The organism is Xylanibacter rodentium, assembly GCF_013166575.1.
GTDB lineage: Bacteria > Bacteroidota > Bacteroidia > Bacteroidales > Bacteroidaceae > Prevotella > Prevotella rodentium.
Genome location: NZ_JABKKE010000006.1, coordinates 115,344 through 173,014 on the forward strand (window position 1 = coordinate 115,344; position 57,671 = coordinate 173,014).

Genomic DNA, 57,671 nt, shown 5'->3' on the forward strand with positions numbered 1-57,671 from the left:
AGCAATCCCCTTGAACCGGCAGAACGCGACTTCATATACAAGTTTGCCGTATGGATATACCGTGCGATTGTTGTCTTCAAGAACAGAATGGGCTGCGGCACCGACATCATCTACCATTCGAGAATCGTACAGGTAGGCAATGGAACACGAAGACTCTGCAACACATACCTTGACATACTTCTGTCACTTATCCGGTTCAACCGTGACAACCGGAGTTTCCTGTTCTTCACTGTCAAAAATCTGCATAGCGGCTTGAACAAGACAAACTGGACACGAACAATAGCCTCGTCAAAAGCAATAGTACAGGACGGGCAGCCAATATACCTGAATCCGGTAAACAAGACACGGAAGATAAATTTTGATGAAGAGCTGCTTATCATCTTCTTCTCCATACTCAATCACATCAGCGACACATACGGTTTCCCTAAAGACATTTATTGCCGTTACCAGCTGATTACGGGGAAAAAGTTTGAAACCTATTTGAACGGGGTCGGCAAGACACGCCTGCTTCAAATCAAGTACAAGTATTTCTCTGACAAGGCACTCCTGTTATGGAATCTGTGCTATGCCTTCTTCGATGAGAGCAGGAAAGTGTATGTCTGCACCGACAAGCGTGAATATCTGATTGTAAAGAGTTTCCATATCGTGTTCGAATCCATCATCGACGACCTCGTCGGTGACAGTCCGCTGCCGGACGGCATGTACAAGAGACAGGACGACGGCAGGATTGTGGACCACCTGTTTACGGCCGCCAGCCTCACGCAAAGCGAAAACCGCAGGCAGGACGAAGAAGCCGTACAGACTTATTATATAGGAGACTCCAAGTACTACAAGATGGGCCACGAACTCGGTCGTGAATCGGTATATAAGCAGTACACCTACGCCCGCAACGTCATCCAGTGGAATCTTGATATATTCAACGGCTTCAATGAGACCGTGAAAAATTCACGTGTACGTTTGCGTGACGAAAAGACAGAAGGGTACAAGATTATCCCCAACTTTTTTATATCGGCCAAAATGGACGAGAATTTCGACTACGCCAACGACGGGATAGAGAAAACCGACAGGAAAAGGAACAAGCACAGGAACATACAATTCAAGAACCGCCTTTTCGACCGCGACACGATGTTGCTGTTCCATTATGATGTCAACTTCCTCTTCGTACTGTCGCTGTACGCCAGGGACAATGCTAATCAAAAAGCCGCATGGAAGAACAAAATAAGGGATAAGTTCCGCAGGGAGATACAGGAATGGCTGCAACGCGACTATAACTTCTACGCGATGAAAGCCAGACCAGGAGTGGACGACGACGATTACATCAAGACCCATTTCCGGCAACTGATAGGCAAGGTATACACTCCCTTCGACAATAACAAAAGCATTTACTCTCTGGCACTTGAAGACAACGAAGCATGCAAGGCGGAAAACGATGCTCTACTTGAAGAACTCAACAGATACTTTTTCGTAGAGCCGTGCGAGTTGGGGCGTAATCCCATGGAAGTATTGCCACAAGTGGAAGGTACGGGTAAGAGTGTCCACAACGCAAACGCCGACGAGAAGAACGTGCTCACATGTCTGGTCCGCAAAACAGACGACATATTCAAGTCATATCACGAACACGCAGGCAAGACATACACAATGGAAAGAATACCAACCGTCAATCTCATAGGCATAAAGTTTCTCCTGCCAATGGTTGGCGGCATGATCGACGGCTACTACGAGGTTGAACGCATTGCATTTGCCGCCAACAAAGGCATGCCGGTACTTCGTATCCGTTTGGGGAAATACCATTCACTCGGACCACAATGGATACATATCTACCGAACAAAGATGCAGCCGGGCGAACTCATATCGATGGAACAGACACTAAAGATGTATCACAACCCAAAACAATAATTAACATGGAAGACGAAAGACACAGAATCAGAGCCCAAAAGAAGCTCATCAAGGTGATTTTTCCAAACGGGAAAGTGTTCTGCTACAATAATACAACCTCCACAATGATTGATGTTCTGAAAGAGATTGGTGCAGACAGGTTTCCGGACATCAAAATGGATTTATGCCACCTTCCATTGCTGTCCAAAGAGATTTACCCCAAATACAAAGAATGGATGAAACCTGTGTGCGACGGATGGTACATCAACGCACAATCCAACTCAGACAACAAATACATGCAACTGCGCTCGATAAATGACCAGTTGTCACTGGGACTGACCATCGAGATGGGCACCGACTTTGAGATACAAGACAGACTTGTCCGTGAAAAGAAAAGCCGTACAAAAGACAAGTTGCTGGTGAAATTCCCTGATGGAGAATACATAGCCAATGAAAGTGCATTGGACACATATCTTGAAACGGTATGGAAACTTGGCATTGATGACATCATGCGCAAGAGACTTACATGGACAGGCAAGGACTTGATAACCACCACAAAAATTACCAACAATCAGGTTCAGATAGATGAACACCGTTGGATTATCGTCCCCAACACGACAAAAGACAAGGCTAAACTTCTTCGTGTCATCAAAGCAATGCTGCACATAAATATGGAAATCACCGTAATCTAAAACAGGCTATATAAAAATGGGAAAACACAAAAGATACTCCAAACTATAATGTAAAAACATGGACAAACTTACCAAAGAACAACGCCACCGTTGCATGGCTGCTATACGTGGGAAGAACACCAAGCCGGAACTGTTAGTAAGGAAGTTTCTTTTCAGCCGTGGTTACCGCTATAGGCTAAACCACCCGCGTCTTCCCGGCCATCCAGATATTGTCTTGCGCAAGTACCGCACGGCAATATTTGTCAACGGCTGTTTCTGGCATGGACATAAAGACTGCAAATACTTTGTAATGCCCAAAAGCAATACCAAATTCTGGAAAACAAAGATACAGCGCAACCAGGAACGCGACATAGCCGAACAGCGCAAATTGGCAGCCATGGGATGGCACTGTATAACCATATGGGAATGCCAGTTGAAAGCCCCGGTCCGCGAACAGACATTGGAATCTTTAGCATACACCCTCAACCGAATATTCCTTCAAGACCACAGCACAAAGCGCTATACTTTCCCCGAAAAAGAGCAGACAATGGCAGCAGAACCATAAACTCCGTCCACGCCTCACGGCATTCTCCGTCATGACAAAATCACGGTAAGCATTATTGGCCTGGAAGGCAAAAAATAAAGCGTCGCCTTTCGTCATACCGCATAAAATGATTACCTTTGCAAATACATATTTATATAATACGGCAAGAGAAAACCGGATTCGCCATAAAATCAATATAACAAAAACAAAATCATAAAAACGATGAAAAGACTACTTTCTACTATTGCAATCTTCGGAGCATCGGTGACCATGACTTTCGGACAGGTACCGGATGTGATGGAGGATGTCAACAAGGTGGTTGACAATACCCCCGACAGTATAGCCAAAGCTCTGATGGCACGCCCAAAGCCGGGCACCACACGCCGCGGACAGCAGCCCGTGCTGTTTCTGATAGGCAACTCGACCATGCGCAACGGCACGCTGGGCAACGGCAACAACGGCCAATGGGGATGGGGATATTTTGAACACGAGTATTTCGATCTGAACAAGATAAGCGTAGAGAATCAAGCTCTTGGCGGCATGAGCACACGCACGTATTACAACCAGTTGTGGCCGGCCGTGCGCGAAGCGCTGAAACCGGGCGACTGGGTGATAATATCCATCGGACACAACGACGGCGGACCTATCGACAGCGGCCGCGCACGCTCGGTGCTCAAAGGCACTGGCCACGACTCGGTGGAGGTTACAATCAAAGAGACAGGCGTAAAGGAGACCGTGTATACATATGGCGGATACATGCGCAAGTATATCGCTGACTGCCGGGCAAAGGGTGCCAACCCCATACTGATGTCACTCACCCCACGCAACGCCTACGACGAGCAAGGCAAGATTGTACGCAAGCCGCAAGGACAATGGCTTGAGGAAATAAGCCGTGAGCAGGGTGTGCCCTACGTTGACCTTAACGAGATTTCGGGAGCCAAACTCGACATGTACGGCAAATGGAAAGAAAGTTACCACTTCTACAAGGACAACATTCACACAAGCCGTTTCGGCGCCGTGCTCAACGCCCGCTCGGCCGCCGAAGGACTGGCGGCAAACACCGACCCGCAACTGGCACCGCTACAGGCTATGATGAAGCCGCTGACGCTGCCTGCGGTAGCGGTAAAGCGTGAGACGGGCAAGCCGGTGGTATTCTTCACGGGCGACTCGACGGTGAAGAACGAGGACAAGGACGATGACGGCATGTGGGGATGGGCGTCGCAAGCCTACACCGTGTTCAATCCGAAGAAGATAACGTGCATGAACAGTGCACGGGCCGGACGCTCCACACGCACTTTCCTTAACGAGGGTCTTTGGGACAGGGTGTACAACAGCCTTCAGCCGGGCGATTTCGTACTGATACAGTTCGGACACAACGACATCGGCCCCATCGACGACAAGAAGATGCGCGGCGTAATACCCGGCACGTCCGACTCGACAAAAGTGTTCCGTATGAAGGACTCCGGCAAATATGAACTGGTATATACCTTCGGATGGTATCTCAAGAAGTTTATCCAGGATGTGCGCGAAAAGGGAGCCACGCCCATACTCGTAACCATCACCCCGCGCAACGAGTGGAAGGACGGCAAAATAGAGCGCCGCAACGATACTTACGGCAAGTGGTATCGGGAAGTGGCCGAACAGACAGGCACCGAACTGGTCGATCTGCACAACATCACGGCCGACTATCTCGACAAAAAGTGTGGCAGCAAGGACAAGGCAATGAAATATTACAAGCGCGACCACACACACACGTCGCTGCTCGGTGCAAAGACAAATGCCAAAAGCGTGGCAAAGGGGTTGAAGGCCAACCGTTCGCCTTTAGCGGAATATCTTCGCTAAAGGTGAACATGGAGTTAAAGGAGTTAACTGGAGTTATCACTCCGCTACGCTCCGTTAGGAGTTAAAGACAATAGCCTTGTTCTTATTTAGAAGTTAAAGGGGATTAATGCGACAAAAAGATATTTATGACAAATACATTCAAAAATATTAAAGCATGGCAAAGAGCACATGAGTTTGTTGTCAAAATATACAAGACGACACGTTTCTTTCCTGAGTTTGAGAAGTACGGGCTGGCAGCCCAATTCCAGCGCGCAGCCGTCTCCATACCGGCAAACATTGCCGAGGGCTTTCGCAAACTGAGCAAAGCAGACAAGTTGCGCTTCATGAATATAGCACAAGGAAGTCTTGAAGAATGCCGTTACTACATTATATTGTCAAAAGATCTCGAATACATCAATCAAAATACGTATGATACTCTCAATGAACATTTAGAAGACACAAGCCGACTTCTGAATTCCTATTGCAGAGGTATAATAAATAATGCATATAAAAACTTGATTATAGATGAATAATCTCCCTTTTACTCAAAAAGAAGAATAAAGCATATGTCTTTAACTCCTGAGCGACCGCAGGGAGCGATAACTCCCGTTAACTCCTTTTACTCCTAAAAAATATGATCGACAGAACAACCGTAGAACGTATCCTTGACGCCGCACAGATAGTCGACGTGGTATCGGAGTTTGTCACTCTGCGCAAGCGTGGAGTGAACTATGTGGGGCTTTGCCCTTTCCATGATGACAAGACTCCGTCGTTCTACGTATCGCCGGCGAAGGGCGTGTGCAAATGTTTCTCGTGCGGAGCGGGCGGCAGTGCCGTACACTTTATAATGAGGCATGAGCAGATTACCTATCCCGAGGCACTACGCTGGCTGGCAGCCAAATACAACATCGAGATACAGGAGCGTGAACTCACCGACGACGAGAAGCGCGAGGCAAGCGAGCGGGAAAGCATGTTCATCGTCAACGAATGGGCGAAAGACTATTTCCGCGACATCATGAACAACGATGTCGACGGGCAGGCCATCGGCAAACAGTACTTCCGCAGCCGCGGCATACGCGACGACATAATGCAGAAGTTCCAGCTTGGCTATGCCCTACCACGACGCAACGCTCTGTCGGAAGCAGCACTGAAGAAAGGATACAAGGAGGAATTTCTCGTAAAGACGGGCCTATGCTACAGAAAAGACAACGGTGAACTGGCAGACCGCTACGCCGGTCGTGTGATATTTCCGTGGTTCAACGTCAGCGGCAAGATAAACGCTTTCGGCGGTCGTCTGCTCGACTCGCGCACCAAAGGCGTGCAACAGAAATACGTCAACTCACCCGAGTCGGACATCTATCATAAAGACCATGAACTCTACGGACTGTATCAGGCCAAGAAAGCCATCGTCAAAGAGGACTGCGTGTACATGGTCGAAGGCTATACCGACGTCATTGCCATGCACCAATGCGGACTGGAGAACGTGGTAGCCAATTCGGGTACGGCGCTCAGCATATACCAGATACGCCTGTTACATCGGTTCACGCAAAACGTGGTTCTGCTCTACGATGGCGACGAAGCGGGCATACACGCGGCCATGCGAGGCACTGACATGCTGCTGGGAGAGGGAATGAACATCAAGGTGCTCATACTTCCTGACGGTGACGACCCTGACAGTTTCTCGCGCAAGCATAGTGCGGAGGAGCTGAGAAAGTATATCGCAATGCATCAGACGGACTTCATACAGTTCAAGACTGACCTGTTGCTCAATGGCGTCAGCGACCCGGTAAAACGGTCGGAAGCCATAGCAAGTATAGTAAAGAGCGTGTCGGTGATACCCAACCAGATAACACGCGACACGTATATCCGCGAATGTTCGCATCGTCTGCAAATGAACGAGCAGACACTTATAAACACAATGAACGGCTTCATCCGCGGCGACCGCGAGGACAAGGCGAAGGAACTGGAGCGCGAGCAGCGCAGATTGCAGAACAGACAGGATGGAACGACCGCCACGCAAGGTGCTGACAACGGAACTGCCACGAACGGGACCGAACTGCCGCGGATAGGTCTGCACACCGTGGAGGAACAGTCTACTGAGGTAGAACGGATGCTCGTTCAGAACATAATACGCCACGGCGAGGAAATAATCTTTGACGGGTTGGAGACCGAAGACGGTCAGACAATCAGCCTGTCGGTGGCACAGTTTATCGACTACGACCTGTCACAAGACGGTCTGCACTTTGCCAACGAACTGCACAACCGCATTCTGGCCGAGGCCGTAGAGCACAACAATGATGAGGGGTTCCGCGCCGAGACATATTTCATGCACCATCCCGATGTGCATATCAGTCAGCTTGCCGGTGATCTTGCCATCAATCGTTACCAACTCAGCCGCACCCTTGAAATGCAGCACAAACCCGAGACTCTGCGACAGCGTGTGGTGCACCTGATACTCGACTTCCGCATGGACATCGTCAAACGGCATCTGAAGGACATACAGATTCAACTCCGGCAGGCCGGCAACGACATGGAACGCATCATGCAACTATTACAGGAACAGAAAGAAACGCAATTGCTCCGCGATACATTGGCACGAAAACTGGGCAACGACATAATGATATAAACAGGTAAAGACTCAACATAAACAACGATGTACTATATCAAGAAAACAATGGAAATATCGGCCTGCCACAGGCTCGAACTCGACTATGAGAGCAAATGTACAAACCGCCATGGGCACAACTGGCTGATAACGGTATACTGCAAAGCACGCGAACTGAACGCCAACGGCATGGTTTGCGACTTTACCGATGTGAAGCGGCGTATCCACGGCTATCTCGATCACGGTGATTTGAATGAGCTTCTGCCTTTCAATCCTACAGCAGAGAACATAGCCAGATGGTGCACCGAGCAGATACCGGAATGCTACAAGACTACAGTACAGGAAAGCGAGGGCAACACTGCGACATACGTTGCAGACGAAGAATAGAATTTGCAGCATAAACAAAAAGTGTCATACCGCAGAATACAAACAGATCCGTCGCTACAGCAACAAACAACTACCGATAATGAAAAGAATAAACGAGATATTCTATTCACTGCAAGGCGAAGGCCGCAACACCGGCAGAGCCGCCATTTTCATCCGATTTGCCGGATGCAACCTGCGCTGTCCTTTCTGTGATACAGAGTTTTCGGAATACAACGAAATGAATGACACCGACATCATCGCAGCCATAAGCGCCTATCCGTCGCGCTTCGTGGTGCTTACTGGAGGTGAACCGACATTACAGGCCGACAACGCTTTCATTGCCCTGCTGCACGCCAACGGCTACGAAGTGGCCATGGAAACCAACGGCACACACCCGGTCCCTGCCGGCGTTGACTGGATTACGGTATCGCCGAAAGAATCCTTTGCCGGCAAAGCTGGAACCACAGTGGTGCGCCGATGCAACGAACTGAAATGTATATTCGACGGGCATACAACCATCGCAAACGACTACGGAATTGAGGCCGACTATTACTTTCTGCAACCCTGCGACACGGGCTGCCCTGAACGCAACAGCCTCATCACGCAAGCCTGCATAGAATATATCCTCCGGAATCCGAAATGGCGTTTGTCTCTACAAACCCACAAACTGACAGGATTCAAATAAACAACACAACTATCAGCCATGCACGAACTATACATCACAGGCATAATAATACACAAGATAATCGTGATACTCACAATAGTACACGTCCTGATGGGCAACCGCCTGCCGGCCAAGACCATGGCGTGGGTTCTCGTGATATACTTCGTGCCCGTGGCCGGAATACTGCTATACATTTTCTTCGGCATAGACACACGCAAGGAACGCCTGATCAGCGCACGCAGCCTCAACCAGCTGGGCAAACGCTCCATGCTCAACTTCGTCGAACAGCAGGCTCTGCGACTGCCCGAAGAGCACAAACAGACAATAGACCTCTTCATCAATCAAAACCTGTCACTGCCGTTCAAGGACAACGAAACGGACATATACACCGACGGACACGGCTTTTTCACGGCTTTGCTCGCTGCCATAGGCAGAGCCACCCATCACATACACATCGATATGTACATCTTTGCCGACGACCCTTTAGGCTGTCTCGTGGCTGACGCGCTCATCGACAAGGCCCGCCAAGGAGTTGAAGTACGACTGATATATGATGACGTGGGTTGCTGGAACGTTCCTCAGCGCTTCTTCGAACGCATGCGCGAAGAGGGCATTGAGGTCCATCCCTTTCTGCCGGTACGCTTTCCTTCGTTCACGAGCAAAGCCAACTACCGCAATCACCGCAAGATAATAGTGATAGACGGAGTGACGGGATTCACCGGCGGCATGAACATCGCACTGCGCTATGTGAAAGGTATGGGAAAACAGAAATGGCGCGACACAATGGTAAAGATATCCGGCAACGGGGTCTATGCCCTTCAAATGGTATTTCTCGTAGACTGGTATTTCGTAGACCGCACTCTGATTTCCAACCGTAAGTACTATCCGCCCTGTACTATCACCAACGACTGCCTGGCACAGATAGTGACGAGCAGCCCCGCGTCGCCATATCCGGAAATAATGCAGGGCTACCTGCGCGTGATAATGGGTGCACGGAAATATATCTACATCGAGACCCCTTACTTCATTCCTACCGAACCGATACTATTCGCCTTGAAGACCGCCGCACTTGGCGGTATCGACGTGCGCCTGATAGTACCGATGGAGGCCGATGCCAAATTTGTGGAATGGGCAAGCCGCTCATATCTGCGGGAAATAACCAAAGCCGGCGTAAAGGTATATCTCTACACCGCCGGTTTCATACACAGCAAGGTTCTTATCTGCGACGATTCGCTGAGCACGTGCGGTTCGACAAACGTCGACTCGCGCAGTTTTGAAAACAACTTCGAGGCCAACGCTTTCTTCTACGACAAGGCAACGGCATTGCAATTCAAATCAATATTTCTCAGCGATCAGGAATCATCGGTAATGTTCGACAAGGTTGCCGAACGCATGTCACCGGGATTCTTCGCCCGACTATGGGAAAGTCTTACCCGATTGCTGTCTCCATTGTTGTAACAAAACTAAACTCTGAACATCGAGAAATTCACACTGCCGTACGCCCTGTGCTCCACAAAATTACAGTGAGCGCTGAAGTCATTGTCCTTTCCGTGTTCAAAAACGAACACTCCACCCTCGGCAAGCAATCCCTTGCCGAGAACGAGATCGGGTATCTTAGGCAGTTCCTTAAGCGCATAAGGCGGGTCGGCAAAGATGAAATCAAACTGCTGGCGACACGACTTCAAGAAGCGGAACACATCACCGCGCACAGGCACGCACCTGTCGGTGCCGAGTTTCTTGAGACACTGTGAGATGAAAGCATGATGATCACGGTCCATCTCAACGCTCACCACACGGCTGCAACCGCGCGACACGAGTTCGAGCGATATGCTGCCGGTACCAGAGAAAAGGTCGAGAGCTGTAGCCCCGTCAAAATCAATATATCCGCCAAGCACGTTGAAGATGTTCTCCTTGGCAAAATCAGTCGTAGGCCGGGCCTTGAACGACCGGGGCACATCAAAGTGACGGCCCTTATATTCTCCTGTGATTATTCTCATTGTTCACCTCCCCTTGACATAATACGTAACAAGATCGTACGGCATGCCTTTCACCCGTGTGGCAGAAGCACGGTTGAAATCGCCTGACGGATTTATTATATATGCCCGTTGCAGATAACGCCTCAGCTCTTCTATCATCCACTCCTGCTCCGGAATATCGCCCACGATGTGCATCTCGTCATACTCCGGCTTGAGCATAAGCTGTTTCCACACATGCAACAGATAATAGAGAGCATCCTGAGCGTGAGAGGCATCAAAAGCATTGCAATACTTGAAACGATTCTGACAGAAGCCGAACACCTCCACCTTACGGTCGTGGAAGTAACCGAACAGCTTGTTGCGCGATCCTACAAAACTACGCTGATGCAGATAACGCCACACCGGCGACATGGCACACAAGAACTGCGCATCACGATAACGGTCGTCTATAACGAGCTTCAAGTCTCTGTTTACGGCAAAGGCCGCCACGGCATTCTGCTCGGGCAGCACATTATGCAGCACCACACTGTTACCATTTCCGGGATATGAATGAGCATAAAGCATAGCACAACTATCCTCGCCAAACATCCCGACAGGAATCAGCAGCACCGGAGAATCTATCATAACAGTCACCCGTCCATAGTCACGGGCCGGCAACGAAGCTGTCTTCAGCGCCTCGCGCAGATTCGCAGCCATTGATATACCGCTCTTCACGGTATATGGCTCGAATATCACCGGATTTTCATTGCCTGTCACCATGCTCACCGTTGAGAACGACAGCGAATAGCGGCTCACGCGTATCGTAAGCCTGCGGTCTGTCATTCCACGACTGTTGTTTCCTGTTGTTACATCCATTTCTCTGTTTTCTGTTGCCATACGAATATTGGAATGGCAAAGTTAACGCAAATAGGGTGAAGTACAAAATAAAAGCCGCCGTTTTTTCACCTGCCTAAGAAAAAACAGCCAGTCAGGCATCTATGTATGAAACGACATTACCTGACTAAAACACAAAAGTATATCCGACACTTACATCAAGCGTGTTTACCGTACCATACGAGCCATATCCGCATCGGCCTGCTTCGGCCTTGACAATGAAATTGCCCGGCAATGCAGCGTTCAGTCCTATGGTAAATTTGTCGACGTCTCCTCCGGGACAATGAAACACACCGTCGTATCTCACAAACGGTGTCAAACCCCACCGACCGTCACCGACAGACGAAAGCACATTATAACCGGCCTCTACACCAACCGAGCGCACATCGCCATCGGTACAATGAATGAAAGAGCCCGATGCCACCCACCCGGCGTGTTCATAACACGCACCAGCCACTCCATACGACAAAAAGGAAGCATCTATAAAATCAGGAGCACCATGTCTTAGCATGCCCCGCGACGTGTTGCCGCAGAATCCTCCGACACTCAGACGCATCCCACTGAAAGGCTGCCATCCCAAGGCCGTGGCCACTCCCACGGCACGACAATCCTCCAAAGGCAGATCGCCACAGACCAACGCTGCAAGCATATAGTCAATCGTGGTGCCGCCAAGCGTGCCATGAACAGCGACTCCGGCCTCATGCCATGTCATGGGCATCAGTGCAGCCTCGCTAAGCGGGTCGTAAACCGTCAGTGCCGGGCCACCGGCATTGGTCACTCCCAACGGTACATCGACTATACCAATCTTCAGGCCGAACCTGTCATTCCACTGCTTGTTGAGATAGAACCTGCTTGTAGCGAAATTGTCCGAATGATCGTCACACCATTCTCCATCTTCATACATACGCTCATATTCAAGTTCGGCAGAAAGCGTCCATCCGCGCCCCATATCCAATACTGCCGAAGCCACAATATGTGGAAAATCCCACCTGTTGCGGTCAGCACCCTCAAAGTTGTAACCGTAATTCATTTCACTGTACACCTCACCGTGAAGCCTGCTGCCAGTGTCACGAACACCTGTGATTTCATTGAAACCATTGATGTCACCGGCATATATATTTGCAATACAGGCCGCACAGAGAGTGCAGCCTGTAATTATTCTGCGGATATTCATAAAACCTTGTGTGATATTGTATCTTAGCGTATGCAAAGATATTGCATTATCGCATATGTCACAATACCCAAAAAGTATGAAATCCTTATATCAATGTATCGTCATACGATGCCGGAATACCCAAAAACAATGAAATGCGTATACCAATACATATGTATTTCACACAATCGCCCGCAATGTCATTTTCCGTCGTAGGCATGCAGCGGGTAGTCGGTTGTGTAGTGCAGTCCGCGGCACTCCTTGCGTTCTATAGCCCATCGGGTTATCAGATAGGCCACGTTGATCATGTTGCGCAACTCGCAGATGTCACGACTCGCCTTTACACGCTTGAACAGCCGCTCCGTCTCCTCATAGAGCATGTCGAGACGGTCCCACGCACGGTGCAGACGCAGGTCGCTGCGCACTATACCGACATAGTTGCTCATTATCTGCGTCACCTCACGCTGACTCTGCGTGATGAGAATCTTCTCCTCGTTGGTCATCGTCCCCTCGTCGTTCCATTCCGGCACCTGTTCGTTGAAGTCATACTCGTCAACATGTGCCAGCGAATGGCGGGCCGCAGCGTCGGCATATACCACGGCCTCTATGAGCGAATTGCTCGCCAGACGGTTGCCTCCGTGCAATCCGGTGCAGGCACACTCACCGATGGCATAGAGCCGCTGTATCGACGACTCGCCATTGAGGTCGACCTTGATGCCGCCGCACATGTAGTGGGCTGCCGGCCTCACGGGTATATAGTCTGTCGTTATGTCTATCCCTATCATCTTGCACTTGTGATAGATATTGGGGAAATGCCGGCGCGTTTCCTCGGGGTCCTTGTGGGTCACGTCAAGGCATACATGGTCAAGACCGTGTATTTTCATCTCCTTGTCTATGGCACGCGCCACGATATCACGCGGCGCAAGCGACAGGCGCTCGTCGTATTTCTCCATGAACGATTCGCCCGTAGGCAGACGCAGTATGCCGCCGTAACCGCGCATAGCCTCGGTGATGAGAAATGCCGGATGTGTCTCACCGGGATGATACAATGCCGTGGGATGGAACTGAACGAACTCCATATCGGCCACCGTTCCTTTGGCACGATACACCATCGCCTCACCGTCGCCCGTGGCTATCACGGGGTTGGTCGTGGTCTGATACACCGCTCCGCATCCGCCCGTGCACATCAGCGTCACCTTGCTTAGATACGTGTCCACCTTCTCCGTCTCGGGGTTGAGCACGTATGCACCATAACAGTTGATATACGGCGTGCGACGTGTCACCCGCGCACCAAGATGATGCTGAGTGATTATTTCCACTGCAAAATGGTTTTCCTTCACCTCTATGTCGGGACAAGCCCGCACGGCTTCCATCAGTCCTCGCTGTATTTCGGCTCCCGTATCGTCGGCATGGTGCAATATGCGGAACTCCGAGTGGCCGCCCTCACGGTGCAGATCGAATTCGCCTTTGTCATTACGGTCGAAGTTAACCCCCCACTCCACCAGCTCACGTATCTGACCGGGGGCGTTGCGCACCACCTGCTCCACGGCCCGCCGGTCGCTGATGTAGTCGCCGGCTATCATTGTATCTTCTATGTGCTTGTCGAAATTGTCGAGTCGCAGGTTGGTCACCGATGCTACTCCGCCTTGCGCGAATGACGTATTGGCCTCATCGAGCGATGTCTTGCATATCATGCACACACGGCCTTTGTGCGCTCTGGCTATCTTCAGGGCGTAACTCATACCGGCTACTCCGGCGCCGATAATCAGGAAATCATATTTGAATACCATAATACTATATAGAATTACTCGTGCAAAAGTAACAATTAAAATGAAGAATGAAGAATGTAAGATGAAGAATTTCCAGAATAATATGAATGTCATACATCCTGCAATATCACGCCTCGATCTTTCTTCTATCTTCCGAACGTCACCTTATCCCCTATCGTCAGAGTTTTCTTTGTCACCGTGACGGGTTCGCACGTCCAGTTCCAAACGTACATCAGTTCGTTTTTTACAGTCTCTTCTTGAAAATGAGCTTCGCTTTTACCTTGCTCGTATGTATTATTTTTCCAATTGTATTCAGCCATAGCTCTTCTGTCTGCTTCATAGGCAGTTGGCATTTCCGGAGCGTTTAACCCTGTATCTATATAGCAGGAAACATCTTCCGGCTTTACCGTGGTTGTAATTGTATTGCCTGCAATACTGTAAGTCCCTTTTACGTTGATGTATATAGTACGATGCTTGGAAATATTCTTATATCCCCTTCCAAATCTTAAGCCTCTACCATGTATTTTGATTGAAAACTTACTGTCTTTCTTGAATTTATAATACCCACGCATTTCCACGTATGCTGTACCCAAACTATTCAGAAAATCTTTAGAACACTTCCACTTGCCTGTAATGTTCTGTGCTCCAGCTGTAAAGAACAGAGTGAGCAAAGCGATGATAATACAAAAGAACTTCTTCATTTACGATTTTTATTATATACGTGGAAAAGGAATAAAATTTGCCGTTGAATACATCAATGCCAATACAATGCTTAAAAGAATTTTGTTACTCATTGTTTTTTATGTTTTAATAATTGTCAGTTGATTTACGATTCAGTGCCATATCTGTTTACCGTCTGTATACTCGAAGATACGTTCCTCTTTTCCTCCGCTCTTGTCTTTCAGAAGCAGCAGCGCACCTACCGGAACATTGTCGAAGGTGAGGCTGTCACCCTTTGAATATACCCTCCCCAAAAGCCGCCATTCGGTATCGAAACAGTACAGTTCGTACAGATGGCCTTTCTCCACAAAGTTCAGGTCGGTTGACGGGCCGAACACTATTTTTGAAATCGTGGCGGCATTGTTCTCCCCGAGATCAAGGCCGATGGTGTAGCCCGTTTTGAGCCCTTTGCCCGCAGTTGCCGGATTGCCGTCGAACACATTGCCAAGTTTTGCAGAGTCTGTTCCGGAGGTAAAATATCTGCCTGTAAGCAGCTCCTGCTCTCCCGCCTCACCGGTAGTGTAGAATTGCAGTTCAGAGAGCGAGGAACGGTTGTTGGCCGGAGCATGATACCTAAGGAAGCGGTATTTCCTGCCATGCGAATCCGGCGATACGTCAAGCGTGGTCATGCCGTAAGGCATTGTCCGTATCACGGCAATTGTGTCGGCATCGCTGAAATCTTCGGTCATGGAAGCTTCGAATGTTCCTCCACGCATAGGCCCCCAAGTGTCAGTGATGTACGAGCACAACGGATATTTACGGTTTATGTGTATCGTATGTTTTTCGGTGGGCGACGGTATAAACTCTTTCTCAATACCATTTTCGCCTACGATGAACGGACACGACACGGTTTTTCTTTTGCCTTCACCCACAGTTACGGCCACGCACACGGCCCCTTCGCCCACGCCACGGAATACAGCCCGTCCGTTTTCAGGCTTGGCCTTGGCTACCGGCGCCCAGTCCATACCCGAAAGATACGAGCACAGATACACGGCATCGTTGTTGTCTGCATCCAGCTCTATGTCAGCCTTAAGACCGTATTGCGGAGAGACATCCTGTATGAACGGGCTTGCAAGCATCATGGGGTCTTCCGGCTCCACTCTGTTGCAGCGGTCATAGCATATACGGTACACCTTTACCGGTGTCTTTTCTGTCTTAACGGTATACGGACAGTTGTCTTCCGGCTTAATCCTGTAGCGTGGGATAAACCGTGACGCGTCGACGGGGTTGAACAGTCGGGCCACCTTGTCATCCTCATATACGGTATATGTATCCCCGTTGGAAGCCACCATGGCCACCCACGCATGTCCCTTGTTGCTGTAGTCGGCCCACATGGGTGTGCCGTCAATTACAGCCGGTATGCCGAGCGCCCTCAGCACAGCTACAAGCAGTATGCACCGCTGGCTGCACTCGGCCCGGCCGACGATGTGACAGGTGACAGGGTCAAGATTGTACGGGCAATAGTCGTTCGACAGTGCTACGGCCTTGAACACAGAATCCTTGACGATGGCGAATGCCTGCCTCACGTCAGACACACCTTCGGTCAGGGCACCGTAACGTGTACGCAGTGTCTCGCGCCATTCGCCACCGATATACTCGTCGTTGACACGGTATGGCAGTATGTATCTGCAGAACTGCCAGAATGTTATCCCGTCTTTCCACGCCGCCTTTTCCCACGCTGCAAACGCCGCCTCAATGTTGTCGGCAAGATACCGGCTGCTTACAACCGCGCTGTCCGGCAGATGCCTTACCGGCCCCGTCTTCGCAGCGTCGTGCCATTCTGTCTGCAGCCGGTGGATGCCGGTGGTCTTTCCTATCGTTCTCACACGTTGCGTGTACCGCTCCATAGGTTTTCCCTCGGGCGACATATGTCCGTCCATGTTGTCGACAAGAAATACTGCCGCTTTGTATTTCAAACTGTCTTCACTGTTTCCGGAATAGAGTTCAAGCAGGTCGGCATACTTCTCCCTGTACGACTGCTGGGCTATTGACGGTACTGCAACTGCTGCGGCCAATGCCAACAGCACTTTAATTTTTCTGTTCATAGTGTTTCTTGAAATGTTTTGCCCGGTTTCTGATATTTTCAGCCTCGTCGGATTTCACTTTTATTTCGGTAGAAAGAATATCGTCGGCGTAGCGCAGGGCCTCCTGCGGACGGTTGCCGCCGATGTGATGTTTCATCAGCATATACTTGACGGAGAGTTTCTGCGGCAGCATATAGGACAATGTGTCCAGCCGGCATGCTGCATCGTCAACGTTGCCCGTATGTTTCAGACAGCTGTATTCCATGGCAAACAGTTCGGGATGCGATGAATATCTGCGGGCTTTGCGGATGTGCGACAAAGCCTCGGTGTAGTTTTTGCAGGCGATGCTGTTGGCGGCCCTGTGGCTCCAGTATGCTTCGGACGTGCCTATACGGTGTTCCATTGCTTCAAGATTCCGGTCGTCGGTGCAATGCAGGCCGATGGCAGCACTGCCTGTTCGCTTCAGCTGCATCTGGGCACCGGCAAAACCGAAGACTGTATACATGGCAAAGGCGACAGGCACCAATATGGCGATGCCAGCATGGTGGGACAGACGTATTGTTGACGAGACGTGACAGTCTGTCTTTGCCAGAACAAACGACGCATAGCATACGACCAGCAGCCACGACTGTATCGTTGTGTACACGAAATTGAACAGCGACATCACCGCAAAGGCGGCAAAGACCGCCACAGCCTCTTTGTCGTCAGCCTGCACCGCCTTTCCTGCCATCATCGCATAAAAAGCAAGTAGGAAAACCATACCGACAATACCTCCTTCAATGCCGTGTTCGAGATAGTCGTTGTATGGCATATATACAAAGTCGGAGTTGCGCTTTTCTGTATCGGTGTATTCGCGGTTGGCGAAATAGTCGGCCTGTCGCAAATTGTAGTTCTTTTCAAACAGTCCGTAACCGTATCCGGACGGCTTTCCGGCCATCATCTCCGTAGACAGCTTCCATATCAGCATACGGCCGTCGGCAGAATCCTTCTTCATGCCGTACATCTTCATGCCGGCAACGACGACAATCGGCAACAGCACCACACCAAGCAGACATGTGTATGCCCCATGCCTCTTTATTAAAGCATGACCTTGCCGGCTATATTTAACGGCAATGACGACGGCAAATTCCACTCCCAAGCCTATGTATGCCGTACGGCAGTTCAGAATGACAATGCCTGTCATGACCGCAAGCAGGAATATGAAGTATGCCGGTTTGTGTTCTCCTCTTTTTATGCGGGCAGCCAGCATTGGGATGCACCCCACAAGATAGATTGCCGTGACTGTAGGGTTCTCATTACATCCCGTAACATCAAAATATTCATTACCGCTTTCTGCCACACCAATGCTTTGTGCAGCGATACAGACAATGTGTATGGCGGCAATGGCCAGCAATGTTGTCTCAATATTTTTGCGTGTAAGCAACCGTGCCTTTTGCATGTCTGCCGCCACGAGGATCAGCAACAGTGTCGTACATAAATAATATGTACGGTATTGCTCGCATGTCTCAGCAATAAGACAACCGTGCAGGATTATGTATAAAATCCAGGCAAATATGAACAATCCCAATTTTCCTATTGCTATATCCCGCCTGTATACAATATTCGTGAGAATACATAAAACCGACAAGACCATTGCTCCGGCCTCAAGCAGAAGGTATCTTGACAGCGAAGGATAGACAAACAGGCCGGTGTCAATTGCCGTCAGCACGCATGTAATGACAAAAATAGCATATGCGATGTTCTTCAATACCGTTTTCTTATTCATACAGTTATGGTAGTAGCATTAATAGGTTAGTGTTTGAAATACAAAACAGTTTATTATTGTAATATCCAAATGGTGTAGATAAAACATCAAATTACATTCTACGGATGCATAAGTAAAACTGCGCCAAGCCATAGTTTCTATAGCCTGACACAGCTCTTTTTACGCTTCTTTCGCACAAAGATGTTTAGCATCATAGAAATTCTCTATGTACCGGTTTCTTTTCAGATCATTGTTCCCAACCTTGCAGTTCATCAACATCATCAACCAATCCGTCTTTCAGATAAACAGCCAATATTACTTTTTTCTTTGTCTTTTTACCATTTACATCCGGAATATCAGCATCAAATGACACTTTATAATATTTGTCGGATTTTGAGATTGACAGAGTTGAAATATATGAACAGTCAACATGTTCATCCATTATAAAATCTAATCCTACTCCATTTAATTGGTCATATTCTATTCTTTCAGCAAATTCTTTTGTACAGTATTTCTTTATCAACTTGATTAGTCCGTCTGTATAATCATTCGGTTCATCAGACATTGCCAACCGATAGTATTCCTTGTAAAAGGTTTCCAACTTTTTACACATAGCATCTTCTGATGCTGTTTGTGCAAAAGATACGCAAGAAAACAGCATAAAGAATACCGATAACATGATCTTAAATAAATTGGTTTTTTTCATCTTCGATATATTTTATAATTATTGTATTTTCTGTATTTGGGATTGGGACCATCGTTATTAGGTTCGAAAAAATCAGAAACCCAAGATTGACCATTAAACAGATGGATGTGCCCGGCTACACTGCCTCCCGGATAATTCTGCCATACCCTTATATCACCCTTTTGAGGAACATAATTCGTACGTGAAACTTCATGAAATCCCCATTTTATCAAATACGAACCATAGTCTTTTGCATATACAGGATGGTCTGATGTATCTATTCCACCAGCCTGAAGAGCCAAACGGACGTATTTTGCACATTCTCCGGATTTTTTTATTCTTTTATACTCTTTATAACTTATCGCTTTGGAATTCAAATGTTTAATGGCATTATCCAATCCTTTCCAGTTGTTTGAAGAGGGAGGAGTATTATTCCCATTATTGTTTCCACCGGTATTTCCATTATCGTTCCCTCCAGTACCTCCTCCATTGTTTCCTCCAGAATTTCCACCTGTACCTATACCGATGTTTAATGAGCCGCCTCCGGAACCACCGGAGCCTCCACCTGAACCTCCTGTTATTGTAAGATTCCGACAGTCATGTGTATACTCCTCTTCCTTTGTCAGTTGAGTATTGCAGAAAGGACAATAGGAACCATCAGCAAGATTAGGATGAACGGTTTCCATGTGATGATCATAACGATCAAGGTCGACTGTCTCACCACAGTATTCACATTTTACAGTACATTCATGGCTGCTTGGGTCATTGGCATCGTAGGTTTCACCACAAATGTCGCATGTCTCCTTTTTTTCACCGTTGACCTCCACATCAGGCAGCCACCACGAACCGTCCTCGAATGCCATCCTCTGGGCCGACAGCCGCGAATAGCCACCGTCTCCGATTACGGGTAACAAAGTTAGAAAAAATATTGCTATCAACAAAAACTTTTTCATAGCGCGTCTCCTTTTTTAACGATTATTGCACGCAAAATCTGTTTTCCGGCTTTGATGTTCAGCACATAAGTGCCGTCTTTAATCTGCGGAGCTATTGCAGCATCGTGCTTGCCGGCACTCATTGTGCCAAGACTGCGCGTATATACCATTCTTCCGGCCTGATCGAAAATGCGCACCTGCGCATTGCACTGTTCCTGCAGTTCGAACGTCGCTGTAAACTCATGCCTGAAAGGATTGGGGGTGGCATGGATATGTGTGAAGCGTTGGTCAGCGTCAACGCTGTTGCCGTGCATTGAAATGCGCGACAGCTCGATATACATCGGGCGTTCCGGTTCTTTCAGATTGAGCGAATAGAGGTTCAGCCGCCCAAAGATCTTGTCTTTCCATACATCAAGGACAGCATTATCCATACGGTAGTTTGTTTTCTGCCCTATGTTGTAGCGTTCGTTCAACCTTACGTTTCCTTTTGAGAACAGAAGACGGCCGTCGGCTGTTATATCTGCCTTGAAAGCGACGGTGTCGCCGGCCAGTATCATTCGGCCTGCGGCCTTTCCCTCTCCGGCGCGACGTATATCCATAGTTACCGGCTTCTCGCCCAATACGAATTTTCCACTCCAGTCGTACATCACGATGAATCCGCTGTGCATGCCGTATATCAGGCTTGTGTCGTTCACTTCGGCAGAGATTTCGGGCATCTGTGCAGGTGCTTCGGCATCAACACCGTCCTCCCCGTACATCTCGCCCAAATAGTTCTCCGGGCGGCTGCGTCTCAGTTCCTCCATTGCCGGGCCAAAACTCAACATCGCAGCACGGTCGAGGAGCTGTCCGGCACGTGCCGAATCGCGCGGCACTCCATAGCCGTTGCGGTAGCAAAGTCCGAGCATATACATCGACGGAGTGTGTTCTATTTTGCTTATAGCGTCGTCGAACAGTCTGGCGGCGCGTATATAATCCTGCCCGCATCCAAGACCTTTGTATAGCATGAACCCCTCGTCGTACTTACAGACAACCGAGCCATTTTCAGCTCCGCGCCTGAAAGCGTCGTATGCCTTGGCGAAATTCTGGGCTACGCCTCCACCGTCCTTATACATCATGCCAAGGTTGTGATAGGCCTCGCTGTACCCGTGCGCCCCCGCCTTTTCCAACCATGCCACGGCCTGTGCCGAATCCTGCTCCACACCGGCACCGGCCATATAGGCCAGTCCGAGAGTATTCATGGCATAGGCAAGAGTGTCGTTGTCGGCTGCCTTTCTCAAAAGACTGATGGCCCAGTCTTTCGATTGGTCGGTGTCGATGTTTTTCAATATTCTCACCGCGTGCTTTATGTCTTCGGGCGGAATTTTAACTGATGCCTGCATACAGGTGGTGCCTAAAGACAGCGCACAAGCCATTACCAATATGCTGAGTTTCGACATATTGATACATCTGAAATCTGTTTTCATCTTAGGTTCGTATTATAATTGATAAGTTATGGATTATGTTACCATATAAAGTCTTTGCCCACGGTCCCGTTCTTCTTTTCTTGTTCTTCCATCCTGGCTTTCTTATCGAGGGAATCCAGCATTTTTATCATCGGCGGCATATGTCTGCTCAGTTCCGCAAGATATTTTTTCTGGGACGTACCATAATACCGGTATATGTCCTTTATCCTCTGCCGCTCGTTGAAATATGAGATGGCAAGACTCATGTCCTTTACGCTGTCAAGCTGTGTGTCGAGTCCGGCCTCGCAGATACGTTTCCATGCCTGTCGTGCCTCTTTCGTTACTTTGGCAGAGTTTTTGTTGCGGAAAAACTTGTAAAGCTGTTCCTTTGACAGAGTCTTCCTTATTATTTCCATTTCTTCGTTCCATACGTTCAACGTCCGGTTTCTCCGTATCCTGTGGGCCATGTCAAGCGCTTTTGCAAGCATATAATCATATTGGGCATCATCGAGCTTGATATATTTCCTGCTGTGGAGGGCATAGCTGATGTTGTCGCCCGATATTTTATTCCCGTACTCAGGAATCAGCACCATGTCGATAGAGTCCTGATAATGCTCGTCCAGTCTGATTTTTCTTTTTACACGCTGTTGGAGCGAATCGGGAAGAAGAAATTCCAGACATACCTTATGAAACTCCCTGTTGCTGACATACTGTCTTATGAGCGCCTGTTTGTCGGCGGGTATGTAATAGCGTGCGTTAAGCCGTACACACTCCTCGTCGGTCCGGTAATTCGTACGATGGAGAATCTCGTCTGGATATTGGTCGAAAACTTCCTTTTCCGCCCTTGTACATCTGTAAGTCTGTGCAATTGCCATTGAGCATATCAAAGCCATTGCTATGCTCATAATAATTCTGTTACTCATTGTTTCGGTTGATAAATATAGTTTTCAGATTTGATGTCATTTCTTTCATACAGCCATGATGGCTGTTTCCTGTCTTTAACGCCTGCAAAGATAACAAAACTTTTTAAGGTGACAATATTTTTATTAAGAAAAATGTATCAGATGTTGTAAAAACCAATAAAAACCAGCCCCGCATATGTCCGTCAATGAAAACGTAAGGATTATTCTGAAAAAACGCATTTTATTTTTCCCGAAATAGAAAAGCCGTAAGGCCTTCTCTGCTTTCTTTACACCTGTTTTCTGCATGGTAATTTTGCCGTAAGGGCCTCCCGGCACTCCCGCAACGGCCGTTTCGCATTGCAACGAGGCCTCCGTCGCAATGCAATAACGGCCTTATTGCAAGCCGATAAGGGCCTCTCTGCTTTCTTTACAGAGCTTGGTTTTTGTAACGTATTGATAATCAGCGCTCCCCATTTGAAGCAAAAACAGCAATTTTCGGCCCGTTGTGCAGAAACATCAGGCCGGATGGCGCTTAACATACGTTAAAGTAAACATATTTCCTCCAACGGGAATCATTTTCCTCATTCTGCGGGTGCATAATCTCACGATTTTATCGTAAATTTGCACTACTGTAACAAAGACATGTTTTTCTTATGAAAAGATACTTCATCGTCATAATGTCGCTGATATGCATATGCGTCCCGACGGCGGCACAGACGGACAATGATTTAATCACTGAGCGCGAAGACCCGCTCCTCAGCGCCACATCCGCAGACTCCACTGCGGCCGACTCCATACTGCCATGGCCGCAAAATGTACAGGCAAAGATTACGGACATGCTGGGCGACAGGATGTTCGACACGTCGCAGATAGGAATCATGGTTTACGACCTTACGGCAGACAGTGCCATATTCCGCCACAACGAGCGGCAGACCATGCGGCCGGCATCGACAATGAAGGTGCTCACGGCCATCACTGCCATCGACCGTCTGGGAGGCTCCTACCGTTTCCGGACATCGCTCTACCATACCGGTGTCATCGAAAACCGTACCCTCACGGGCGACATATGGTGTGTGGGCGGATTCGACCCGCTGTTCAACAGCGACGACATGAACGCTTTCGTGGAGTCCATACTTCAGATGGGCGTTGACACAATCCGCGGCCGCATCGTGGCCGACAAGTCGATGAAAGACACTCTGCGCTACGGCGAGGGATGGTGCTGGGACGACGACAACCCCGTGCTGTCACCACTGCTCATATCGCGCAAGGACAGATTTGCCGAACGCTTTGTCGAGGAACTGGAAAGCAGGGGCGTCACTGTCGAGGCCGAACTTGCGCAAGGCCGTCTTCCCAACGGCGCATTCATCGTATGCTCACGGTTTCACACCATCGATCAGGTGCTCATAAGGATGATGAAAGACAGCGACAACCTCTTTGCCGAAGCCATGTTCTACCAGATTGCGTCGGCAACGGGCAACACTCCGGCCAAGGCGTCGCACGCACGGACGGCAATACGCAAACTGATTTCGCGCATAGGACTTGACGCAGGGGCCTACAGGATTGCCGACGGAAGCGGACTGTCGCTCTACAACTATGTTTCGGCCGAACTGGAAGTGGGAATGTTGCGTTATGCCTTCAGAAACAACGAGATATTCGTCCATCTTTATCCGTCAATGGCCATAGCCGGGGAAGACGGCACACTGAAAGGCCGTATGCGCGGCGGACTTACATCGGGCAACGTGCATGCCAAGACAGGCACGCTGACCGGCATCAGCTCACTGGCCGGTTACTGCACTGCCTCCAATGGCCACACATTGTGCTTCGCAATAATCAACCAGGGCGTAATGCAGGGTCGCAGCGGGCGCGCTTTTCACGACCGTGTATGCACGGTGCTCTGCGAGCCTTGACCATGAAAGGATTAAAAAAAGAAACTCTAAAACATAAATAAAGAATATGGAAATAATAGGAATCTACGTAGACCGGTTCATCAGCCTGTGCGGCATCACGGGCAGTGCCGTAACCATACTGCGCCACACGCTTCTGGTGATGATAGCCGTAATGCTGTCTGCTCTCGCCGGAATATTGTGCCGCAGAATACTGATGCCCATGATACACAAGCTGACAAAGAAGACCAAAAACACATGGGACGACGTGATGCTGAGCAAACGGGTGCTCGTGGCGGCCAGCCGCATCGCTCCGGCCATAGTGATATGGATTCTGCTGCCGCTCGTGTTCAAGGAATTTCCCTTTGTACACGAACTTCTGAAACGGCTTACGGCCATATACATCACTGTAATGTCGGTGCGACTGGCCATCGTGCTCATAGACTCGCTGAAACAGCTCAACAACGACAAACGCTCGGCAACAAACCAATATTTCCACTCGTTCTGCGGTGTGCTCAAGATTATCATAATATTCATAGCCGTAATTGTGATCGTTGCCATCACAATCGACAAGAACCCTTCGACGCTCTTTGCCGGACTTGGCGCCACGTCGGCCATAATGATGCTCGTGTTCAAGGACACAATATCAGGACTTGTTGCCGGAATACGACTCACAAGCAACGACATGCTGCACAAAGGAGACTGGATAACAGTGCCGAAATCGGGCATCGACGGCAACGTGGAGGACATTACGCTGACCACGGTAAAGGTGCGCAACTTCGACAATACCATCATGACCGTGACACCCCAGACACTCGTCGACGACTCGTTCCAGAACTGGATTGGAATGCAGGAGAGCCCGGGACGACGTGTCAAACGCCGTGTTTTCTATGACTTCCGCAGCATACGTCCCGTCGACGACGCCATCAGAAAACAACTCATTGAAAAAAAATACTTCTCTGAAAAAGACATACGGCCGGGAGTGGTCAACCTCACACTCTACCGCCAATACGTAGAACGTTATCTGGCTTCGTGCGCCGAAGTAAACTCTGAAATGACTCTAATGGTGCGCCAGCTCGAGCCCACAAACACCGGACTGCCAGTAGAGTTCTACTTCTTTGTCCATGACAAGGAATGGGTGGCCTACGAACACAACCTTGCTACCATCATGGAGCATATCTATGCCGTCACACCCCACTTCGGACTGACCATCTACCAGCAGCAGATAGGCGCGTAAAGGCAGGAGGCGGCAACGGACAGTACCGTTGCCGCCTCTTATTCAAACGTTGGTTTCCATTGTTACATACATTTGATTACGGCTTGTGAGATTGTCGGGCTCTACATTTCTATAATCTTGGTCATCCCGTTATTCCGCAGGGAAACGAGTTCGTTCTGGTATTTTTTTCCGTTCAATACTTTTCATCGTTAATCGAATTTTATGTCACCGGGTGACAGAGTTTCCGATTACAAATGTATTTGTGTTCCTTCATGCAACCAAAAACTAATCGAGAAAAAGTGTCATCAGATGACATAGTTTTCGATTATCCCATTTCATCACAATCTTAATATACCACCTTGTCCGTATATCCAAATTATAGAGAATCATGAAGGCATTGCGTTTGCAATACCTTCATGATTCTCTTTTTTTACTTTAAATTCTATATTTATTTTTCATTTTTTCACTCTTTTTACCTATCTTTGCATCTGTCAAAGCCCACGCATGGCAATACAGGAAACTGTAATCAAGTGAGGTGGGAAATGACATGGCTGCTGACCGCGTGACGGAATATAGCCATCTTTATTTATTAAAGGCGTTGTTGACGTCTTGATTTTGACGGTCAGAAATCTGGTAAATTTCGAATGAATGTCAAAGAACAAGGCAATGGTCAACGCTCTATGGGTATGTCATATCAACGTCTCCCTGCTGTACGCACACGGCTATACGTGCCGTATGCCGGTGTATGTGTATGGGAGACAAAGGTCAACATATCGGCGTGGGGCTTTGGCGTTGCTCGTTTCGACATTCGGGCGATTACCAGAGCCTCTGACCGTAGAACGAGTGACAGGCATAGGTTCCACGTTTTTCGTATCGTCATAGATCAACCTTATCTCTGCCGTCCGCTTCTTCTCGTCATAAACAAGGATACTTGTCATAAACAAATAAACTTGTTTATCGGATACGCGCAGACTGATAATTGTACAATTAAGTACCGTTATCGGAAAACCACCCAATTCATAACATGTATTAAAAAACTATGGAATTAAAATTTTTGAACAAGCTGGACAATGCCATGTTCGCACGTCTCAACCCTGTACACACCCCTGTGTCGGGTAATCTCATCATCAATGCCTTCATCGGAGGAGCCATTGTCAGTCTGATTGTCTTCGTCCTGCAAATGACAAGCATCGACAACAAGACCATAAATGTAGTGGCCGGACTGCTTCTGCTGGCACTTTTCGGCTACATCGGAAAGAAAAGTTATCCCACCATCAAAGCTTTCCCCGGCTGGGGCGGACGGATAGGATATGCCGTTTATATGGCCGTGCTCACATTCATAGCCTTCTATCTGGCCATGATGCTTGTCATGATAGCCCTGCTGCTTATTTTCCTCTATGTCATTTTCAAGGTGTTCTTCAGCAATGGCGGCAATAAGAAAGGAAAAGTGATCTATGACGACGGAAGTGAGGAAGAGGCGGAGATTGTGGGCAAGGATATTCTCGGCAACAATATCATCCGCACGAAAGACGGTACGGAACACATAGTATAGCAACTGATTCTTACTCTACGGATAAGACAAAGATAACTGCACAAATAACACAAACAAAACGATAAGAAGATATGAAAAGGACATTATTAGTGACAATGACAGTAGCCGCGCTCATGGCTTTCTTACCTCAAGAGGCCAACGCCCAGTTCTTCAAGAAACTAGGAAAAGCGCTTGAAAAGGTAGACAAGGCGCTCGATTCTGTGGTGGGCGACACAAACGCCAAAGAGACAGCAACGGCAAAACAGGCGACAACCGCAACGGCTACACAGGCAACGGCAGCCGCAGCCACAATCAAGGCAGGCGCTAAGCCGTTCAAGGGCGTATGGTATTCAGATGAACTGCACCTCAACATCGACTTCTACAACAATTCGATACCCAACCCTATGAGCATGGACGAGGAGCCCTGCCCAGGACTCATAACACTGATGTCAGCAAACGGAAGCACATCATACGACATAACAGAGGCAAAGATTTCGGGCAGCAAGGCCATCTGCAAAACTTCCGACGACAGTGCTGTGACAATGGTGCTGCAGGCTGACAGAACGATGAAAGTGACTCTTCCGGAAATGCTGCTTATCAGCGTAAAAGAAAACAAGACATTCAAGGGCGATTACATCGTGAAACGCGGAGGCCCTTTTGCCGGTATATGGACTTTCAAGGGCAACGGAAGTGAAGGCATGCTGGAACTCGACCTTTACGGAAAGAGTGTCGTTGACGAAAGCGACGGTACGGTAAACATGTGCTACGGAAAGATAAGCGTTTGCTACGGCATGAACATAGACAACTGCATCATCACCAAGTGGACGGAAGAAGGAAACAAGGCCACAGTGACATTCACCGGCGGACGCGACGGTGGAATACACAAGGCCATGCTCACATACAATCCCGCCAACGGAAAAATAAGTGTAAGCGATGTGACTGATGTCAGCGACTGTTCCGAATGTTACGTAACGGATGGAATGGTGTTTTCAAAGAACAGATAACCGTACTGTATAGGGTCTTATCCTTGTATTTGTCCATTGCACAAATACAAGGATAAGGCCTTAACAGGTAAAAACGATAGTCCACACAGCCTGAACATCGGCAATAATCATTCAGACTTCCTGATTCCGTCTACTATCTCAAACCGTGTCTCTTCCGGGTCAAGATACTCGTATGCCGTCTTCAAGTCGGACATTGAAATAGGTATGTCTGTTTCAAGATAGCGTGGCTTGTCGTCGAGCGAGTGGGAGAAAAGCCAGTCGTATGTCTGCTTGAGATACAATATACGCGCCGGATCACCGTGCGATGCCCCCGGAAGCCAGTCATAGCGCAGCAGCTTGTCATATCCCGCAGCCTGCATTGCACCAACAACTCTCTTCGATTCCTTTATTGACACTGCACGGTCGGCTGTGCCGTGCATTATCCACAGCGGCACTCGCCCCAGTCCCGAAAAGTCTTTAAGCGTACTGCCGCCGCAAAGTGCCATGGCAGCCGCCACACGCTCGGGATATGTCCCGGTGAAGTCGAGTGTTCCATATCCTCCGAGACTCATGCCGATGACGTATACACGTGTGGTGTCCGTATCGTAGTTGGCCTGCACCCAGTCGAGTATGTTTGCTATTCTTTTCGGGCTCCATGCCCCGCCTGGATTTTGCGGTGCTATCACCATGGCCGGATAGTAGCGGCCTTTCTCTATGGCATGCAACAGTCCGTAACGCCGCACCCGCTGCATGTTATTGCCGCAAAGGCTCGCCCCGTGCAGGAATATTATTACCGGTATGCGCCTATGTTCGGCCACATACTCACGCGGGGCGTACAGCCAGAAGTTGTAGCCTTCGGCCACCGTGCCCTTAATGGCGGCCAACTGTCCGGGCTGGGCCTTGACAGGCGATACAAGGCAAGCCAGGAACAATACTATTGTTATAATGATTCTGTTCATAATACTATTATTCTTTAGGTATTTTCTTTTTTCGGAGCCAGAAGAGTCAAGGGGAGTATCGCTCCTTGCCAACTCCTTTAACTCCGAAAATCCCTACTTATCTATCACGCCGAAATGCACGAGAGCATTCATCACACCATCATCGTCGACCGAAGTTGTCACATAGTCGGCCGCGGCTTTCACATTGTCGCCGGCATTTCCCATTGCCACACCCGTGCCGGCACGGCGGATGATGGATATGTCGTTGCCACCGTCACCGAAAGCCATGGTCTCCGAAATGTCGAGACCAAAATGCCGGGCCATAGCGGCGAGGCCTTTCCCTTTGTCAGCACCGTCGGCCGTGATATCGGTGAAGGCCGGATGCCATCGTGCCGACACGCAATGACCGACGCGCTCCATCAGCTTCTGTTCGTGCTCCGACGAACAGAACGACGTCACCTGAAGCACATTGCCACAGAGCACTTCACCGGCCGGACGCTCAAAGTCAAGGTCGCTAACGTTGAGTTCGCCACGGAATATTCTGTCTACAGTCTCGCGGGCCTTGCCATATACGGCTATACCCTTGTCACCGGCCACAATACAAGGATACCCTTCGGCCATGGCATCAGCCGTAAGCGTACGAACATCGGCAGCGGGTATAGGCATGCAGCATACCGCCGTATCGCCGACAAAACAGTACGCTCCGTTGGTCGTTATATATCCGTCTACGAGATGTTCTATAGTTCCTATGTTGTTTATAATCTGTATCGGGCGCCCCGTGGATATGAAGATTTTCACTCCGCGGGCCTTGGCCTCGGTTATGGCCCGCACGGCGGATTCCGGTATCTCGTGGGTCTTAAGACTGCACAATGTGCCGTCTATATCGAAAAACAAACTCCGTATCATAATTGTTTCATATTGAGTATTCAATTGCAAAAATACCAATTTTTTATTTCCCAATCGTGAAAAAATCAGTTTATTGCCTTTATACAAATGCACAAAAACGCCGTTTGGGATTTTTTTTCGAAAAAAACAGTTTATTTTGTAGTAAACAAGACGAAAGAACGTCTAATGGGCAGAACATAAAAAACATTCAAAATAATTATGTTGAAACTCTATGCAAAAGTATAACTATTAAATAATATACAATGGAGAATAATTGTGACGACGCAGCACAGGGCCGCGATAAAGAGAAATTCGTACAGACAGTGCGCGAACACAAGGGCACAATATACACCGTGTGCTACATGTTCTCGAAAGACACCGACGAAGTTAACGACCTGTATCAGGAGATTCTCATGAATCTGTGGCGGGGATTCGGCTCCTTTGAAGGCAAAAGCGACATCCGTACATGGATATACCGCGTTGCACTGAACACATGCATATCAATCGACCGCAAGAAGAAACGCAAGCCTGTACGCCTGAATATGGACATCGACCTGTATGAAGATACCGACACCGACACCCGTCAGGTGCGTATGCTCTACAACCGCATCAGCCGTCTCGGCCCTTTCGACCGTGCAATAATACTGCTCTGGCTGGACAACATTCCGTACGAAGAGATTGGCGAGATAGTGGGAATATCGGCAAAGTATGTCTCGGTAAGACTGCTCCGCATCAAGGAGGAGCTGCGGAAGATGAAATAGCCGGTCTGCCGCAACGAAGCAAGACAGACATACATGACAAACGAAACATACAAACAGCAAGATAACAACAGAAAGAAATATGGAAACAAACAACATCAACACCAACAACGAACTCGAGCAGATGCGTGCCCAACTCGAGATAATGAAACAGAAACTAAGCCGTCAGGAGATTATAAACGACAGTCTTATCAGCCGGACAATGAGTAGCCGCATGTCGTGGATAAAGAAATATATATGGTTCGAAACGTTCGTACTCCTGCCGTTTATAGCCATCATATATGCTTTGTTCACCTTTGTATTCCACATTCCATTGTGGCTTTACATCATCATTGTAGTGTTATGCATTGCCGATGTATATGCCGACTATCGTATCAACACGACCAATCCGGCCGACTGGATTGCAGGCAACCTTGTCGAAACAGCCGGCAAGCTCGTCAAGATGAAGCGCCTTAGAATGATTCATTTTGCGATATCTGTATTGGCGGCAATAATTGTTTTCGGGTTCCTCTGCTACACACTGATTGCCAACAGCGACTCTGCCGTGATGACGGGAAGCGGCATAGGATTCGCAGTCGGCGGCTGTGCCGGACTTGTCATTGCATATATGATTTACCGCCGGATGCAGCGCACCAACGACGATCTCATACGACAGATAGACGAACTGGCAAACGAACGTGGCGAGAACATCTGAAAAACAGAATATAAACAATAAACAACAAACTTGAGAAAATTATGAAAATGAAAAGAACCGCAACCGTCCTCATGCTGCTTACAGCAGTGTTTACCGGCGTGAACGCACAGTTATTGTACAGAATATCGGGCGGAAGCCTCGCCAAACCATCGTACATCGTGGGCACATACCACCTCGCCCCGGTGAGCTTTGCGGACTCCGTTGCCGGCCTGCGCGACGCTATGGACCTTACGGAACAGGTGTGCGGAGAGCTCGACATGCAACAGGTGACGAACCCCGAAGGCATGCAGAATATGATGCAGGCCATGATGCTGCCCGACGGGAAGACACTCAAGGACATCCTGTCGCCCGAGGAGCTGGCACGCCTCAACGCCTTCATGACCACACTCATCGGCACAGACATGACCAACCCCATGGTAGAGCAGCAGATGGGACGCATGACACCACAGGCCCTAAACACGCAGTTCACACTGATGATGTATATGAAGCAGACACCGGGCGTGGACCCGGCAAACCTCATCGACGGCTATTTCCAGAAAGCGGCCATGGAGAAAGGCAAGCCCGTAGTGGGACTGGAGACTGTCGACTTTCAAATCAGAACACTCTTTCACGGCATGACCACAGAACGTCAGAAGCAGCTGCTGATGTGTCTTGTCGACAATTCCGACTATTACTCCGGCATAACGGCAGCACTGGCAAAGGCATATTTCTCGCAGGACATCAACAGAATCAAGGCCGTGATGGACGAAAAGCAGAACACTGCATGCGACTCTACACCCGAAGAGGATGCCGCTCTGATATACACCCGCAATGCCGACTGGCTCACGAAAATGCCCGCTATAATGGCCGGCAAGCCGACGCTGTTTGCCGTGGGAGCAGGCCATCTGCCCGGCAGCAAAGGACTGCTCAATCTGCTGCGCGATGCCGGATACACGGTAGAAGCCGTCAAATAAACATCCATGACTTTGCAATAATTGCGGTGTACGGCCGTTTCCTATACAAGGACTTCTGCCGCACACCGCAATTATTCATTTATAAAAATCATACTATATGAACATACCGTCCTTAGAATCGCTTGTCGACATAGTCAAGGAAGCCGCCGGCCTGATGGTTACCGACGGTTTTGACATCTCACAGAAAGATGGGTTCGCCAACATCGTCACATCGTCCGACGTCGCAGTACAGAGTTTCCTGTGTGACCGGCTGGCCGCACTGCTCCCTGAAAGCGGATTCCTCTGTGAGGAAGAAGACATGAACGACACGTCCCGCGAACTGACATGGATTATCGACCCCATCGACGGCACAGCCAACTACAGCCGCGGCATAGCCCAATGCGCCATAAGCGTGGCACTGAAACACGCTGCCGATATCGTGCTCGGAGTTGTCTATCTGCCGCGCACGGGCGAACTTTTCACTGCCCGACGCGGGTGCGGAGCATGGCTCAACGGCCGCCGCATAACTGTATCAGCCCGTCCGTTTGCCAATGCAGTGATGTGCACCGCCCTGCCCGTATACCACAAGGAGCACACCGGACTGTGCTCGGCCATTATCCGCGACGTATTCATGCAGTGCAACGACATACGCCGTTTCGGGGCCGCCGCACCCGAACTGTGCTATCTGGCCATGGGGCGCTGCGAACTGTACTTCGAATATATGCTCAGTCCATGGGACTTTGCGGCTGCATCACTCATTGTAACCGAAGCCGGAGGAATGCTGGCCGGCCTTGACGGGCAGCCGCTCACATGCACACGGCAGAGCGGAGTCATCGCAGCCAACAACAAAGAGAATCTGCAGAAGTTGCTGGAGGTTGTCAAAAAGAAAGTTCAGAGCTCTTTTTAGTTCAGAGTTCAGAGTATAGAGTATTGAGGTATGATTAGCAGCATAAAGGTTGTCATTAATGTGTTGACGTGAAGGTCTTGCTGCTAATCATACCTCAATACTCTATACTCTATACTCTGAACTCTGAATTAAAAAGAGCTCTGAACCAAGCAAACATCATTCTTTCCCCACCCACTTAACGTAAACGGCATAGAGCACGGCATAGATGACAAAAGCCGACACCCAGCCCGCAAACACGTCGATGGCATAATGGGCGTATATGTAGACCGTGGACAGACAAAGCAGCACATACAACGGCAGTATGCCGAGAAACAGCCGACGGCTGCGCGCTGTCCATGCAAGAATCATCAGTATCGTGCTCACACCGACATGACTGCTTGGGAACGCCGCCGTAGGGCGCTCGCCGGCATCGTGGGCCGAACGCACCATATCATAGAAGAATCCGCCGCTCCATCCCGGTGTCGCAAGGGCCTCCTGATGGGTGGCAAAGTAGTTGCCGAGATCGGGAAACGAGCCGCGGGCTATCCCGTCGAGCCCCACGGCAGCATAATAATACTGCGGGCCGGCAACAGGCAGGAATATATATATGACGTAATATACGAAGAACGAGCCGAGCACAATGAACGACACACGGGCGAAACGGTCGTAGCGCCACAGGAAATAAAACAGGACGACAACGGCTATAAGCGGGTAATATACGGTATATCCCAGACACATCAGTTCGCTGAACACTGCATTGCCGCATTTGGCGGCAAACACCAGCGAGGGCTGAAAACCGAACAGCGACTGCTCGTAGCCGGCAAAGACATGGTCGAGATTAGGAAACATACGGTTGAACTCATACGTCTCAGGATACCACCACGACAGCAATGCCATCTGTGCCAGCACACGGCAGAAACGCATGAAGCGGCACGGCACCATGCGGTATACACCCCAAAGCGCCACTGTCATCACGGCAATGCGCAGACGGCCGTAAAGCATCGGCTCCGGATTATCGACCTTGGTGTATGTGAAGAGCAACAGCAGCAACGTAACACCCATGTATGCAAACATGGCCCACTCGAAAGCCATAAGGCCTTTCTTGGGTTTCTTCTCTATCTTGAAAAGGTTTGTCAGTATTTTCATTGTCAATATAAATTAAGGTAAGAGTTCAAAGGTATGAGTTTTGAGGTATGATTACCATCAAGACTTTGACTGTTCAGAGGTACTAAGATCTGAGGTTTGATTACCTTCAAGACCTTTCACACCAAGACCAACTGTCCCTATGTCACTCAATCATAATTACCGGTTCTAAATTCTCATCTGTCCAAGTCTTGATGGTAATCACACCTCAATACTCTCAGCTCTGAACTCTACACTGTCACAGCCACCCGTTGTCACAATACCACTTGACAGTGAGCGGCACGCCGCGTTCAAGGTCGTACTGCGGCGTGTAGCCCAGTTCCTCGCGTGCCGGAGCTATGTCACAACGCCAGTTGCGCTGCCGCATGATGTTGTACTTGTCATTGTTCAAGGCCGACACCTTGCCGGTAATCCTGCCGACATACTCCCCAAAGAATGTCACAACGCGCAACACCCATATCGGAGCCTTTATGCGCAGGAGCCAGGGCCGCCCCAACTCACGGTGAATCAAGTCGCTGAACGTGCGCGACGAATACACCTTGCCGTCGCTAAGGAAATATTTGCGCCCCGACTTGCCGCGCTCGATGGCAAGAAACACCGCCTGCACAACGTCGAGCACATAGACAAACGTCAGGTCCTGAGGCTTGTAGCCGACTGAGAAATCGGTATGTCCCTTGATGCTCTTCGCCATCATGAAGTAGTCGCACTCGCGCGGACCGTACACGCCCGTGGGGCGCAGCGTGACACACGGGAAGTCTTCCAGCGTGTCAAGAAAGCGCTCACTATCCAGCTTGCTCTGCCCGTATGCAGTGTTGGGCCGCGGCATGTCGCTCTCCTTAATCTCCGAATACGGCCGCTGCTCGCGCACCGGACCGTATACACTGAGGCTGCTCACATAGACAAACCGCTTCAGCGGCATCTGCAATTGCTGCAATGCACGCACCAGATTGCGTGTGCCATCGGTGTTGACCTTGAAAAAGTCTTCCTTGTGCAGACACTTGGTAGCGCCTGCGGCATGCACCACGACATCGAAACACAGTCCTGTCATCTGCTCCACCAGCCGCGTCTGGCTGCTCAGGTCCAACTCGATGAAATTTATCCGCGAATCCGTAAGATACTTGCGGCTGCTCGTCTTCCGCATTGCAGCCCACACGTTCATTCCCCGCCTCAATGCTTCCTCTACGATAAAACTGCCGATGAAGCCGCTTGCACCTGTTATAAGAATATCCATTAAAGTCTTTATTTTGACTGCAAATATAGTAAAAAATAGTGAAATCCCTACACAGTAGTAATAAAGATTTGGTAAAGACAGTTCTCGCGAAGTCCATAATTTTGTCTGAAAGCACGTATCCCGGCCATGCCCCATGTTGTGATTATTCTGAAAAAAACTCATTTTCTTTTTCTCAAACCAGAAAAGCAGAGAGGCCCTCTCTGCTTCTTTTACACGCGTTTCTGGCATGATTTTCTTGCCGTAAGGGCCTCCCGACACTCCCGCAACGGCCATTTCGCATTGCAAGGAGGCCGGTTTCGCAATGCAACGGCGGCCTTATTGCAAGGCGAAACCGGCCTCTCTGCTTTCTTTACAAAGCCCCTTTGTCGTAACATGCTGACAATCAGCGCATCCCATTTTACAAAAAACGAGCCGTTTTCGGAGCCTTGTCGGAAAATTGCGTCGCAGACGCCGCTTAACATATGTTAAAGTAAACAATATTCATACTTACCGTTGTCACATCCGGCATCGGCCGGACATCGGCAACAGTAGGTACATACAGACCGAAGCGGAACGAAGCACGACGACACAAGCCGCCTGCCGCAGCGCCGCACAAGCCGGACACCGGTGAAGTACGGACGTTTTCATTAATTTAAAATAAATTATCACCCGAAATATCGTGAAATAGGGAATTATTTTGTTACTTTGCAATAGCAGGATGAGAGTTCATCCGTCACTAAAAAGACACGAACCATTATGGGAAAGAAAAAAGGTGGAAAAAGAATGTCCAAGAAGCAGATGACCGAGGCTCTGCAGACACTGTTCGGAGAGAATCCGAACGAGACATACAATTTCAAGTATATATTCAAGGCGCTCAAGCTCGACACCCATCCGCTGAAGATGCTGGCCATCGACACGATGGAAGAGATGGCATGGGACGACTATCTGACAAAGGTGAGCGACAACTCATACCGTCTGAACACCAAGACACAGGTGCAGGAAGGACGCTTCCGACGCAAACCCAACGGCAAGAACAGTTTTGTTCCCGACGACGGCAGCCTGCCGATATTCGTGGCCGAGCGCAACTCGATGTCGGCACTCGACGGCGACCGCGTACAGGTGACGTTCATGGCACGACGCCAACGCCATATCAAGGAGGCCATCGTAACGGCCATTCTGGAACGTGCCCGCGACACATTCGTGGGACGTCTTCGCGTGGAAAAGGACTTCGCGCTGCTCATCACGCCCGATAACATCCTGGCCCACGACATCATCATCCCGAAGAAAAAACTGAAAGGAGGCAAGAACGACGAGAAAGCCGTGGTAAAAGTGATACAGTGGCCCGACGCCAACCACCGCAACATGATAGGCGAAGTGGTCGACGTGCTCGGCAAGCAGGGAGAGAACGACGTGGAGATGCACGCCATATTGGCACAATACGGTCTGCCATACAAATATCCCAAGGCCGTGGAAGACGCGGCAAACAAGATTTCCGCCGACATCACTGAAGACGACATCGCAGGCCGCGAAGACTTCCGGAACGTGTTCACGTGCACCATCGACCCGCACGACGCCAAGGACTTCGACGACGCCCTGTCAGTAAGACGGACGGACAACGGCAGGCTATGGGAAGTGGGAGTGCACATAGCCGACGTATCCCACTATGTCACCGAAGGCTCCGTCATAGACAAGGAGGCCCTGAAACGCGCCACGAGCGTATATCTCGTAGACCGCACCATACCGATGCTGCCCGAGCGCCTCTGCAACTTCATCTGCTCGCTGCGCCCCGACGAGGACAAGCTGGCCTACAGCGTGATATTCGAAATGGACGATGAGGCGGACATCAAACGATGGCGGCTGGTACATACGGTGATAAGGAGCGACCGCCGCTTCGCTTACGAGGAGGTACAGGAGACACTGGAACGCAACGGAGTGAAAGACGGAACAGGCCAGCCCGCGCCACCCGCCGGACCCGAAGGCTACAGCGGTGAATATGCCGCCGAGCTGATAACACTGGACCGTCTGGCAAAGAAGCTCCGCGAGGCACGGTTCAAGAACGGCGCCGTGAAGTTCGACCGTGAGGAACTGCGCTTCGACATCGACGACAAAGGAAAGCCCACGCGCTGTTACTTCAAGAAGTCGAAGGACGCCAACAAGCTGATCGAAGAGTTCATGTTGCTGGCCAACCGCACTGTGGCCGAGAGCATCGGCAAGGTGAAGAAAGGCACGAAAGCCAAGACACTGCCCTACCGGATACACGACATGCCGGACCCGACAAAGCTCGAAAACCTGCGCACGTTTGTGATAAAATTCGGATACAAGATGAAGTCTACGGGAACGAAAGGCGCCATATCGAGGAGTCTGAACACTCTGATGAACGAATGCGCCGGAAAGAAAGAGCAGAAACTCATAGAGACAGTGGCCCTGAGGGCAATGATGAAGGCCAAATACAGCGTGCACAACATCGGACACTACGGTCTGGCATTCGACTACTACACTCACTTCACCTCGCCCATACGACGCTATCCCGACACCATGGTCCACCGTCTGCTCACGAAGTATCAGCAAGGCGGGCGCTCAGCCAACAAACAGCACTATGAGGAACTGTGCGAACACAGCAGCGACATGGAACTGGTGGCACAGAATGCAGAGCGCGACTCGATAAAGTATAAGATGGTGGAGTTCATGGCCGACAAGGTGGGCGAGGTCTACGACGCGCACATCAGCGGCATACAGAGCTACGGCATATACTGCGAGATAGACGAGAACCACTGCGAAGGCATGGTGCCCATGCGCGACCTTGACGACGACTACTACGACTTCGACGAGAAGAACTATTGCCTCGTGGGCCGGCGGCACCACCATCAGTATCAGCTCGGCGACGCCGTACGCATACGAGTGGCCAAGGCCAACATCGAGAAAAAGCAGCTCGACTTTACCATTGAAAGTTAAGAATTTAGAGTTTAGAGTGAATAGGTATGATTACCTTTTGTAAGTTCAGAGTTCAGAGTTTAGAGTGAAGAGGTATGATTACCCTTTGTAAGTTCAGAGTTCAGAGTTTGGAGTGAAGAGGTATGATTACCGTCAAGACAAGACCGTGAGCATAATACTAAGGTTCACTTACAAAGAGTAATCATACCTCTTCACTCCAAACTCCAAACTCTGAACTTACAAAGGGTAATCATACCTCTTTACTCCAAACTCTGAACTCTGAACTTACAAAGGGTAATCATACCTCTTTACTCCAAACTCTGAACTCTAAACTTACAAAAGGTAATAATACCTCTTCACTCTAAACTCTGAACTCTGAACTAAAATGATAAGATATACCAAGCGCGAAGAGCAATGGAACACATGGTCACATGCCGCAGGCATACTGATGGGAGTGGCCGTGGGAGTGGTATTCACCATAATATGCTCACGGGGAGACAACCCATGGGCACGCGCCGGCGTGGGACTGTATCTGTTCGGGATGATAGCATCCTATGCAGCCTCAACGGCATATCATGCCATGCCACGCCGCAGCCTATGGAAGGAAAGGCTGCGCCGCTGGGACCATGCCGCCATCTACTGGCACATAGCGGGAAGCTATTCGCCGCTCACCCTCGTCGCCTTGCGCCAACAGGGATATTGGGGATGGAGTCTGTTCTCATTCGTATGGCTATGCGCCATAGCGGGCACGGCGGTCAGCTTTGTACGTCTCAAGGAACACAGCAACATAGAGACCGTATGTTTTGTGGGTATGGGGCTTTCGGTGCTTGTGGCTTTCAGACCACTTATCGACAGCGTGAGCACTGCCGCCGTGGCATGGATAGTGGCCGAAGGCGTGTGCTACATCACAGGAGCACTGTTCTACAGCCTCAACAAGCGGCGGTTCATGCACTCCGTATTCCACTTCTTCGTACTTGCCGGCAGTATATGCCACATCATTGCCGTCTGGGACGTGCTGCTCGACTATGCCCGATGAGAGAGTTACCCGGAAACATCAAACAAACTAATCTATAATAGAATCAAATGAAAAGACAGAAATCCAACATTCTCACGGCCATCGCCGACCGTATGCATTGGTGGGTTGCAACGGTCGTCATGACCAGCCCCGCCACCGTAATGACAGCACAGAACACTATGGCCGGAGCATCCGGTGACAACAAGACCTACAACCGTCTCACACTGCATTACGACCGCCCTGCCGAATATTTCGAAGAAGCCCTCGTGATAGGCAACGGCACTATGGGAGCTATCGTATACGGCGGCACCAAGACAGACCGCATATCGCTCAACGACATCACTCTGTGGACGGGAGAACCCGACCGCGACGTGACCACACCGGGGGCATTCAAGGCCCTGCCGGAGATTCGGGAACTGCTGGACAATGAGGACTATCGCGAAGCCGAGCGGGCCAACCGCAAGATACAAGGACACTTCAGCGAGAGTTATCAGCCGCTCGGACAACTCACAATAGACTATACCGACAACACCGCCCGCGACATCACCGCATACCGGCGCAGTCTTGACATCAGCGAGGCCGTGGCACGGACACAATATATGAAAGGCGGACATATGCAGACGAGCGAATATTTCGCGTCGGCTCCCGACTCGGTCATCGTCATACGTCTGCAATCGTCCGGAAAAGGCATACATGCCACACTGCGGTTCACATCACAACTGCCATGCTCGGTGACGGCGACGGACGGCGAGATAACTGCCGACGGATATGCCTCGTACCACGCACTGCCGGGATATTACAAGGGTGTGCCGGCCGATGAGCACAATCTGTACGACCCGGAGAGGGGCACGCGGTTCCGCACTCTCGTGAGAGCCATAGCCCGCGACACTGACGGAAAGATAAAGAGTTATCCTTCGGGCGACGTGAAGATAGAGGGTTGCCGCGACGTGACCATCATCATAGCCAACGTGACAAGTTTCAACGGATTCGACCGCAATCCCGCTACCGAAGGACGCGACTACCGCCGGTTGGTGAAACAACGCATGGCACGTGCGGCACGCAAGACCGACGACGAACTGAAGCACACTCATTTATACGATTATCAGCGGTTCTTCGGCCGCGTGAGCCTAGACATCGGGCGCACAGACCCGGCCATCGCTGCCATGACAACAGACAAGCAGCTGCGCCTGTACACCGAAGAGGGACAGGCCAACCCCGACCTCGAAGCTCTTTACTTCCAGTACGGCCGATATCTTCTGATATCGTGCTCGCGCACTGACGGGGTTCCGGCCAACCTGCAAGGACTGTGGAACGAGAAACTGCTGCCGCCATGGAGCTGCAACTATACATCGAACATCAATCTGGAGGAAAACTACTGGGCGGCCGAAACTGCCAACCTGAGCGAGATGCACCGCCCGCTGCTTACTTTCATAAGCAATCTGAAGACTACCGGCGAGACCACAGCACGCGAGTATTACGGCACAGGACGCGGATGGTGCCTCGGACACAACACCGACATATGGGCCATGACATGCCCGGTGGGTCTGCGTGTGAGCGATCCGTCGTGGGCCTGCTGGAACATGGGCGGCGCTTGGGTAAGCACACACATATGGGAACACTACCTGTTCACTATGGACAAAGAATTTCTCGCCCGCAACTATCCGCTGCTGAAGGGTGCCGCAGAATTCTGCATGGACTGGCTCACGGAAAAGGACGGGCATCTGCTCACATCACCCGGGACATCACCGGAGAACAGGTACAAGACACCGGACGGATTCTGCGGAGCCACATCCTACGGCAACACTTCCGATCTGGCCATGACACGCGAGTGTCTGCTCGACGCCCGCGAGGCTGCACGCACCCTCGGTCGCGACAAGAATTTCATCACCGAGATTGACCGCACGCTGAAGCGCCTGCTGCCATACCACGTCGGCAGTAACGGCAACCTGCAGGAATGGTTTCACGACTGGGAAGACCAAGACCCGCAACACCGCCATCAGTCACATCTGTTCGGACTGTATCCCGGACACCATCTGTCACCCGATGCAACGCCCGAACTGGCCCGTGCATGTGCACGCACGCTCGAAATCAAAGGCGACAATACCACAGGATGGAGCACAGGATGGCGCGTCAATCTGTATGCGCGGCTGCTCGATTCCAAAAACGTATATCATATCTACCGCAAACTGCTCAGCTATGTGAGCCCCGACGGTTACAAAGGCAAGGACGCACGACGCGGCGGAGGAACCTATCCAAACTTGCTCGACGCCCACTCGCCGTTTCAGATAGACGGCAATTTCGGAGGCTGTGCCGGAGTGATTGAGATGCTTATGCAGTCTACACCCTCTTCAATCACACTGCTGCCCGCCCTACCCGAACAATGGCCTGACGGCAACGTGAACGGCATTTGTGCCCGCGGCGGATTCGTGGTCAGCATGAAGTGGAGCAAAGGCAGAGTGACGGAACTGACTCTTACATCGCGACAAGGCGGGAAAACCACCCTGAAATATAACGGCATTAAAAAGAGCGTTAACATGAAAGCAGGCGAGACACGCCGCATTTTACATGAATAATTTAATAATATGCACCGTTTAATTTGTTATAATCCCAACCGAGGCAAACGTTAGTTAAAGTGTGTTTCTTATTTCCCCGTTGTCAGATGAAATGCCTATCTTTGCATCATCAAAAGCATTATTAACAAATAAAAGAAAGGAAGGACTATGAAAAGATTATTCAAAAAAGCCATGATGACAATCGCAGGAGTACTGACGATGTGTCTGCCGGAAGCGGCAAGCGCCAAGGCCATTATGATAAGCGAGTTTCCGGCAGTGGCACAGAAAATGCTGAAACAGAATTTCTCCGGTCATAAAGTGGCAATGTCAACAATGGATTACGACCTGTTTTCAAAAAGCTACGATGTGGTCTTCACAAACGGTGACAAAGTGGAATTCGACAGCGAGGGCAACTGGAAAGAAGTAAAATGCAAGCAATCGTCCGTGCCGAAAGCACTGATACCCCAAGGTATCAAAGAGTATCTTAAGCACCACTATACCAACGCTATAGTAAAGGAAATCGAACGATATGGCAACAAGCACGAAGTGAAACTGTCAAACGGTCTGGAAATTACGTTCGACAAGGATTTCCGAGTGATTGACATAGATGATTGATCTCGGTGTGAAAAAGACACATCCATCGGGGCCGCTATCGTAAGACAGAACGAAAGACGAACTCCAACATTAATAATAAAAGGAATCAAAAGAAGATGAAGAAAATGTTAGCAACCATTTGCGTCGCTACGGCAGCATTGGTATCGTGCACAACAAGTCAAAAAGCGACATCGCTCGACTCGCTCGGCGGAGAATGGAACATCATTAAGGTAGACGGTAAAGAAATAAAGGCGTCCGACGGCCAGGAGATGCCTTTCATCGGATTCAACATCAACGAGAAGCAAGTGTACGGCTACACGGGATGCAACCGTCTGACAGGTGCACTCAACGCCGACCCAAACAGCGGTAAGATTGATTTCGGAAATACCGGAAGCACACGAATGATGTGTCACGACATGGAAACGGAAAACCTTGTGCTCGGAGCCATTGGAAAAGTGAAGACGTATAAGGTGGACAAAAGCGGTAAACTGACACTCTGTGACGAAAGCGGTAAGGCCGTGTTCGAAATGCAGAAGAAAAAGTAATCCGGATTTCAACCGGAGCCGATTCTTTCAAATATTGATTTGATACGGCATTCCCAAACCGCCATTTCCGTGTTACAGCACGGAGATGGCGGTTGTTTTAAAGAAATGACATCGCCATATCTTGCCACCGGCAATTACAGCAGGCTATCTGAATATGGTTCCTGAATATAATATATATACACTATGATAAAGAACATCACTACGACAATACTGGCAGCAATAGCACCTGTCATCATGGCGGCAGCACAAGGCAAATTCGTATTTACGAAAGAGGTGACACCTATCATATCCACACAATGGGGACAGGAATATCCATACAACAGGATGTGTCCGACGGTAATCATCGACTCTACCGAAAAACATCTCTACGCCGGATGCGGACCGCTCGTGATGTCGCAGGTAATATGTCACGACCGCAAACAACCGCAACAAGGCAAAAACGGCAAGCCATACCGGTGGGAACTGATGGATACACAACTGAGCGACACATCGGCAATGGAGCATATAAACGCTGTGGCAAGACTGATACGCGACTGTGGCACGGCTGCAGAGACCAACTACGGACAGACGGCAAGTTCGACCAAACTGAACAGCGTGGTCCAAGGGCTGAAAAAACACTTCGGATACAATCGCTACATGCACATAGCAGACAGGGCATACTATCGCGGCAAAGACGGAGACAAGGCATGGAAAGAACTTATATTCGACGAACTGAAAGCCGGCCGGCCCATAATAATACGCGGAGAGAAAAGCAAATGGAACGCACATGTATTCATTATCGACGGATGCCGTGACTCACTGGTACACGTAAACTGGGGATGGAACGGACGACGAAACGGATACTACGACCCTGACTCGCTATACGGGTTCAGATCCAACCAACGGATGGTAGTGGGCATAGCCCCGAAAGACATAATGCCGGCCGTACGCCTGATAAATGTGGACGAGCCGGGACGATTGGCACACAATATCAGTGAAGACGACTGGCTGTATCTGCGTCATGTCAAACTGACGGGCACAATAAACAAAGATGACGTAAAACTGTTGCGTCAATTGGCCGGAGGTGCACGCAGTGGTGGCGGTGAACGCAACGGTACACTAAGTTCGATAGACATGAGTGAGTGTGTGATACTGACACTGCCCGACTCCGCTTTCTGCGGCTGTGACAATCTCACGTCAATCACTCTGCCGATAACCCTTCCCGAAATAAGCGCCTACGCTTTTGCGGGATGCTCCAAACTGAACAACGTGACGATACATCCACTGGTATGCGACATCAGACAACGCGCCTTCTCGGGATGTTTCAATCTGATATACTTGTCGTTGCCACGTTCCCTTATGACCATCGGAGCAAACGCATTCAACTCGTGCAACGCCCTGACTACGGTAACAGTACCGCAGGCTGTTAAAACAATAAGTAACGGAGCTTTCGCACATGCCAGGAACCTGAGTGAACTGACAATACCGAAAACAGCCAGATACACAGCCGGAACTATCGCAAAAGGAACAAAAGTGAAACAAATAAAGAAAATATGAACGCTATAGCACTTGGACTTCTCATTCCGTTTGCAGGCACCGTGGCCGGTTCTGCCCTGGTCTTCTTCATGAAACGCGACATGCCTGCACAACTCCAAAAGACATTGCTCGGATTCGCGTCGGGCGTGATGGTGGCCGCATCTGTATGGTCACTGCTTATACCCAGTCTTGACTTCAGACCTGATGCCGACGGCATTGCCCGTGTCATACCGGCAGCCGCAGGCTTTCTGGCAGGCATGGCCTTTCTGCTGCTCATCGACTACATCACCCCTCACTTGCACACACGGACAAGCAATCCCGAAGGTCCGCACACCCGCTTATCGCGCACGGCGATGCTCTCGCTTGCCGTCACCATACACAACTTGCCCGAAGGCATGGCTGTAGGTGTGGTACTGGCCGGAGCAGCATCGGGAGACGCAGGCATCAGCTCGGCAGGAGCACTGGCTATGTCGATTGGTATAGCCATACAGAACATACCCGAAGGAGCCATAATCTCCATGCCTATGCGTGCCGAAGGCAACAGCCGATGGCGCTCGTTTACGATAGGAAGCCTCAGCGGAGCAGTAGAGCCGTTGGGCGGCCTTGCCGTAATAATGCTCACGGCACTGCTCACACCGGTGATGCCCTATATGCTCTCGTTTGCGGCAGGAGCCATGCTGTATGTCGTCATCGAAGAACTTATACCCGAGGCAAGCGAAGAGCCCCACTCCAATCTCAGCACTATAGGGTTTGCCATAGGATTCACTATGATGATGGTGCTTGACGTTGTGCTGGGATGATTGTCTCACACCAGGACTTGTTGTTTGTCAAGTTGAACATGCGGAATGGCCAAAATAGACGAATTGATGCAAATATTTACACATTTATTTGTCGGTTATACATCTTTTTACTACCTTTGCACTGTCCTTTCTGTGGAGAGGACTGTGAAAAAATTGAGTGCTATACGTGTTTATGAACTGCGTTCTCGTCTCAAAACAACGGCCAAATAATTGAGAAGAACAAGAGAATAAAGGAATTAGATGCGCCTCTATGTGGGCGTATTCTCCTTTTTATTTATCTTGTTCGGGGTGCTTGGCCGTTCCCTTGGGGCGATAATGATTGTGAAGAAAACGTCCACTCTTTTTCATTCACAATATGTTTATTGCAATTGAGAGACCCCTAAATAACGGCCAATTATTAAAGGTTTTTCTCAACATGCGCCTTCACTACGGGCTGATATTGCCAAAAACAGGTGCACAAAACGACATCAGCGACATCACACCGTGATACCGTTGTGTATGTTTGTCGTATACTACGCATAGCCAACCACTATGCGGAAAGCAATAATTGTACCCATACCGAATCTACATATATGCTACGTTACATCCGAAGTTATATATAATCAAGGCCACAAAGCCTTCTAACGGCAAATGGGATCAACTGATTAACATAAATAAACAATAAAAACAACAGAGAAATGATGAGAAAAGAAGTACTTGCACTGTTGGCGGCCGTACTTGTCGCTACAGGTTCCGAAGCTGCCAAAAAACCTAAGTTTGACTACTCGGTAGTATTCGTACCCGAGGAAGGAGGGGTAAAGTTTGAGAAAATAACCGAAGACGCCGATATGGTGGCCGAGTACAAGCAAGGGCGCAACAGAACCGGAAATCTCGTGAAAAAGGCCACCGGAATATTCGGTTCGGTAAAGACAAACGTACTCGATTGGTGGGTAATACCGCAGATTGCACTCTCGCCCGACGGAAAACGCATAGGATATATCAATGAGAAAAACGGTACTACCAACGTCATGATAAAGAGTGCGGCCAAAGGCGGAGCCAGCATACAACGTACATTCCGCACCAATGTTGAAGGTTTCTCATGGAGTCCGGACGGAAATACAATCTGTTTTACCGAAGTACGTGGCGGGCACCATGGCATATATCTTGTTGACGCCAACCAAGGTACGGTAGTACGTCAGGTTTCTGGTGGAAACGACAATGACTACGGAGGGGTCATATCCCCCGACGGGAATACAATATTCTTCCACCGCGGTGAAGGTTACTCAAGCTACAGTCTATGGAGCTATGACCGCAAAACTAACCTCTTCTCAAACTATTCACGCGGCATGACAGCATGCCTCATACCTGGCAACAAGAACACTATCTACTGCGCACGCTTTACTGACAACAACGAAAGCGAGATATGGCGCGTCAACTTTGAAACAGGAGTTGAAGAAGTCATACTCACCCAGCCAGGAAAAAGTTTCACTACACCACAATTGTCACCCGACGGAAAATGGTTGCTCGTCACCGGTAGCAGCAAATCCGAGAAAGAAGGCATTGACAATACCGACATATTCGTAGTACGGACCGACGGAACACAACTGACCCAGCTTACATATCACCCTGGAAACGACCTGTCACCGATATGGAGTCCAGATGGACACAGTATATTCTTCCTTTCGCAGCGCGGTTCGGCAGATAAGGTATACAACGTATGGCGTATGGACTTCAACATGTAACAATTATAAAAAACAAAATATTCACATTATCCATTAATTCAAAACATTAAAAAACATGAGAAAAAAACTATTGATCATTGCATGCGTATTCTGCGCCCTCACTGCATCGGCACAACGTGCAAGCAGCAGTTCATCGTCATTCTTCTCTACAGAGAAAGTTGACGGAGGAGTAACATTCGGCATACGTGCCGGAGTGAACATGGCAAACATTTCCGGAAGCGACAGCGACGGCTCGTCGTATTCGTTCGGCAACCGCACATCATTCCACATCGGCGTTACCGCAGACATCCCTATCATGCAGAGCCTCTACGTCCAGACCGGTCTCTTCTTCCAGAACAAGGGATATAAATTTGAAGAAACAGATAATTATTCTGATTATTATGATGACTACTACAACAAAACCACTGAAACGGCTAAACCCATGTACCTCGAAATACCGGTACTGGCATCATATCGCTACAACGTCAGTGATGCCATACAGCTCCAGATTAATTTCGGTCCGTATTTCGGATATGGCATAGGTGGAAAAATGAAAGAAGAGACAAGCCTTTATGGTGAAAAGGAATCAAAAGAATATGATTATTTCGGAGATGCTGATGAGACCTGCGGATTCAAGCGTTTCAACTGCGGACTGCAGGTAGGAGCCGGATTGACATTTTCCGACCACTACTATCTTGGCTTCAACTACCAGTTCGGTCTGTCAAACATTAACGACAGTGACGACTTTGATTCTATAAAAGACAGGAACTGGATGATAAGTCTCGGCTACAATTTCTGACAGAATACATTAAACAATGCTGTATAGACAACCACAGCAACGTTTTATTTTTCTTTTTAAATGGAAACATTCCGGAACAGCGCACTTGTGAAAGTACGCTGTTCCAATTTTATCAAATCTACACTCCGTTTTTCAGTCCGCACACATATCCATACAGTTTGCGATAGAACGGATGACGAGTCATGGTAGACACATCACCAAGTATTATCAGTTTCATCCGTGCACGGGTAATGGCCACGTTCATCCGTCGCAAGTCGCGCAGAAATCCTATATCGCCACTGTCATTGGCCCGCACCAAAGAAATCAGTATCACATCACGCTCCTGTCCCTGGAATCCGTCTACCGTATTCACAGAGATGCGACGACGAAAAGGCTTGAAAAACTCGCGCTTGGCGAGCATCCGCCGCAAATACTGCACCTGTGCCCGATATGGCGAGATTATACCCACGTCAATACGCTCGTCGAGGATGCGCTGCCGTCCTATCCTCGTAAAATAAGCCTCAAGACATTGCAGGGTCAGTTCGGCCTCCGCCTTGTTTATCCGTCCGAACGTCTCACCAACAAACTCTTCCCTAAAAGGCAGTGAAGAGTTCAGAGTTAATAGTGAAGAGGTATGATTAGCTTTGTTGCTGTGGTCAGGCACCTCGTCTTGACGGTAATCAGACCTCTGCACTCCCAACTCTTCACTCTGAACTGAAGAAGACAGATCAACCCACTCCATCGGGATATCGTAGTCGAGAATGCCGCGAAACTTGACATCAGGTGCCGACTCTACCATCCCGCCATAAAACCAGTCGCTCGAAAAGCGCATGATGTCCTCGTGCATGCGATACTGCATCTTCAGCAGTGTCACAACCTCGGGCTTCTGCTCCACGATACGCTCCATGAGTGTCCTGCCCAGTCCGCCGCGCACAGCCTCCATGCTCTTCACCGTGGGCGGAAGCTGACAGTGGTCGCCGGCCAGTATAACCCGCGACACCCGCCTCATCGGAATCCAGCAGGCAGCCTCAAGCGCCTGCGCGGCCTCATCAATGAACAGCGTGCTGAACTTCATGCCGTCGAGCAGACGGTTGGCACTGCCCACCAGCGTCGAAGCTATAACGCGCGCCTCACCAAACAGTTCGCCGTTGATACGTATCTCAAGTTCTGTGACACGGCCTTTCAAATGTTCCATCTTCTGATGATAGCGGTCGTCTCCGCGGCGACGGGCCCGCAGGTCGCGTATAGCCTTTCGCAAAGCCCACAAATGAGGATAGTCGGGATGTGCCTCGAAACGCCGTTCGTAGGTGAACGAGAGCATCTTGTCATTCACCTTTGTGGGATTTCCTATACGCAGCACGTTGACTCCTCTGTCTACGAGTTTCTCGCTTATCCAGTCAACGGCCATGTTGCTCTGCGCACATACCAACACCTGGCTCTCGCGCCGCAATGTCTCGTATATGGCCTCAACAAGCGTTGTCGTCTTTCCCGTACCGGGAGGCCCATGCACTATGGCCACATCCTTGGCCCGGAGCACCTCGTTAACAGCCTTCTCTTGTGTGGCGTTGAGATACTGGAAGTGCATTGGCTGGAAAGTGAATGTCTCGGCTTTCTGCCGCGAACCGAACAAGTCGCGCAGATAACCCATCCGCCCTTTGGCTCTGATGGCCCGGTCAAGGGCATCGAACATCGTGCGGTAACTCGTCTCGTCGAAAGCCAGTTGCACGCCCATCTTGCTGTAGCTCTGAAGGTCGGACACACTGAAACCGTCGGGCACGGCCACCACCATTCGGTTGCCGTCCACATACGACACGGTTGCCGTAGAGCGGATTACGCCAAATGTCTCTCCTTTCGTCCCCGCATCATCATTCATGAAAAAGAAGTTGACCGGCCGTCCGAACTCAAAGTTATGCTCAATCTCAATATCCTCCTCGCGATACAGCTCCACCACCATCTGATTGAGAGAGTTGTAATAGCTGCGGCCCACGCGCACCGGAAACCAGGCATCACCGCGCTTCACCCTGCGCCGCATGCCAATGGACTCTACATGGCGGTCGTACTCCGCCTTGTCGGCCTTATATTCTATTTCAAGAAGTCTGCGTTGGTTCTGCAGCACCTGTATCGGAGATTGCATCATCTATTCCACATAATCAAGTTTCACCACTATCACACGTATGTTCTGGTCATCCTTTTCCGTTTTCACCTTCGCGATATGCCAATCCGACGGGAAGAATATGAAAAACTCATCCGGAACGGAGTCATAAAACCGGGCCTTATCCACATCATATGCGTAGTGTATCACATCGGGACGATATTTCGTGTTCGGCTTGCTTGTCTCATGGTCGATGATGCCGAAACGCTCCGTTCCCTTCACAACATACTGAAAGTCGATGTGATGATAGTGGCTCTCGCTGCGGCGTTTCTCCAACGGTCCGTTTTCGCTGTCCTCCACGCTCACCACCAAATCTGTGCCTTCAATGGAGTGTTTGCCCTTCTTTATTGTCAGAAGGTCGGTCTCTGCGAGCCAGCGGAACATGGATTCCCACTGTGCCGTATTCTTGTTGTATTGCTCGTAGAAATCAACAGCGTTCACCGTCCTGTGAGGACCGGCAGCCTTGAATCCGTTACGCCACTTTCCCTTCTTCATCCATTTAACAGCCTTCTTCTGTAAAGCCTTGTCACCGCACTGGCGGGTATAAACTCCCTGTGCCGATACCGACAGCACAATCATTGCCGCTGCCCAAAAAGCAAGTATTCTTTTCATGATCATCATTATTTATATCCCGCAAAGATAGTGCAAATCGAATGCAATCAAGCTTGCTTGAATTGCTGAGGTGCAGCCTATCTTCTGCAAAGGTAATAAAATATATGGAAAACGCAACTTGATACACAGGAAATACGTAACTTTGCACACATGGACACAATCATACACCCACTCCACAGCGCCATAGCACCACCACCGCGCTTCACCTACCCTTTCTGCTACGAGCCGCACGCCCTGTGCACGGCCGCTGCCGAAGAGGTGCAACGGCATATCGCCGCCAACGGTGCACTGCGTGAAGAGGCCGACCGAGGCAAGATGTTCGGTGTGCTCGTGGTCGAACATGAGGGCCGCACGGGCTTTCTTGCCGCCTACTCCGGACTGCTCTGCGGTCGCTGCGATCTGCCGTGGTTTGTGCCGCCGGTATACGATTCGCAGCAGCCCGACGGCCATTTCAAGACCCGCGAGGCCGAGATAAGCCGCATAAACCGTCAGGTGAGCGAGATGGAAAGCTCCGACGAGCGCCGCCGGGCCATAGCCCGGTTGGAGGATGTGAAGCGACAGAGTGCCGAAACGATAGACGCCCACAAACATCTCATGGCCGAGGCGAAGCAGCGGCGCGACGCCATACGCGGCACGGCCGGAGACGAAACCGTAGCCGAAGCCGAACGGCTGACGCGCGAAAGCCAGTTTATGAAGGCCGAACAGCGCCGCATCAAACAACGGTGCGCTTATGAGATTGAACAGGCTGAGGACGTGGTAAGACAGATAGATGAACAGATTTCCGCCATGAAGCGCCTGCGCCACGAAATGTCCGACGAACTTCAGCGCTGGCTCTTCAATCAATACAGTGTGCTTGATGCCAACGGACGAAGCCGCACGCTCATCGACATATTCGACCAAGCCACGGGCCACATACCGCCATCGGGAGCGGGCGACTGCTGCGCGCCCAAGCTGCTGCAATATGCCTATGCCCACGGCTTGCGGCCGCTGTGCATGGCCGAATTCTGGTGGGGAGCCTCGCCCCGCACCGAGCTGCGTCGCCATCTGCACTACTACCCGGCCTGCAGCGGCAAATGCAAACCCATATTAGGCCACATGCTTACCGGCCTCGACGTCGACCCCGACCCACAGACTGTCGACCACACTGCCGATGCAGAACTCGAAACGATATACGAAGACGCCCATCTCGTCGTGGTATGCAAGCCTTCGGGCATGCTCTCCGTGCCGGGCAAGAGCGCCCGCCGCTCAGTACTGTCGATAATGCGCCACCGCTATCCCGATGCCGAAGGCCCCATGATTGTACACCGCCTCGACATGGACACCTCAGGACTGCTCGTAGTGGCCAAGACCACCGCCGCCTATCACGCTCTGCAAGAACAGTTTGCCGCCCACACCATCACCAAGCAATACGTGGCGTTACTCGACGGAACGATACCGCCGGACCCGATACAAGCCGTTAATCGTGCGCCCATACACCGGTCAAGCCGGCAGCAACAACCGCCAGAGCAAGTCAGCGGCCTCATCTCCCTACCCCTGCGTCCCGACCCTCTCGACCGTCCGCGACAGGTGGTAGACGCCATCCACGGCCGCATAGCCCTCACTCGTTACAGCATTACCGGCACCGATGCCCACGGCCACACCATCGTAAGCCTTTGTCCGCTCACGGGCCGCACCCATCAACTGCGCATACACTGCGCACATCCCGACGGCCTTGCCACGCCCATCCTCGGCGACCCGCTCTACGGCCGCCAAGCCGACCGGCTCTATCTGCACGCCCGCCGGCTCGAATTCACCCATCCCGCCACCGGCGAAAGGATGGCGTTCGAACGCGAAGCGGAGTTTTTGAAGAAGAAATAAGCAGAATTTTTTTAAAAGGAAGATAACCCGAACCCATAAATCATATCCGATAAACAGTTTTCTTTCACTTATTCTGCATTCCATAACCTACAGGCCATTCCACCAGTTCGCGCGGCAGCAATATACGTTTGGATTCCTTGTAGGACAGCTTACTATGTCCATTCTTTTCTGAAAATTCCGCATTTTATTTTTCCCGAAATAGAAAACCCTGGAGGCCCTTACGGCAACATCGGGAGGGCCTCTCTCTGCTTTCTTGACACAGCATTATTGCGGCCTTGAATGTATAAGTATTTGATTATCAGCGCATCCTATTTTAACAAAAAATCACGGTATTCGATGCAAAAAAGGTGAATTTCTGCGTTTTGAACTGAGCCATAACGCATTAAACAGAAAACATCAGAAATAGTGACGATAGCAATTTAGCAAAGAAACGCAAGGTAATGAAATAGAACGGTTGCCTAATCATTACCCGATAACCGAGTAAAGTTTTTCTTTGTGTCGTCACGTTTCATCGTTCTGCGTCAGTTTGCATATCAATGTATAACTCGCTGATAACTAATTTTGTAACCAAAAAAAAAGATTAGATTATGCGAAGTACATTTAAGGTGCTGTTCTACGTGAACGGAAGTAAAGAGAAAAACGGTATTGTTCCCATTATGGAACGAGTGACAATCAACGGCTCAGTAGCCCAATTCAGCTGTAAGCGTACCATTGCAAAGGAGCTGTGGGATGTGAAAGGCAACCGAGCAAAAGGCAAGAGCAAAGAATCGAGAGACATCAATTTGGCTTTGGATAACATCAAGGCTCAAATCATCAAACATTATCAGCGTATTTCAGACCGTGAGGCATTTGTAACTGCCGAAATGGTACGCAATGCCTATCAGGGTATCGGCACGGAATATGAAACCCTACTCCGAGCATTCGACAAGGAGAACGAAGCCTTTGCCAAACGAGTTGGCAAGGATCGTTCTCTGCGTACATATCAAAAATATCTCACTGTAAGAAAATATCTTGCCGAGTTTATCAAGGAGCATTACAAGCGTAATGACATTGCAATGAACGAACTTACTGAGGATTTCATTCGTGATTATTGCTTGTATTTAAGAAATGAGGTCGGACTTGCTCAATCTTCGGTGTGGATATACTCCATACCATTAAAACACATTGTAACCACTGCTCACTATAACGGTAAAATAGCAAGAAACCCATTTGCCCAATATAAGGTTGACCCTGACCACAAAGAACGAGGGTTCTTAACGGAAGAGGAACTACAAGCCTTTACGACAGTTGAATTGAATAACCCCGATTTGGAGTTGGCAAGGGATTTATTCGTGTTTGGCTGTTGGACGGGTATATCATTCATCGACATCAAGAACCTGACAACTGAAAATATTACGATGTTGGGCGGTTCACCGTGGATAGTGTCGAAGCGACAAAAGACAGGCGTACCGTTTCAAATCAAGTTGATGGATATTCCTATGCAGATTATCAAACGATACGAGGCATACCGAACAGGCAACAATCTTTTCAATATTGGTAGCCACGATGTGATAAACAGACGCATCAAGGAGGTTGCCAAGATATGCGGTATAGAGAAGCGAACTTCATTCCATCTAAGTCGTCACACATTTGCAGTCTTAGCCTTGAACTATGGTATGCCAATAGAGAGCGTGAGCAAGATTCTCGGACATACGAACATTACAACAACTCAGATTTACGCCAAAGTAACTAACACCAAACTCGAACACGATATATCTATGTTTGAAAGCAGGGCTAGCGAAAGATTTGCCATTTAATATGTATAGGTATGGAACGGGCAATTATAACAATCAGCGAATCGGGCTATGTGAACATACCCAATGACAATGTAAGGATGTCGTTTGCGGAACTTGTGGTTATGTTTGATGTGGCAGCACCCACATTAAAGACTGCTATCCGAGCCATACACAAAAGCGGAGTGATAGCGGAACACACGCAACATTGCGAAGTGATACCATATACCTATTGGGCAACCCTCTACAATATGGATATGATTGCAGCCCTTGCTTTCCGCATCAACTCTTACGCTGCGGAGAAGATACGGGGTGAGTTTTTAAAGAGGATATGCGGACGAAAAGAGAAAATATGTTATCTCTTTTCGCTTGCAAATGCAGCATCGGATATGTCGTGATGGCATACCGACAAGCCGACAGATCGGTAAGTCTGCATATCGGCTGACTAAGCGGCAAACGCAAGCCCGAAGATAGGTTCTTCGCCTGTTTTCGGGCTTGTGGTGTTTATACATCCCTCACATCTCCACCCTCAATGTATCTTATTCACCATTCTGCTATAATTTGCGTAGTAACTTATCCGTCAATCACTTATATTTTTGTAGCTGACATTTTTCAAACCCAAAAGAGTGAAATATGGAAGCAAACAAAGTTACATCAAGCTATCAACCGCCATCAGATGGTGGTATGGCAAAAGAAGAGTTTATCCGTGTCGGCACCACGCTCTACAAGATTGTGGAGCAGCCGAGACTGAGTGGCGGATATGTGAAGAAGCGTATCCCGTGGAACAATGAAACGCTCCGTCAAGACTATGGCAAGGACTACATCGGCAGCGTTCCCAAGTATGACGGTTTCTGCACCGTACCCGAACACATCGGCTATCGCCCTGTAATCGGCAAGTTCCTTAACCTCTACGAGCCGATAGACCACCGACCGCAGGAGGGAGATTTCCCCTCTATTCGCTCGTTGGTAGAACACATCTTCGGTGAGCAATATGAGTTGGGCATGGACTATCTGCAACTGCTCTACCTGCAACCCGTTCAGAAGTTGCCAATCCTATTGTTGGTATCGGAGGAGCGCAACACAGGCAAGAGTACATTCCTCAATTTTCTGAAAGCCCTCTTTCAGAACAATGTCACATTCAACACCAACGAGGATTTCCGCAGTCAATTCAATTCCGATTGGGCTGGCAAGCTGCTTATCGTGGTCGATGAGGTGCTGCTCAACCGTAGGGAGGACAGCGAAAGGTTGAAGAACCTTAGCACCACATTATCCTACAAGGTGGAAGCTAAAGGCAAAGACCGTGACGAGATAGCTTTCTTCGCCAAATTCGTGCTATGCTCCAACAACGAGTATCTGCCAGTAATCATCGATGCAGGAGAAACACGCTATTGGGTACGCAAGATAAACCGCTTGCAATCCGATGATACCAATTTCCTGCAACGCCTGAAAGCGGAGATACCCGCATTTCTTCATTTTCTCAGTCATCGCCAACTATCCACCGAGAGGGAGAGCCGAATGTGGTTCGACCCCTTATTGCTACATATCGAAGCATTGCAGAGGATTATCCGCAGCAATCGAAACCGTTTGGAGATAGAGATGTCGGAGCTGTTGCTCGACATTATGGCTACTATGAATGTGGATAGCGTTTCATTCTGCCTTAACGACCTTATAGTGCTGTTGATGCACTCGCAGGTAAAGGTTGAGAAACACCAAGTGCGTAAGTGGTGCAGGAGTGTTGGAAACTGACACCTGCACCCAACGGACTTACCTATACCACCTATCAAGGCAACTACAACCAAAGTTGCCACTATGAGCCGATAAGGAGGGTTGGACGCTTCTACACCATCACAAGGGAACAACTCGAATCCTTGTAACACTATCATTTTTCTGTTGAATTGTTGAATATGAGTATAAACACATTGATAACAAGCAATATACATTCTCAACAAGCCAAAAGAGAAGTTGAGAGAACGACAACCTCCGTTTGTAGATTTCTCTTTTGGTGAGCAGTTTGTTGATAAGATGTTGAGAGGTTACAAGACTGAATATAAGCATATTACATCAACGATTCATCAAATCAACAAAATTTCATTAACCTCAAAATCGTAGTAATATGACAATCAACGATGCAAAGCAAACCAAGTTGGCAGACTATCTGCAAAGTTTAGGCTATACGCCTATAAAGCAACAGGGCAAAAGCCTATGGTATAAATCACCACTGAGAAACGAAACCGATGCTTCGTTTAAGGTAAATACCGAACTCAACCAATGGTATGACTTCGGTATCGGCAAGGGTGGCAACATCATCGCATTGGCAGCCGAGCTGTACCATAGCGACAATGTAGCCTATCTGTTGGCACGCATAGCGGAGCGGACTCCATACATACGCCCTGCCACCTTTTCTTTTGGCGAGCAACAAACCTCTAATCATAGTTTTGAGGGCATACAGGTTGGCGAGTTATCCTCGCCTGCACTAATCGCCTACTTTCAAGAGCGAGGCATAAATCTCGAACTCGCCAAAAGAGAATGTAAGGAGTTGAGATATGAGTATGAGGGTAAGACATACTTCGCCATCGGCTTTCCGAATATGGCAGGAGGCTATGAGCTCCGCAACCGCTACTTCAAGGGTTGTCTTGCTCCAAAGGATATTACCCATATCCGACAGCAGGGCGAGCCACGAGCAGCGTGTTACCTCTTCGAGGGGTTTATGGATTACCTATCATATCTTACCATTCGGGTAAACGACCACCCCGAAGAGCCACGCATCAAGGCACAGGATTATATGATACTCAACTCCGTCACCAACCTCTCAAAAGCGGAACGACTGCTAAGACCGTACAGCAGAATAGGCTGTTTTCTCGACAACGACCAAGCAGGGCAAAAGGCATTGGAGAGTCTGAAAAAGATGTTCGGAGATAGGCTTAGGGATATGTCGAAACACTATGCCGAGCATAAGGATTTGAACGACTACTTACGCCACAGAACACAAGCGAAACAAGCGGTAAAGAAATCGCAAGTCCAAT

Annotated in this window: 48 protein-coding genes and 1 pseudogene (2 of these 49 cut by a window edge); 31 read left to right on the forward strand and 18 right to left on the reverse strand. The window is 49.5% G+C overall.

Annotation, left to right across the window (positions count from 1 at the left end):
- The 9 genes from HPS55_RS05065 to cls all read left to right on the forward strand — a co-directional run.
- A protein-coding gene (locus tag HPS55_RS05065) for a restriction endonuclease (RefSeq protein WP_253945841.1) crosses the window boundary here: on the forward strand, positions 1 to 1,896 show its 3' portion. It extends 240 nt beyond the left edge of the window; only the last 1,896 of its 2,136 coding nucleotides appear in the window; the start codon falls outside the window, past its left edge; its stop codon occupies positions 1,894 to 1,896.
- Positions 1,897 to 1,901: 5 nt separating this feature from the next.
- Complete coding sequence (locus HPS55_RS05070) at positions 1,902 to 2,567, forward strand: hypothetical protein (RefSeq protein ID WP_172177044.1); 666 nt, start codon at positions 1,902 to 1,904, stop codon at positions 2,565 to 2,567.
- A gap of 58 nt (positions 2,568 to 2,625) precedes the next feature.
- Complete coding sequence (locus HPS55_RS05075; RefSeq protein ID WP_172177046.1) at positions 2,626 to 3,111, forward strand: very short patch repair endonuclease; 486 nt, start codon at positions 2,626 to 2,628, stop codon at positions 3,109 to 3,111.
- A gap of 201 nt (positions 3,112 to 3,312) precedes the next feature.
- Positions 3,313 to 4,932 carry a rhamnogalacturonan acetylesterase gene (locus tag HPS55_RS05080; protein ID WP_172177048.1) on the forward strand — a complete coding sequence of 540 codons (1,620 nt, stop codon included), beginning with the start codon at positions 3,313 to 3,315 and terminating at the stop codon, positions 4,930 to 4,932.
- Between the two features lie 125 nt (positions 4,933 to 5,057).
- On the forward strand, positions 5,058 to 5,444 hold the full coding sequence (locus HPS55_RS05085; RefSeq protein WP_172177050.1) for a four helix bundle protein: 387 nt from the start codon (positions 5,058 to 5,060) through the stop codon (positions 5,442 to 5,444).
- 101 nt (positions 5,445 to 5,545) lie between these two features.
- On the forward strand, positions 5,546 to 7,537 hold the full coding sequence (gene dnaG, locus HPS55_RS05090) for a DNA primase (protein WP_172177052.1): 1,992 nt from the start codon (positions 5,546 to 5,548) through the stop codon (positions 7,535 to 7,537).
- 27 nt (positions 7,538 to 7,564) lie between these two features.
- Positions 7,565 to 7,903: a 6-pyruvoyl trahydropterin synthase family protein gene (locus HPS55_RS05095; RefSeq protein ID WP_172177054.1), complete on the forward strand. Its 339-nt coding sequence runs from the start codon at positions 7,565 to 7,567 to the stop codon at positions 7,901 to 7,903.
- A gap of 79 nt (positions 7,904 to 7,982) precedes the next feature.
- Complete coding sequence (locus HPS55_RS05100) at positions 7,983 to 8,567, forward strand: 7-carboxy-7-deazaguanine synthase QueE (RefSeq protein ID WP_172177056.1); 585 nt, start codon at positions 7,983 to 7,985, stop codon at positions 8,565 to 8,567.
- Between the two features lie 18 nt (positions 8,568 to 8,585).
- Positions 8,586 to 10,004, forward strand: a complete 1,419-nt coding sequence (gene cls / locus HPS55_RS05105) for a cardiolipin synthase (RefSeq protein WP_172177058.1) — start codon at positions 8,586 to 8,588, stop codon at positions 10,002 to 10,004.
- A gap of 5 nt (positions 10,005 to 10,009) precedes the next feature.
- Here cls and HPS55_RS05110 read toward each other — a convergent pair whose 3' ends face one another.
- The 11 genes from HPS55_RS05110 to HPS55_RS05160 form a co-directional block, all read right to left on the reverse strand.
- Positions 10,010 to 10,543, reverse strand: a complete 534-nt coding sequence (locus HPS55_RS05110) for an RsmD family RNA methyltransferase (RefSeq protein ID WP_172177060.1) — start codon at positions 10,541 to 10,543, stop codon at positions 10,010 to 10,012.
- A gap of 3 nt (positions 10,544 to 10,546) precedes the next feature.
- A complete protein-coding gene (locus tag HPS55_RS05115) occupies positions 10,547 to 11,398 on the reverse strand; it encodes a DUF3822 family protein (protein ID WP_253945842.1) in 852 nt (283 codons plus the stop codon).
- A gap of 124 nt (positions 11,399 to 11,522) precedes the next feature.
- Entirely contained in the window at positions 11,523 to 12,569 is a 1,047-nt protein-coding gene (locus tag HPS55_RS05120) for a hypothetical protein (protein ID WP_172324738.1), read from the reverse strand.
- Positions 12,570 to 12,748: 179 nt separating this feature from the next.
- Positions 12,749 to 14,338: an L-aspartate oxidase gene (gene nadB, locus HPS55_RS05125; RefSeq protein WP_172177064.1), complete on the reverse strand. Its 1,590-nt coding sequence runs from the start codon at positions 14,336 to 14,338 to the stop codon at positions 12,749 to 12,751.
- A 125-nt stretch (positions 14,339 to 14,463) separates the two neighbouring features.
- The gene (locus HPS55_RS05130; protein WP_172177066.1) at positions 14,464 to 15,018 is read right to left on the reverse strand and encodes a DUF2147 domain-containing protein; all 555 of its coding nucleotides are present in this window, start codon (positions 15,016 to 15,018) and stop codon (positions 14,464 to 14,466) included.
- A gap of 132 nt (positions 15,019 to 15,150) precedes the next feature.
- On the reverse strand, positions 15,151 to 17,082 hold the full coding sequence (locus HPS55_RS05135; protein WP_172177068.1) for a transglutaminase domain-containing protein: 1,932 nt from the start codon (positions 17,080 to 17,082) through the stop codon (positions 15,151 to 15,153).
- Positions 17,066 to 18,826, reverse strand: coding sequence for an O-antigen ligase family protein (locus HPS55_RS05140; protein ID WP_172177070.1), 1,761 nt, complete (start codon positions 18,824 to 18,826; stop codon positions 17,066 to 17,068). Before HPS55_RS05140 ends, HPS55_RS05135 begins: the two co-directional genes overlap by 17 nt.
- 226 nt (positions 18,827 to 19,052) lie before the next feature.
- Positions 19,053 to 19,511, reverse strand: a complete 459-nt coding sequence (locus tag HPS55_RS05145; protein ID WP_172177072.1) for a hypothetical protein — start codon at positions 19,509 to 19,511, stop codon at positions 19,053 to 19,055.
- Entirely contained in the window at positions 19,508 to 20,443 is a 936-nt protein-coding gene (locus HPS55_RS05150) for a peptidoglycan amidohydrolase family protein (protein ID WP_172177074.1), read from the reverse strand. Before HPS55_RS05150 ends, HPS55_RS05145 begins: the two co-directional genes overlap by 4 nt.
- A complete protein-coding gene (locus tag HPS55_RS05155) occupies positions 20,440 to 21,885 on the reverse strand; it encodes a T9SS type A sorting domain-containing protein (RefSeq protein WP_172177076.1) in 1,446 nt (481 codons plus the stop codon). Before HPS55_RS05155 ends, HPS55_RS05150 begins: the two co-directional genes overlap by 4 nt.
- A 38-nt stretch (positions 21,886 to 21,923) precedes the next feature.
- Complete coding sequence (locus HPS55_RS05160; protein WP_172177078.1) at positions 21,924 to 22,787, reverse strand: hypothetical protein; 864 nt, start codon at positions 22,785 to 22,787, stop codon at positions 21,924 to 21,926.
- A gap of 632 nt (positions 22,788 to 23,419) precedes the next feature.
- Here HPS55_RS05160 and dacB point away from each other — a divergent pair.
- Both dacB and HPS55_RS05170 read left to right on the forward strand, forming a co-directional pair.
- Positions 23,420 to 24,673, forward strand: coding sequence for a D-alanyl-D-alanine carboxypeptidase/D-alanyl-D-alanine endopeptidase (dacB, locus tag HPS55_RS05165; RefSeq protein ID WP_172177080.1), 1,254 nt, complete (start codon positions 23,420 to 23,422; stop codon positions 24,671 to 24,673).
- 46 nt (positions 24,674 to 24,719) lie between these two features.
- Positions 24,720 to 25,886 carry a mechanosensitive ion channel family protein gene (locus HPS55_RS05170; RefSeq protein ID WP_172177082.1) on the forward strand — a complete coding sequence of 389 codons (1,167 nt, stop codon included), beginning with the start codon at positions 24,720 to 24,722 and terminating at the stop codon, positions 25,884 to 25,886.
- A 701-nt stretch (positions 25,887 to 26,587) separates the two neighbouring features.
- Here HPS55_RS05170 and HPS55_RS05175 read toward each other — a convergent pair.
- Positions 26,588 to 26,803: a hypothetical protein gene (locus tag HPS55_RS05175; RefSeq protein ID WP_172177084.1), complete on the reverse strand. Its 216-nt coding sequence runs from the start codon at positions 26,801 to 26,803 to the stop codon at positions 26,588 to 26,590.
- A gap of 101 nt (positions 26,804 to 26,904) precedes the next feature.
- On the opposite strand from HPS55_RS05175, the gene HPS55_RS05180 reads away from it, so the two are divergent.
- A complete protein-coding gene (locus tag HPS55_RS05180) occupies positions 26,905 to 27,417 on the forward strand; it encodes a hypothetical protein (protein WP_172177086.1) in 513 nt (170 codons plus the stop codon).
- Between the two features lie 71 nt (positions 27,418 to 27,488).
- Positions 27,489 to 28,400, forward strand: coding sequence for a hypothetical protein (locus HPS55_RS05185; protein WP_172177088.1), 912 nt, complete (start codon positions 27,489 to 27,491; stop codon positions 28,398 to 28,400).
- Between the two features lie 107 nt (positions 28,401 to 28,507).
- Here the strand turns inward: HPS55_RS05185 and HPS55_RS05190 are convergent, their stop codons facing one another.
- Both HPS55_RS05190 and HPS55_RS05195 read right to left on the reverse strand, forming a co-directional pair.
- Positions 28,508 to 29,338, reverse strand: a complete 831-nt coding sequence (locus HPS55_RS05190; protein WP_172177090.1) for a carboxylesterase family protein — start codon at positions 29,336 to 29,338, stop codon at positions 28,508 to 28,510.
- A gap of 93 nt (positions 29,339 to 29,431) precedes the next feature.
- A complete protein-coding gene (locus HPS55_RS05195) occupies positions 29,432 to 30,223 on the reverse strand; it encodes a Cof-type HAD-IIB family hydrolase (protein WP_172177092.1) in 792 nt (263 codons plus the stop codon).
- A gap of 242 nt (positions 30,224 to 30,465) precedes the next feature.
- Here HPS55_RS05195 and HPS55_RS05200 point away from each other — a divergent pair, with 242 nt between their 5' ends.
- From HPS55_RS05200 to HPS55_RS05215, 4 genes are all read left to right on the forward strand, one after another.
- Positions 30,466 to 30,963, forward strand: coding sequence for an RNA polymerase sigma factor (locus tag HPS55_RS05200; RefSeq protein WP_172177094.1), 498 nt, complete (start codon positions 30,466 to 30,468; stop codon positions 30,961 to 30,963).
- A gap of 79 nt (positions 30,964 to 31,042) precedes the next feature.
- Positions 31,043 to 31,654, forward strand: a complete 612-nt coding sequence (locus HPS55_RS05205; protein WP_172177096.1) for a hypothetical protein — start codon at positions 31,043 to 31,045, stop codon at positions 31,652 to 31,654.
- Positions 31,655 to 31,695: 41 nt separating this feature from the next.
- On the forward strand, positions 31,696 to 32,607 hold the full coding sequence (locus tag HPS55_RS05210) for a TraB/GumN family protein (RefSeq protein WP_253945843.1): 912 nt from the start codon (positions 31,696 to 31,698) through the stop codon (positions 32,605 to 32,607).
- 97 nt (positions 32,608 to 32,704) lie between these two features.
- Complete coding sequence (locus tag HPS55_RS05215; RefSeq protein WP_172177098.1) at positions 32,705 to 33,493, forward strand: inositol monophosphatase family protein; 789 nt, start codon at positions 32,705 to 32,707, stop codon at positions 33,491 to 33,493.
- A 156-nt stretch (positions 33,494 to 33,649) separates the two neighbouring features.
- Here the strand turns inward: HPS55_RS05215 and HPS55_RS05220 are convergent, their stop codons facing one another.
- Entirely contained in the window at positions 33,650 to 34,618 is a 969-nt protein-coding gene (locus tag HPS55_RS05220) for a phosphatase PAP2 family protein (protein ID WP_172177100.1), read from the reverse strand.
- 235 nt (positions 34,619 to 34,853) lie between these two features.
- Entirely contained in the window at positions 34,854 to 35,846 is a 993-nt protein-coding gene (locus HPS55_RS05225) for an NAD-dependent epimerase/dehydratase family protein (RefSeq protein WP_172177102.1), read from the reverse strand.
- Between the two features lie 735 nt (positions 35,847 to 36,581).
- On the opposite strand from HPS55_RS05225, the gene rnr reads away from it, so the two are divergent.
- The 9 genes from rnr (at position 36,582) to HPS55_RS05270 (ending at position 48,276) form a co-directional block, all read left to right on the forward strand.
- Positions 36,582 to 38,777: a ribonuclease R gene (gene rnr / locus HPS55_RS05230; protein WP_172177104.1), complete on the forward strand. Its 2,196-nt coding sequence runs from the start codon at positions 36,582 to 36,584 to the stop codon at positions 38,775 to 38,777.
- Between the two features lie 364 nt (positions 38,778 to 39,141).
- Positions 39,142 to 39,792 (forward strand): PAQR family membrane homeostasis protein TrhA, encoded by a 651-nt coding sequence (gene trhA, locus HPS55_RS05235; protein WP_172177106.1) that lies wholly within the window; start codon positions 39,142 to 39,144, stop codon positions 39,790 to 39,792.
- A 47-nt stretch (positions 39,793 to 39,839) separates the two neighbouring features.
- Entirely contained in the window at positions 39,840 to 42,344 is a 2,505-nt protein-coding gene (locus HPS55_RS05240) for a glycosyl hydrolase family 95 catalytic domain-containing protein (protein ID WP_253945844.1), read from the forward strand.
- Positions 42,345 to 42,491: 147 nt separating this feature from the next.
- Complete coding sequence (locus HPS55_RS05245) at positions 42,492 to 42,938, forward strand: PepSY-like domain-containing protein (RefSeq protein WP_253945845.1); 447 nt, start codon at positions 42,492 to 42,494, stop codon at positions 42,936 to 42,938.
- Between the two features lie 95 nt (positions 42,939 to 43,033).
- Positions 43,034 to 43,462, forward strand: coding sequence for an META domain-containing protein (locus tag HPS55_RS05250; RefSeq protein ID WP_172177108.1), 429 nt, complete (start codon positions 43,034 to 43,036; stop codon positions 43,460 to 43,462).
- A gap of 183 nt (positions 43,463 to 43,645) precedes the next feature.
- Complete coding sequence (locus tag HPS55_RS05255; RefSeq protein ID WP_172177110.1) at positions 43,646 to 44,998, forward strand: C10 family peptidase; 1,353 nt, start codon at positions 43,646 to 43,648, stop codon at positions 44,996 to 44,998.
- The gene (locus HPS55_RS05260) at positions 44,995 to 45,777 is read left to right on the forward strand and encodes a ZIP family metal transporter (RefSeq protein ID WP_172177112.1); all 783 of its coding nucleotides are present in this window, start codon (positions 44,995 to 44,997) and stop codon (positions 45,775 to 45,777) included. Before HPS55_RS05255 ends, HPS55_RS05260 begins: the two co-directional genes overlap by 4 nt.
- Before the next feature lie 677 nt (positions 45,778 to 46,454).
- On the forward strand, positions 46,455 to 47,498 hold the full coding sequence (locus tag HPS55_RS05265) for a PD40 domain-containing protein (protein ID WP_172177114.1): 1,044 nt from the start codon (positions 46,455 to 46,457) through the stop codon (positions 47,496 to 47,498).
- A gap of 55 nt (positions 47,499 to 47,553) precedes the next feature.
- Positions 47,554 to 48,276 carry a porin family protein gene (locus tag HPS55_RS05270; protein ID WP_172177116.1) on the forward strand — a complete coding sequence of 241 codons (723 nt, stop codon included), beginning with the start codon at positions 47,554 to 47,556 and terminating at the stop codon, positions 48,274 to 48,276.
- A gap of 118 nt (positions 48,277 to 48,394) precedes the next feature.
- Here HPS55_RS05270 and HPS55_RS05275 read toward each other — a convergent pair whose 3' ends face one another.
- A complete protein-coding gene (locus HPS55_RS05275; protein WP_410543857.1) occupies positions 48,395 to 50,389 on the reverse strand; it encodes an AAA domain-containing protein in 1,995 nt (664 codons plus the stop codon).
- A 3-nt stretch (positions 50,390 to 50,392) separates the two neighbouring features.
- Positions 50,393 to 51,019: a YhcH/YjgK/YiaL family protein gene (locus HPS55_RS05280; protein ID WP_172177120.1), complete on the reverse strand. Its 627-nt coding sequence runs from the start codon at positions 51,017 to 51,019 to the stop codon at positions 50,393 to 50,395.
- A 150-nt stretch (positions 51,020 to 51,169) separates the two neighbouring features.
- Here HPS55_RS05280 and HPS55_RS05285 point away from each other — a divergent pair, with 150 nt between their 5' ends.
- The 5 genes and pseudogenes from HPS55_RS05285 to HPS55_RS05305 all read left to right on the forward strand — a co-directional run.
- The gene (locus tag HPS55_RS05285; protein ID WP_172177122.1) at positions 51,170 to 52,876 is read left to right on the forward strand and encodes an RluA family pseudouridine synthase; all 1,707 of its coding nucleotides are present in this window, start codon (positions 51,170 to 51,172) and stop codon (positions 52,874 to 52,876) included.
- Positions 52,877 to 53,463: 587 nt separating this feature from the next.
- Entirely contained in the window at positions 53,464 to 54,672 is a 1,209-nt protein-coding gene (locus tag HPS55_RS05290; RefSeq protein WP_172177124.1) for a site-specific integrase, read from the forward strand.
- A gap of 11 nt (positions 54,673 to 54,683) precedes the next feature.
- The gene (locus HPS55_RS05295) at positions 54,684 to 55,046 is read left to right on the forward strand and encodes a hypothetical protein (RefSeq protein ID WP_172177126.1); all 363 of its coding nucleotides are present in this window, start codon (positions 54,684 to 54,686) and stop codon (positions 55,044 to 55,046) included.
- 286 nt (positions 55,047 to 55,332) lie between these two features.
- A pseudogene (locus HPS55_RS05300) lies at positions 55,333 to 56,522 on the forward strand (DUF5906 domain-containing protein).
- 239 nt (positions 56,523 to 56,761) lie between these two features.
- Positions 56,762 to 57,671 carry the 5' portion of a toprim domain-containing protein gene (locus HPS55_RS05305; RefSeq protein WP_172177128.1) on the forward strand. Its footprint extends 56 nt past the window's final position, so only the first 910 of its 966 coding nucleotides appear in the window; the start codon lies at positions 56,762 to 56,764; its stop codon lies beyond the right edge, outside the window.

What these genes read in the sequence shown, in the direction of transcription:
- HPS55_RS05070 (WP_172177044.1), top strand. Translation starts at nt 1,902, where the DNA reads ATGGAAGACGAAAGACACAGAATCAGAGCCCAAAAGAAGCTCATCAAG.
- HPS55_RS05075 (WP_172177046.1), top strand. Translation starts at nt 2,626, where the DNA reads ATGGACAAACTTACCAAAGAACAACGCCACCGTTGCATGGCTGCTATA.
- HPS55_RS05080 (WP_172177048.1), top strand. Translation starts at nt 3,313, where the DNA reads ATGAAAAGACTACTTTCTACTATTGCAATCTTCGGAGCATCGGTGACC.
- HPS55_RS05085 (WP_172177050.1), top strand. Translation starts at nt 5,058, where the DNA reads ATGACAAATACATTCAAAAATATTAAAGCATGGCAAAGAGCACATGAG.
- dnaG (WP_172177052.1), top strand. Translation starts at nt 5,546, where the DNA reads ATGATCGACAGAACAACCGTAGAACGTATCCTTGACGCCGCACAGATA.
- HPS55_RS05095 (WP_172177054.1), top strand. Translation starts at nt 7,565, where the DNA reads ATGTACTATATCAAGAAAACAATGGAAATATCGGCCTGCCACAGGCTC.
- HPS55_RS05100 (WP_172177056.1), top strand. Translation starts at nt 7,983, where the DNA reads ATGAAAAGAATAAACGAGATATTCTATTCACTGCAAGGCGAAGGCCGC.
- cls (WP_172177058.1), top strand. Translation starts at nt 8,586, where the DNA reads ATGCACGAACTATACATCACAGGCATAATAATACACAAGATAATCGTG.
- HPS55_RS05110 (WP_172177060.1), bottom strand. Translation starts at nt 10,543, where the DNA reads ATGAGAATAATCACAGGAGAATATAAGGGCCGTCACTTTGATGTGCCC.
- HPS55_RS05115 (WP_253945842.1), bottom strand. Translation starts at nt 11,398, where the DNA reads ATGGCAACAGAAAACAGAGAAATGGATGTAACAACAGGAAACAACAGT.
- HPS55_RS05120 (WP_172324738.1), bottom strand. Translation starts at nt 12,569, where the DNA reads ATGAATATCCGCAGAATAATTACAGGCTGCACTCTCTGTGCGGCCTGT.
- nadB (WP_172177064.1), bottom strand. Translation starts at nt 14,338, where the DNA reads ATGGTATTCAAATATGATTTCCTGATTATCGGCGCCGGAGTAGCCGGT.
- HPS55_RS05130 (WP_172177066.1), bottom strand. Translation starts at nt 15,018, where the DNA reads ATGAAGAAGTTCTTTTGTATTATCATCGCTTTGCTCACTCTGTTCTTT.
- HPS55_RS05135 (WP_172177068.1), bottom strand. Translation starts at nt 17,082, where the DNA reads ATGAACAGAAAAATTAAAGTGCTGTTGGCATTGGCCGCAGCAGTTGCA.
- HPS55_RS05140 (WP_172177070.1), bottom strand. Translation starts at nt 18,826, where the DNA reads ATGAATAAGAAAACGGTATTGAAGAACATCGCATATGCTATTTTTGTC.
- HPS55_RS05145 (WP_172177072.1), bottom strand. Translation starts at nt 19,511, where the DNA reads ATGAAAAAAACCAATTTATTTAAGATCATGTTATCGGTATTCTTTATG.
- HPS55_RS05150 (WP_172177074.1), bottom strand. Translation starts at nt 20,443, where the DNA reads ATGAAAAAGTTTTTGTTGATAGCAATATTTTTTCTAACTTTGTTACCC.
- HPS55_RS05155 (WP_172177076.1), bottom strand. Translation starts at nt 21,885, where the DNA reads ATGAAAACAGATTTCAGATGTATCAATATGTCGAAACTCAGCATATTG.
- HPS55_RS05160 (WP_172177078.1), bottom strand. Translation starts at nt 22,787, where the DNA reads ATGAGTAACAGAATTATTATGAGCATAGCAATGGCTTTGATATGCTCA.
- dacB (WP_172177080.1), top strand. Translation starts at nt 23,420, where the DNA reads ATGAAAAGATACTTCATCGTCATAATGTCGCTGATATGCATATGCGTC.
- HPS55_RS05170 (WP_172177082.1), top strand. Translation starts at nt 24,720, where the DNA reads ATGGAAATAATAGGAATCTACGTAGACCGGTTCATCAGCCTGTGCGGC.
- HPS55_RS05175 (WP_172177084.1), bottom strand. Translation starts at nt 26,803, where the DNA reads ATGACAAGTATCCTTGTTTATGACGAGAAGAAGCGGACGGCAGAGATA.
- HPS55_RS05180 (WP_172177086.1), top strand. Translation starts at nt 26,905, where the DNA reads ATGGAATTAAAATTTTTGAACAAGCTGGACAATGCCATGTTCGCACGT.
- HPS55_RS05185 (WP_172177088.1), top strand. Translation starts at nt 27,489, where the DNA reads ATGAAAAGGACATTATTAGTGACAATGACAGTAGCCGCGCTCATGGCT.
- HPS55_RS05190 (WP_172177090.1), bottom strand. Translation starts at nt 29,338, where the DNA reads ATGAACAGAATCATTATAACAATAGTATTGTTCCTGGCTTGCCTTGTA.
- HPS55_RS05195 (WP_172177092.1), bottom strand. Translation starts at nt 30,223, where the DNA reads ATGATACGGAGTTTGTTTTTCGATATAGACGGCACATTGTGCAGTCTT.
- HPS55_RS05200 (WP_172177094.1), top strand. Translation starts at nt 30,466, where the DNA reads ATGGAGAATAATTGTGACGACGCAGCACAGGGCCGCGATAAAGAGAAA.
- HPS55_RS05205 (WP_172177096.1), top strand. Translation starts at nt 31,043, where the DNA reads ATGGAAACAAACAACATCAACACCAACAACGAACTCGAGCAGATGCGT.
- HPS55_RS05210 (WP_253945843.1), top strand. Translation starts at nt 31,696, where the DNA reads ATGAAAATGAAAAGAACCGCAACCGTCCTCATGCTGCTTACAGCAGTG.
- HPS55_RS05215 (WP_172177098.1), top strand. Translation starts at nt 32,705, where the DNA reads ATGAACATACCGTCCTTAGAATCGCTTGTCGACATAGTCAAGGAAGCC.
- HPS55_RS05220 (WP_172177100.1), bottom strand. Translation starts at nt 34,618, where the DNA reads ATGAAAATACTGACAAACCTTTTCAAGATAGAGAAGAAACCCAAGAAA.
- HPS55_RS05225 (WP_172177102.1), bottom strand. Translation starts at nt 35,846, where the DNA reads ATGGATATTCTTATAACAGGTGCAAGCGGCTTCATCGGCAGTTTTATC.
- rnr (WP_172177104.1), top strand. Translation starts at nt 36,582, where the DNA reads ATGGGAAAGAAAAAAGGTGGAAAAAGAATGTCCAAGAAGCAGATGACC.
- trhA (WP_172177106.1), top strand. Translation starts at nt 39,142, where the DNA reads ATGATAAGATATACCAAGCGCGAAGAGCAATGGAACACATGGTCACAT.
- HPS55_RS05240 (WP_253945844.1), top strand. Translation starts at nt 39,840, where the DNA reads ATGAAAAGACAGAAATCCAACATTCTCACGGCCATCGCCGACCGTATG.
- HPS55_RS05245 (WP_253945845.1), top strand. Translation starts at nt 42,492, where the DNA reads ATGAAAAGATTATTCAAAAAAGCCATGATGACAATCGCAGGAGTACTG.
- HPS55_RS05250 (WP_172177108.1), top strand. Translation starts at nt 43,034, where the DNA reads ATGAAGAAAATGTTAGCAACCATTTGCGTCGCTACGGCAGCATTGGTA.
- HPS55_RS05255 (WP_172177110.1), top strand. Translation starts at nt 43,646, where the DNA reads ATGATAAAGAACATCACTACGACAATACTGGCAGCAATAGCACCTGTC.
- HPS55_RS05260 (WP_172177112.1), top strand. Translation starts at nt 44,995, where the DNA reads ATGAACGCTATAGCACTTGGACTTCTCATTCCGTTTGCAGGCACCGTG.
- HPS55_RS05265 (WP_172177114.1), top strand. Translation starts at nt 46,455, where the DNA reads ATGATGAGAAAAGAAGTACTTGCACTGTTGGCGGCCGTACTTGTCGCT.
- HPS55_RS05270 (WP_172177116.1), top strand. Translation starts at nt 47,554, where the DNA reads ATGAGAAAAAAACTATTGATCATTGCATGCGTATTCTGCGCCCTCACT.
- HPS55_RS05275 (WP_410543857.1), bottom strand. Translation starts at nt 50,389, where the DNA reads ATGCAATCTCCGATACAGGTGCTGCAGAACCAACGCAGACTTCTTGAA.
- HPS55_RS05280 (WP_172177120.1), bottom strand. Translation starts at nt 51,019, where the DNA reads ATGAAAAGAATACTTGCTTTTTGGGCAGCGGCAATGATTGTGCTGTCG.
- HPS55_RS05285 (WP_172177122.1), top strand. Translation starts at nt 51,170, where the DNA reads ATGGACACAATCATACACCCACTCCACAGCGCCATAGCACCACCACCG.
- HPS55_RS05290 (WP_172177124.1), top strand. Translation starts at nt 53,464, where the DNA reads ATGCGAAGTACATTTAAGGTGCTGTTCTACGTGAACGGAAGTAAAGAG.
- HPS55_RS05295 (WP_172177126.1), top strand. Translation starts at nt 54,684, where the DNA reads ATGGAACGGGCAATTATAACAATCAGCGAATCGGGCTATGTGAACATA.